The organism is Herminiimonas aquatilis (assembly GCF_042665175.1).
GTDB classification, from domain to species: Bacteria; Pseudomonadota; Gammaproteobacteria; order Burkholderiales; family Burkholderiaceae_D; genus Oxalicibacterium; species Oxalicibacterium aquatilis.
Map to the genome: position 1 here is coordinate 1,383,348 of NZ_JBHTCC010000001.1, position 57,671 is coordinate 1,441,018.

General features: G+C 49.4%; 48 protein-coding genes (2 of these 48 cut by a window edge). 21 read left to right on the plus strand and 27 right to left on the minus strand.

Annotation, left to right across the window (positions count from 1 at the left end):
- From ACFQO0_RS06385 to ACFQO0_RS06410, 6 genes are all read left to right on the plus strand, one after another.
- Positions 1-60, plus strand: the end of a protein-coding gene (locus ACFQO0_RS06385) for a Fic family protein (RefSeq protein WP_382233179.1). 1,011 nt of this gene lie to the left of the window's left edge; 60 of the gene's 1,071 nt are visible here — the last part of the coding sequence; the start codon falls outside the window, past its left edge; its stop codon occupies positions 58-60.
- A gap of 226 nt (positions 61-286) precedes the next feature.
- Positions 287-556, plus strand: a complete 270-nt coding sequence (locus ACFQO0_RS06390) for a hypothetical protein (RefSeq protein WP_382233180.1) — start codon at positions 287-289, stop codon at positions 554-556.
- A gap of 291 nt (positions 557-847) precedes the next feature.
- Entirely contained in the window at positions 848-1,957 is a 1,110-nt protein-coding gene (locus ACFQO0_RS06395; protein ID WP_382233181.1) for a diacylglycerol/lipid kinase family protein, read from the plus strand.
- Entirely contained in the window at positions 1,954-2,781 is an 828-nt protein-coding gene (locus tag ACFQO0_RS06400) for a metallophosphoesterase family protein (protein ID WP_382233182.1), read from the plus strand. Before ACFQO0_RS06395 ends, ACFQO0_RS06400 begins: the two co-directional genes overlap by 4 nt.
- 288 nt (positions 2,782-3,069) lie before the next feature.
- A complete protein-coding gene (locus ACFQO0_RS06405) occupies positions 3,070-4,350 on the plus strand; it encodes a DUF2254 domain-containing protein (RefSeq protein WP_382233183.1) in 1,281 nt (426 codons plus the stop codon).
- 218 nt (positions 4,351-4,568) lie between these two features.
- Entirely contained in the window at positions 4,569-4,751 is a 183-nt protein-coding gene (locus tag ACFQO0_RS06410; protein WP_382233184.1) for a hypothetical protein, read from the plus strand.
- A gap of 251 nt (positions 4,752-5,002) precedes the next feature.
- Here the strand turns inward: ACFQO0_RS06410 and ACFQO0_RS06415 are convergent, their stop codons facing one another.
- The 5 genes from ACFQO0_RS06415 to ACFQO0_RS06435 are packed head-to-tail and all read right to left on the minus strand — an operon-like array spanning position 5,003 to position 7,648.
- Complete coding sequence (locus tag ACFQO0_RS06415; protein WP_382233185.1) at positions 5,003-5,557, minus strand: flavodoxin family protein; 555 nt, start codon at positions 5,555-5,557, stop codon at positions 5,003-5,005.
- Positions 5,558-5,574: 17 nt separating this feature from the next.
- The gene (locus ACFQO0_RS06420; protein ID WP_382233186.1) at positions 5,575-6,222 is read right to left on the minus strand and encodes a DsbA family protein; all 648 of its coding nucleotides are present in this window, start codon (positions 6,220-6,222) and stop codon (positions 5,575-5,577) included.
- A 52-nt stretch (positions 6,223-6,274) separates the two neighbouring features.
- Positions 6,275-6,496 (minus strand): 2-hydroxymuconate tautomerase family protein, encoded by a 222-nt coding sequence (locus ACFQO0_RS06425; protein ID WP_382233187.1) that lies wholly within the window; start codon positions 6,494-6,496, stop codon positions 6,275-6,277.
- A 17-nt stretch (positions 6,497-6,513) separates the two neighbouring features.
- On the minus strand, positions 6,514-6,879 hold the full coding sequence (locus ACFQO0_RS06430; RefSeq protein ID WP_382233188.1) for a nuclear transport factor 2 family protein: 366 nt from the start codon (positions 6,877-6,879) through the stop codon (positions 6,514-6,516).
- 25 nt (positions 6,880-6,904) lie between these two features.
- Entirely contained in the window at positions 6,905-7,648 is a 744-nt protein-coding gene (locus ACFQO0_RS06435) for an SDR family NAD(P)-dependent oxidoreductase (protein ID WP_382233189.1), read from the minus strand.
- 733 nt (positions 7,649-8,381) lie between these two features.
- On the opposite strand from ACFQO0_RS06435, the gene ACFQO0_RS06440 reads away from it, so the two are divergent.
- Positions 8,382-8,552, plus strand: coding sequence for a hypothetical protein (locus tag ACFQO0_RS06440; RefSeq protein WP_382233190.1), 171 nt, complete (start codon positions 8,382-8,384; stop codon positions 8,550-8,552).
- A 54-nt stretch (positions 8,553-8,606) separates the two neighbouring features.
- Here the strand turns inward: ACFQO0_RS06440 and ACFQO0_RS06445 are convergent, their stop codons facing one another.
- The 6 genes from ACFQO0_RS06445 to ACFQO0_RS06470 form a co-directional block, all read right to left on the minus strand.
- A complete protein-coding gene (locus ACFQO0_RS06445) occupies positions 8,607-9,014 on the minus strand; it encodes a zinc-ribbon domain-containing protein (protein ID WP_382233191.1) in 408 nt (135 codons plus the stop codon).
- A 422-nt stretch (positions 9,015-9,436) separates the two neighbouring features.
- A complete protein-coding gene (locus ACFQO0_RS06450; protein ID WP_382233192.1) occupies positions 9,437-10,333 on the minus strand; it encodes a DUF5655 domain-containing protein in 897 nt (298 codons plus the stop codon).
- A 12-nt stretch (positions 10,334-10,345) separates the two neighbouring features.
- On the minus strand, positions 10,346-11,833 hold the full coding sequence (locus ACFQO0_RS06455; RefSeq protein ID WP_382233193.1) for a restriction endonuclease subunit S: 1,488 nt from the start codon (positions 11,831-11,833) through the stop codon (positions 10,346-10,348).
- Complete coding sequence (locus ACFQO0_RS06460) at positions 11,830-13,278, minus strand: class I SAM-dependent DNA methyltransferase (protein ID WP_382233194.1); 1,449 nt, start codon at positions 13,276-13,278, stop codon at positions 11,830-11,832. Before ACFQO0_RS06460 ends, ACFQO0_RS06455 begins: the two co-directional genes overlap by 4 nt.
- A 25-nt stretch (positions 13,279-13,303) precedes the next feature.
- The gene (hsdR, locus tag ACFQO0_RS06465; RefSeq protein WP_382233195.1) at positions 13,304-16,678 is read right to left on the minus strand and encodes a type I restriction-modification system endonuclease; all 3,375 of its coding nucleotides are present in this window, start codon (positions 16,676-16,678) and stop codon (positions 13,304-13,306) included.
- A 78-nt stretch (positions 16,679-16,756) separates the two neighbouring features.
- Positions 16,757-17,467, minus strand: a complete 711-nt coding sequence (locus ACFQO0_RS06470; protein ID WP_382233196.1) for a hypothetical protein — start codon at positions 17,465-17,467, stop codon at positions 16,757-16,759.
- Between the two features lie 843 nt (positions 17,468-18,310).
- Here ACFQO0_RS06470 and ACFQO0_RS06475 point away from each other — a divergent pair.
- Positions 18,311-18,823: an HAD domain-containing protein gene (locus ACFQO0_RS06475; RefSeq protein ID WP_382233197.1), complete on the plus strand. Its 513-nt coding sequence runs from the start codon at positions 18,311-18,313 to the stop codon at positions 18,821-18,823.
- A 146-nt stretch (positions 18,824-18,969) separates the two neighbouring features.
- Here ACFQO0_RS06475 and ACFQO0_RS06480 read toward each other — a convergent pair whose 3' ends face one another.
- A complete protein-coding gene (locus tag ACFQO0_RS06480) occupies positions 18,970-19,812 on the minus strand; it encodes a hypothetical protein (RefSeq protein ID WP_382233199.1) in 843 nt (280 codons plus the stop codon).
- 227 nt (positions 19,813-20,039) lie between these two features.
- Positions 20,040-20,492, minus strand: a complete 453-nt coding sequence (locus ACFQO0_RS06485) for a toll/interleukin-1 receptor domain-containing protein (protein WP_382233200.1) — start codon at positions 20,490-20,492, stop codon at positions 20,040-20,042.
- Between the two features lie 774 nt (positions 20,493-21,266).
- On the opposite strand from ACFQO0_RS06485, the gene ACFQO0_RS06490 reads away from it, so the two are divergent.
- The 5 genes from ACFQO0_RS06490 (at position 21,267) to ACFQO0_RS06510 (ending at position 28,986) form a co-directional block, all read left to right on the plus strand.
- Entirely contained in the window at positions 21,267-22,838 is a 1,572-nt protein-coding gene (locus ACFQO0_RS06490) for a hypothetical protein (protein WP_382233201.1), read from the plus strand.
- Positions 22,839-23,690: 852 nt separating this feature from the next.
- Positions 23,691-24,356, plus strand: coding sequence for a hypothetical protein (locus ACFQO0_RS06495; RefSeq protein ID WP_382233202.1), 666 nt, complete (start codon positions 23,691-23,693; stop codon positions 24,354-24,356).
- 364 nt (positions 24,357-24,720) lie between these two features.
- Positions 24,721-25,947: a hypothetical protein gene (locus ACFQO0_RS06500; RefSeq protein ID WP_382233203.1), complete on the plus strand. Its 1,227-nt coding sequence runs from the start codon at positions 24,721-24,723 to the stop codon at positions 25,945-25,947.
- Positions 25,948-26,033: 86 nt separating this feature from the next.
- Positions 26,034-28,184, plus strand: a complete 2,151-nt coding sequence (locus ACFQO0_RS06505) for a hypothetical protein (protein ID WP_382233204.1) — start codon at positions 26,034-26,036, stop codon at positions 28,182-28,184.
- A 37-nt stretch (positions 28,185-28,221) separates the two neighbouring features.
- Complete coding sequence (locus tag ACFQO0_RS06510) at positions 28,222-28,986, plus strand: hypothetical protein (RefSeq protein ID WP_382233205.1); 765 nt, start codon at positions 28,222-28,224, stop codon at positions 28,984-28,986.
- A 114-nt stretch (positions 28,987-29,100) separates the two neighbouring features.
- On the opposite strand, the gene ACFQO0_RS06515 is transcribed toward ACFQO0_RS06510, so the two are convergent.
- The 6 genes from ACFQO0_RS06515 to ACFQO0_RS06540 all read right to left on the minus strand — a co-directional run bounded on the left by ACFQO0_RS06515 (position 29,101) and on the right by ACFQO0_RS06540 (position 38,653).
- A complete protein-coding gene (locus tag ACFQO0_RS06515) occupies positions 29,101-31,350 on the minus strand; it encodes a hypothetical protein (protein WP_382233206.1) in 2,250 nt (749 codons plus the stop codon).
- Positions 31,347-32,870, minus strand: a complete 1,524-nt coding sequence (locus ACFQO0_RS06520; protein ID WP_382233207.1) for an SIR2 family protein — start codon at positions 32,868-32,870, stop codon at positions 31,347-31,349. The genes ACFQO0_RS06515 and ACFQO0_RS06520 overlap by 4 nt, the downstream gene beginning before the upstream one ends.
- Before the next feature lie 176 nt (positions 32,871-33,046).
- A complete protein-coding gene (locus ACFQO0_RS06525) occupies positions 33,047-34,882 on the minus strand; it encodes a TniQ family protein (RefSeq protein WP_382233208.1) in 1,836 nt (611 codons plus the stop codon).
- Positions 34,879-35,865 carry a TniB family NTP-binding protein gene (locus ACFQO0_RS06530; protein WP_382233209.1) on the minus strand — a complete coding sequence of 329 codons (987 nt, stop codon included), beginning with the start codon at positions 35,863-35,865 and terminating at the stop codon, positions 34,879-34,881. Before ACFQO0_RS06530 ends, ACFQO0_RS06525 begins: the two co-directional genes overlap by 4 nt.
- Positions 35,862-37,889 (minus strand): transposase, encoded by a 2,028-nt coding sequence (locus ACFQO0_RS06535; protein WP_382233210.1) that lies wholly within the window; start codon positions 37,887-37,889, stop codon positions 35,862-35,864. The genes ACFQO0_RS06530 and ACFQO0_RS06535 overlap by 4 nt, the downstream gene beginning before the upstream one ends.
- The gene (locus tag ACFQO0_RS06540; RefSeq protein ID WP_382233211.1) at positions 37,886-38,653 is read right to left on the minus strand and encodes a hypothetical protein; all 768 of its coding nucleotides are present in this window, start codon (positions 38,651-38,653) and stop codon (positions 37,886-37,888) included. The genes ACFQO0_RS06535 and ACFQO0_RS06540 overlap by 4 nt, the downstream gene beginning before the upstream one ends.
- 206 nt (positions 38,654-38,859) lie before the next feature.
- Here ACFQO0_RS06540 and ACFQO0_RS06545 point away from each other — a divergent pair, with 206 nt between their 5' ends.
- A complete protein-coding gene (locus ACFQO0_RS06545) occupies positions 38,860-39,117 on the plus strand; it encodes a DUF6471 domain-containing protein (RefSeq protein ID WP_382233212.1) in 258 nt (85 codons plus the stop codon).
- 387 nt (positions 39,118-39,504) lie between these two features.
- Here the strand turns inward: ACFQO0_RS06545 and gyrB are convergent, their stop codons facing one another.
- From gyrB to dnaA, 4 genes are all read right to left on the minus strand, one after another.
- Complete coding sequence (gene gyrB / locus ACFQO0_RS06550) at positions 39,505-42,012, minus strand: DNA topoisomerase (ATP-hydrolyzing) subunit B (RefSeq protein WP_382233213.1); 2,508 nt, start codon at positions 42,010-42,012, stop codon at positions 39,505-39,507.
- A gap of 472 nt (positions 42,013-42,484) precedes the next feature.
- Positions 42,485-43,591: a DNA polymerase III subunit beta gene (dnaN, locus tag ACFQO0_RS06555; protein ID WP_382233214.1), complete on the minus strand. Its 1,107-nt coding sequence runs from the start codon at positions 43,589-43,591 to the stop codon at positions 42,485-42,487.
- A gap of 128 nt (positions 43,592-43,719) precedes the next feature.
- Positions 43,720-43,944, minus strand: a complete 225-nt coding sequence (locus ACFQO0_RS06560; RefSeq protein ID WP_382233215.1) for a hypothetical protein — start codon at positions 43,942-43,944, stop codon at positions 43,720-43,722.
- Between the two features lie 90 nt (positions 43,945-44,034).
- Positions 44,035-45,417, minus strand: a complete 1,383-nt coding sequence (gene dnaA, locus ACFQO0_RS06565) for a chromosomal replication initiator protein DnaA (RefSeq protein WP_382233216.1) — start codon at positions 45,415-45,417, stop codon at positions 44,035-44,037.
- A 342-nt stretch (positions 45,418-45,759) separates the two neighbouring features.
- On the opposite strand from dnaA, the gene rpmH reads away from it, so the two are divergent.
- From rpmH to ACFQO0_RS06595, 6 genes are all read left to right on the plus strand, one after another.
- The gene (rpmH, locus tag ACFQO0_RS06570) at positions 45,760-45,894 is read left to right on the plus strand and encodes a 50S ribosomal protein L34 (RefSeq protein ID WP_011872825.1); all 135 of its coding nucleotides are present in this window, start codon (positions 45,760-45,762) and stop codon (positions 45,892-45,894) included.
- A 9-nt stretch (positions 45,895-45,903) separates the two neighbouring features.
- Complete coding sequence (gene rnpA / locus ACFQO0_RS06575; RefSeq protein WP_382233217.1) at positions 45,904-46,314, plus strand: ribonuclease P protein component; 411 nt, start codon at positions 45,904-45,906, stop codon at positions 46,312-46,314.
- Positions 46,311-46,577, plus strand: coding sequence for a membrane protein insertion efficiency factor YidD (gene yidD / locus ACFQO0_RS06580; RefSeq protein ID WP_382233218.1), 267 nt, complete (start codon positions 46,311-46,313; stop codon positions 46,575-46,577). Before rnpA ends, yidD begins: the two co-directional genes overlap by 4 nt.
- Before the next feature lie 18 nt (positions 46,578-46,595).
- Entirely contained in the window at positions 46,596-48,314 is a 1,719-nt protein-coding gene (gene yidC / locus ACFQO0_RS06585; RefSeq protein WP_382233219.1) for a membrane protein insertase YidC, read from the plus strand.
- A gap of 103 nt (positions 48,315-48,417) precedes the next feature.
- Positions 48,418-49,818, plus strand: coding sequence for a tRNA uridine-5-carboxymethylaminomethyl(34) synthesis GTPase MnmE (gene mnmE / locus ACFQO0_RS06590; protein ID WP_382233220.1), 1,401 nt, complete (start codon positions 48,418-48,420; stop codon positions 49,816-49,818).
- A gap of 136 nt (positions 49,819-49,954) precedes the next feature.
- Complete coding sequence (locus ACFQO0_RS06595) at positions 49,955-52,183, plus strand: NADP-dependent isocitrate dehydrogenase (protein WP_382233221.1); 2,229 nt, start codon at positions 49,955-49,957, stop codon at positions 52,181-52,183.
- Positions 52,184-52,430: 247 nt separating this feature from the next.
- Here the strand turns inward: ACFQO0_RS06595 and ACFQO0_RS06600 are convergent, their stop codons facing one another.
- From ACFQO0_RS06600 to ACFQO0_RS06615, 4 genes are all read right to left on the minus strand, one after another.
- A complete protein-coding gene (locus tag ACFQO0_RS06600) occupies positions 52,431-52,565 on the minus strand; it encodes a hypothetical protein (protein WP_382233222.1) in 135 nt (44 codons plus the stop codon).
- Positions 52,566-52,797: 232 nt separating this feature from the next.
- Entirely contained in the window at positions 52,798-53,025 is a 228-nt protein-coding gene (locus tag ACFQO0_RS06605; protein WP_382233223.1) for a Lar family restriction alleviation protein, read from the minus strand.
- A gap of 439 nt (positions 53,026-53,464) precedes the next feature.
- Positions 53,465-53,950, minus strand: a complete 486-nt coding sequence (locus ACFQO0_RS06610; RefSeq protein WP_382233224.1) for an asparaginase domain-containing protein — start codon at positions 53,948-53,950, stop codon at positions 53,465-53,467.
- A gap of 162 nt (positions 53,951-54,112) precedes the next feature.
- Entirely contained in the window at positions 54,113-56,671 is a 2,559-nt protein-coding gene (locus tag ACFQO0_RS06615; RefSeq protein WP_382233225.1) for a chemotaxis protein CheW, read from the minus strand.
- 418 nt (positions 56,672-57,089) lie between these two features.
- Here ACFQO0_RS06615 and ACFQO0_RS06620 point away from each other — a divergent pair, with 418 nt between their 5' ends.
- Positions 57,090-57,671 carry the 5' portion of an L-asparaginase gene (locus tag ACFQO0_RS06620; RefSeq protein WP_382233226.1) on the plus strand. 192 nt of this gene lie beyond the right edge of the window, so the window shows 582 of its 774 coding nt (coding positions 1-582); the start codon lies at positions 57,090-57,092; its stop codon lies off the right edge, out of view.

Below are 57,671 nucleotides of genomic sequence, written 5' to 3' on the forward strand. Positions count from 1 at the left end.
GGCCGTGGTAATTATTATGCCAATGTCGCGTTGAACGCGATCCTGATAGGCAAAGCATGAAAGCGATACTTCCCACCTTTACCTAAGTTCGCCAGCGCACAGTGCTGCGTTGCCAGACAAGTTAGACTCGCGTCACGGGAAATCCCTTGTCTCATCACTTCATCGTATTGATACAAGCGCATCCCGTCGGACTGAAGGCAATACACATAAGCGCCGCTTATCTGGATTACATACGGCCGGTGTCACAACACCGGTTTGCCCGATCAGTCACCTAGAGGGAAGAATAATGAAAACAACTAAAATCATCAGCGGCCTGCTGGCAGGACTCGCATTGATGGCAGCCGCCTCCAGCATGGCTGCAAGCGTTGACGTCAACATCGGCCTCCCAGGCTATGTTGAGCCGCGTCCCGTATATGTGCAGCCTCAATATGAAAACGACTGGCGCGAACGTCGCGTACGCGCAAGCCAATGGCGCGCAGAAGATCATCACGATCATGGCAACAACAAGCCACACAAAAAGCACAAGAAACCAAAGCATCACCACAAGCACCACTAATCTGCCGCAGGCTTAATGCCTGAGCAAAAAGGGCCATACTGCTTGATCATGATCAAACAGTACGGCCCTTTTGACGTATGCAACGCTATGATTGTCGTCAGTCTTGAGGCCAGGAGCGCGACCTGTTGAATGAATTTTCCATGTACGCAAGCGAACATTCCACAATGACGCAAAATGGTATGTTCGTCTTTCAACGTTCAGGCAAACGTGACGCACGGACCTGAACAATGTCGTAGCCTGCATGTCAAATGTCCGGCATCAACCGAGATTACTTTCTATTTTCGAGGCTACTTGAATCCCCATACGCCACAATCGCACAATTCCGAACCACCGTTATTTTTTGTAATGAACGGCGGTTCGGGCCGCCATGACGCCGACGACACACGCGACACGATAGCCGCGGCCATGCAAGCGGCCGGGCGCGCGCATCGCATATTCGTGATTGAAGACGTGAACCAGATCCAGGCAACCGTGCAACAAGCGGTTGATGCCGCAAAGGAGCAGGGCGCGGTGGTTGTCGCAGTCGGCGGCGACGGCACAATCAATGCAGTGGCCAATACCGTGCTGGGTAGCGGCTGCCTGTTCGGTGCGATCCCGCAAGGCACCTTCAATTATTTTGGCCGCACGCACGGTATCCCTGAAGAAATCAGCGAGTCGCTGCAAGATTTGTTGCACGGCGAAGCCGTACCCGTCCAGGTCGGACAAGTGAACGGCCATATTTTTCTGGTCAATGCGAGTGTGGGTTTGTATCCCGAACTGCTGGAAGACAGAGAAGCCTTCAAACAAAAATATGGTCGCAGCCGACTGGTCGCGATCTGGTCAGCCATCGCCACCGTGTTTGGTCGTCACCGGCACTTGCACATCTCGCTGGAGCAAGATGGCAAAAGCGTCGTGATGCGCACCACTACACTATTCGTCGGCAATAATCGGCTGCAGCTCGAACAAGTCGGCATGCCGCAGGCAGATGCTGTTGTACAAGGACAGCTGGCCGCGATTGCCGTGCGCCCGGTCGGCAAGCTCGCGATGTTATGGCTGGGTGCGCGCGGCGCGCTGGGCAAGCTGGGCGATGCCGACAATGTCATCGGCTTCAGTTTTCGCGAGCTGACTATTGCCCCGCGCAGAAAACTGCGCGGGACAAAAGCCGCGAACGCGAACACCAGCACGCCTATCAATAGCAGCAAGAAATCGCATAAAAGCCAGATCAAGGTCGCCGCCGATGGCGAAATCATGTGGCTGCGCATGCCGCTGGAGTTTCGCGTGGCCGCCGAGCCGCTTATGCTGATCAAGCGCCGCCACACCTCCGAGGCAAACGGCGAACAGAGTGAAGTCGCAGCAGCGAGCAAGACCGTCGCCGACAACAACACGGAAGATAACCTTGCATCCGGAGGCAATGCCGCGTGAAGACGGTACTGCACATTTCCGATACCCATTTCGGCACCGAACGGCCGCACGTCGTCACCGCACTGGAGCGGCTGGCGCATGCGCAGACACCCGATCTGCTCATCCTGTCAGGCGACATCACGCAACGCGCACGCGCCGTCGAGTTCCAGGCGGCTCACGCTTTTGTCGAGCGTCTTGCGATTCCTGCCATAGTCGCCATCGCCGGCAACCACGACATTCCCCTGTTCGATGTGGCGACCCGCATCTTTCTGCCCTACTCACGTTACTGCCGCGCGTTTGGCTCCGAGCTGGAACCCATCCACGACTCGCCCGAACTGCTGGTGATCACCGTGCGCACCACGCGTCGCTACCGGCACATCGAAGGCGAAGTATCCAGCGCGCAGATCGCACGCGTTGCGCAACGACTAGAGCAAGCCGGTGACCAGCAGTTGCGCATCGTCGTCACACATCAGCCTGTGCACGTCACGCATGCCATCGATGAAGAACATCTGCTGCGCGGACATCAACATGCCATCAACCGATGGGCAGAAGCGGGCGTCGATCTGATACTCGGCGGCCATATTCATCGCCCCTTCATCGCTGCATTGCATGAGCATGCGGATCTGCCACGACGCGTGTGGGCAGTGCAGGCAGGAACGGCGGTATCGTCACGCATACGTCACGACTCCAACAACTCGATCAATCTGATTCGTTACGGTTTAGCGAATGCGCCGCTGCAGTGTGTCGTCGAGCGCTGGGATTACAACGAAGATGCGGATAATTTTTTACTTGCTAACAGCATAGAGATGCAACGCTCACCGCTTGGCGCATCATTACAAGAATAGCTATTGGAGGGGAAGCTATGTCGCCGATGCTACCTCCAACTTGCCGTCTTCTTGGTTCTGCGTGGATGCCGAAGCAGATGCGCTTGCCAACTTACAGTGCCCGGCATCACTACGAATAGATGCCAATCAGTTTTACCGAGCATGCAGAATTTAAAATTGCGATGCATTTTGCTGAATTCAAAACGGCATTGGCAAATTGCGATATTTGAGCCTCACTGCCAACCGATAAGACGAACAAGGTGCAAGCCACGAAACCCTGTACTAGCAGCCTCAAATTAAGGATTACACATGATCACCAAATGGCGCTGGATAGTGAGTCGCATAACAAAACGTCTCTGGTTCAGAGCGACGCTGTTTTCCCTACTCGGCGTGATTACCGCGTTACTTGCATTAGCGTTCAAGGATTACGTGCCCGACTCGCTCTCGGATTCCGTGGGTGCAGATGCGGTCGACAAAATTCTCGGCATCATTGCCACCAGCATGCTCACCGTCACCACTTTTTCGCTCAGCGTCATGGTGACCGCATACTCTGCGGCCAGCAATGGCGTCACCCCACGCGCAACAACTCTGGTGATGGAAGACGCCACTACCCAGAATGCATTGGCGACCTTCATTGGTTCTTTCCTGTTCAGCCTGGTGGGAATCATTGCGCTTAGTACCGGGCTTTACGGCAAGCAAGGCAGAGTACTGATGTTCGCGATGACCATCCTGGTCATTGTTTTGATCATCTACACATTGCTGCGCTGGATAGATCACCTGTCCAAACTGGGACGCGTCGGGGAAACAATAGACAGGGTGGAAAACGCAACCACATCCGCCATCAAGGCAAGAATCGATTGGCCTCATTTTGGCGCATCGGCTTACCCACCTCACGTCCCGCAGAACATGAGCAAGGTAGTCGCAAAAGAAGTCGGCTATATTCAGTACATTGATGTTCAATCACTGGGCGAGATCGCCAATCAATTTGATTTTGATCTCTATCTTCAAGTCGTACCGGGAAGCTTTATTTCGCTTGGTGAAGACATCGCACTCATGCACATGAGCACGCCATCGGACGCGCTGGAAGAAATACAGCGACGCATACTCTCGGCAATCACGATCGGCATAAGCCGCACCTTTGAACATGATCCTCGATTCGGCTTGTCAGTACTTTCTGAAATTGCATCACGTGCACTTTCTCCTGCTGTGAATGATCCGGGCACGGCGATAGACGTCATTAGTCGGGGCGTCAGGATATTTTCGCGACTGGGAGCGCAAGCGCCCGAGCCGCAGGCACCCGACAGCATGTGTCAAAGAGTTTTTCTGCCTGCACTCGATCTGGAAGACATGTTTGAAGATTTATTCTCGCCTATCGCGCGTGATGGTGCCGGGCTGGTGGAAGTAGGCATACGACTGTTGAAAGCGCTGGGAAGCCTGGCTCGCCATGACCCGCAATATTTCTCGCAAGTGACAGGCAAACATGCGCAGCTAATGCTTGATCGTGCGGAACACGCAAACATGTTCGGCGCCGATTTGATGCAGTTGCGAAAAGTTGCGCGTAAGCAGGGATTCGATTTAAAGCCGAGTTAAGCAGTTCAGGATGAGCGTGTCACGTTGAAAATATTGCGCGCAACTCATTGAACACTGCTTGTCCTACGCTTAAATGAGAGCTCCACTGGTGCAGGCAACGCACTGCCAGGTGTTACGGTTATCCCCTCGCTGTTTATCCGCTACAGATCGTCAATCGCAATTGCAGATAACGATAGTGAACCGGTTTATTTGACAGCAAACACTTAAGAGGAAAAACCATGACAGACCCACGCAACGTCGCCCACGACAAAAAAGTCCTGCAAGAAAAAAAGCATAATGGAGAAGAAGCTTTTCCCGGCGCTGAACACGCACCGCAACCAGGCAAGAAGCCGCATATAGTCGACACGCCTGAAGTCGAAGATGAGAAAGCGCAAGAGAAAGAAAACGACGATAAGTCATAAGCAGCACGATCAACTCATGACAAAGAAAAGGCCGGCAATGATGCCGGCCTTTTTTAATATGCAAAATTAAAGGGACACAAAATGGCATTGATCTACCTGTGCCACAAACGCCCACGGCTACAAGGTAATAGCGCATTACTAAAAAAAAAGAAATGCCCAATACAAAAAAATGTGCCTTGATGACGAAGGCTCTCAAGGTCCATGCAACGAACATTGCATACAACCCGTTAGCCATTTCTAGAGCAAACTAATCAAGCGATCCGATTAGTCATATCCGCAAGTCTCTTACCGAATAATCTTGCAGTTATTAGATCACCTGATGGAATTTCATCCGGAGAAGCGTCGGAGGGGGACGCGGTAGCAAGGCCAGCGAATGAAGAAAGATAGTTCACATCATCGCGGTGCGCACTTTTTGCATTGCTTGGCATCATGCCAGTTCCGACCCAGACCATGCCGTGTTGTTGGGCCAACGTGAACAACGTATAGAGCGTTGTTTGCTTATCTCCAGCAACAGAAGCGGAATTGGTAAATGCTGCACCAATTTTGTCTTTCCAACCTTGTTCGAACCATACTTTTGAAGATGCGTCGGCAAATTTTTTAAACTGCCAACTTACATTTCCCATGTAGGTAGGGCTGCCAAAGACAATTGTTTTTGCCTTCTGTAACAGATTCCATGCTTCGTCTGTTATGTTCCCTTCCGCATCAATGGCGATGAGTTGACCGGTACTACCCTCAGCGACGGCTTCAGCAATCTTTGCGGTATGACCATATCCGCTGTGATACACAATAACGATATTTTCGTTCATCACAAATCCTTAAAATATTATGAAAGATGAAGTGGTTGCAGAGCCGACTGCAAATGCTGTTCTAGTTCTTCAACATGCGCATAACCCGGACTGATCGTTTGTATCTGTCCGTTGTTTTCCAATAAAAGTGCCGGGAAGCTTCGTACGCCTAACGAACGCGCCCGTGCGAAATCTTTTTTTGCCAGGGCAATCGTGCTATCCGCTTCCCACACCTTGTAGAACGCACTAATGTCGACGGAGTGACCTTCCTTACGCAGCGCATCGCTCGCCAGACGCGCAAGAACACGTCCATCTGTCGTATCAACTGCATCAACATAAAAGCCATTTTGCAACGCTCTAAATACGGCGAGTAAATCGGCATCAGGTGCAATGATCCGGGCCGCCACCACGGCACGACAAATGGGTTCGGTGTCATACACAAAGTTCTTGCGAGCCATCAAGCCCTCACGATTGAATGGCAAGCCACTGGCTTCTTCCACGCGCGCCCAATGAGTAAGACGGAAGCTCTTGCCCGCGTCATCGAGAACATCCGTAGCGCCTGCGCGTAAACCACCGACAACAATCTCAAGTGGCAATTCAGGATGCAATTTTGCAAGTGCAGTCATTTCCTTACCGAAGCCGTAACACCATGAACACATGGGATCACCTACGAATATAAGTTTCATACTTTCTTTCCTGAGGCAGACTTCCTTATCTATAGGAGTCCGCAAAATATAATTAACGAATCGCTTTCTGTTCCGCTTCACGTTGACGCATAGTTGTCACGTTCTCGCGTGCTACGCCCCAGTTGTCGGTCTCAACTTCATCAATGCTGACGAAGGTGGTGGCTGGATCTTTATTGAGGACACGGGTCATCAAATCAGTGGCACCTTCGATCAATTGAAGTTTCTGTTCTGGGGTCACGCCTTCACGGGTGACACGGATATTGATATAAGGCATAGCAAGAACTCCTTGAGTTAAACAGCCAGATTAGTAAAAGTTTTATTCACGATCTTCCACTGTTCCTTGTTGCGAACGAGCGAAAGGTACAAGTGATAATTAAATCCAAGCATAGGCGAATGGAGTTTGACGTTCGCAATACATCCGCAGATATCAATGCTCACAAGTTTCATCAGGTAGGGATCGCCGCTGTCCTTCGGGCTGGTGCGATGCGCAACTCCGTCCAGATAGGCTGCGATCGTTTTGTGATACGGCTGTCCATCTACCTCACCATAAACCTGAGCGCCTTCATCAAAAATCGCAGCAAGCGCCGTCACGTTTCCGGTATAGACGCCATCAAAATAAGACTGCACCACGGTACGAACTTGTTGATCGGCATTCATGCTTGCTCCTTGATCAAAGTCGCAGTTACCAAACGCCTGCGGTTGCACCGCCATCCACAGTCAATATCGTGCCGGTGGTGAATTGCGAGTCCGTGATGTACAGCACGGCGTCTACGATGTCATCGGTAAAACCGGTCTGACCCATAGGTGCCAACGCTTTGCGGAAGTTAGTCGTAGCATCGTCGCTGCTATGGAGTGGCGTATCGATGCTGCCAGGTGCCACAGCATTTACTTTGACATTCGACGCTGCCAACTCCAACGCGAGACCGCGTGTCGCATGGTTCAGACCACCCTTGATAAGAATCGGCAGTAGCGCTGGCAGTTTCACATTTGGTGCCATCGCAATACTCGCGGTGATGGTTACGATATGGCCTTGCTTGTTCCCTGCCATATGTTCGGCCGCTTCTTGTGATGGATAAAAGAAGCCCTTCAGGTTCGTGTTGACGAGCGAATCGAGATCATTTTCTGTGTACTGACCGATTGGTTTGGCGATGAAAATACCCGCGTTGTTGATCAAGATATCAACTTGTCCGAAGGTAGCAATTGCCTTGCTAAACAGATTTTTAGCAGTCTCTGGCTTTGCGATATCACCAGCAACTTGCAGGAAATTTTTCGGGTTCCCCAACTTGGCAGCAGCTGCCTGTAGACGTTCTGCAGTACGCGCATTACCTACGACGTTATAGCCGCGCTTCAAATATGCTTCGACCAAAGCATAGCCGATGCCGCTTGATGCACCCGTAACAATGACGGTTTTATTAGTTGTGCTCATTTGAAAGCCTTTTATTTAGTGATCAGTTGAATTGCAGGCATTTGGAATGAGGCCTGCTTCGACGGTACTGAGTTGTTGTGTGCAGTCCCGATGTGATGAACTATACTTATGCACAAAACGCAGATAAATAGCGCTATAAGCAATTTAACTGTTACGCCATGTAACTAATGTGGCCGCCAATGAAGCGCAATTTCGATAACGTTTTACTTGGAAGTATTGAATCGCGCTGGCTTTACTAGACACTGAGATTTGCTAGCAGAATTGACCCTCTCCAACTGAGCCACGTCCCGTCTATGCCCAACCTCAATACGAAAACGATTGGCGCGAACGTCGCGTACATCCAGAAGAATGGCGCGCAGAAGATCATCACGATCATCGCAACAACAAGCCACAAAAAACACGAGAAGCCAAAGCATAACCACAAGCACCACTAATCTGGCGCAGGCTTAAATGCCTGAACGAAAAGGGCCGTATTACTAAATTAGATTAAGTAGTACGGCCCTTTTTTCGTGCGAAGCATACCTCGCTGCCAACCCTCGAACTCGGCAATGATTTGAACGCAGCTTATTCTACGATCAATTGAAAAATCCACTTAGCAGGCAATGCACTGTTGCACTACGTGAGGTGCTACGGTTATCTCCTCGCTGTATATCCGGTAAAGATCGTCAATCGCAATTGCTGATAACGATCGAGAACCAGTTTATTCGACAGCAAACACTTAAGAGGAAAAACCATGACAGACCCACGCAACGTCGCCCACGACAAAAAAGTTCTGCAAGAAAAAAAGCATAATGGAGAAGAAGCCTTTCCCGGCGCAGAACACGCACCGCAACCAGGCAAGAAGCCGCATATAGTCGACACGCCTGAAGTCGAAGAAGAGAAAGAAAACGACGATAAATCATAAGCAGCACGATCAGCTCATGACAAAGAAAAGGTCCGCATATACGGACCTTTCTTTTTATGGGAATGCAAAGGCGCAGGATCCGGTCGGCTGCAAGTGCAAATCCCAAAGCGTATAAAGCAATCGCCGCTTGGCCGTTTCCAGCCGATTCCAAAACAGGCGGTTTTTGCCATACGACAGCGCGGGGATAATTCTGGTCAATTGGCAGGACGCACAGAGAGACGACTTCGAATCCGCAGGCAGCATCCAGTTACAGACATGCTCCCTGGAATAGTTAGCGCACTGCTTGTAATGCATCCCCGCATTCACAGGGTTGAGGCTGGCCCAACGATCCGGCCCGGCAGGCTCAAAGGCACTCACGGTCTGGTGCTCGGGCTGATAGCCGAGCATGCTGCCGCACTTCTCACAATGGACGTTCTCAAAAAATATCTGCTGGTAGCACTTGTTGCAGTGGAACGTTTTCATACTTGGCTTCCAAACTTCTATTGAATTGCGAACGGCAAACTACACACTTGTAGAGGCGGTTTGCGCAGAAAAGTTGCAGCCACTAAAAGTGGCTGCAACTTAAGATTTCATTGATCATGCGTAAGATTTAAGACAATAGCCCTGCAGTTAATCATCCTCTTGAAACTCATCTAATTTTAATATCGAGCTATGGCCAGAAAAAGTAAACAAAGCGGTATTGACCTGCTTTTACGTTCACCTTGGTGATTAGCACAACCTTTAGCGTTTACGTGATGGATCGCTAGAGAAGATCGAGCTCTGTTCGCCCGGCAATAAGTGGCTACGTACCGAAAGAGGCGTTGAAGACGTGAAGTATCGATCGCAACTTGTAATGTTAGCTTTACTTCTGTTTTTATCTATTTTTAGTACAGCCGATGCAGCGTCTAAAGTACGTTTTTATACGACTGCTCAATCAAGCCAAATACATATTCCAACTCTTCCTTCGATTTCAGATAAACGCGGCGATCCATGGTCCAGTTATAACCGTCTGGAATTTTTTCGACCCGATTTTGCGGATCGACATAATCGATTGGTCGCAATTGAATCTTGATTTGATTTTTGCCTATATGAAGGTCGGCAAAGTTCTTTGATACGCGATAGGCGACGTAGAGCGTGTTTGGTTTTTCATTGACCGATTCATCGAGCGCCATTATGCGTTCCCGTAAATCATCGAACAGGTCACGAATCGCGTCCGTCGCTTTGCTGCGAAGCTCGACTACTGATGGCGTATCTTTTTCCAGGGGCTGCAAGCTGGAAGCTGGAATCGCCTGCGGCAGCGGCGGCTCTGACAGCGTCACCGGTTCCAGCGTGAAGATGTCGCCTTCATAATAGCGGTAGCGCATCAGCTCAATCCGCAGCGGCACGACTTCCACCGTGTCGATATCGAACTTGCTGAAGGATTCCGCAATGCAGATCACCCACGGGTTATGCCAATCAAGCTTGATCTTGTCCGCTACCGCGTTACCAAGCTTGTCCATCATCAGCTTTTCAAAAAATCCTGGTTTTTGCGTCTTTAGCCACTTCAGGTAGGACAGCGCTTGATTGATCACGTTGTCGTTCTTGTTGCGCTTGTATTCGATGATGACAGGCGCGCCATTAGTATCGACTGCCAAAGTATCGATCCTACCGCCCAACGTGGTGACGTATTCGCTAGCGAGAAAGTGCAGTTCAAGCACCTCCATCAAGTTAGTTTCCACCAACTGTTGGAGGTTCTTTTCTTTATCGAGTGGCAGCGCGCTGAGATTTTTCAGCTTACCGGCATTGACTTTGAAGATAGGCATGGCTTCCCTCCCTTAGGCGGCTTTTCTAATTGTTCTTTTTGGTTTGGGTACAGTAGCGTCGGTAATTCGCGCCAGCAAAGCACTTGCAGGCTCATCGCTTGGATCTTGCGCTACCAATTCACCACGGAAGGCTTGCGCGAGGATCGCAGGGGTGAGTTGCTCGACACGTTTGCGGGCGGTAGCGAGACTGGCTTCGAGCTTATCGGCGATGGCGAACAGGGCGTCAACGCGGCGGACGATTTCGAGTTGTTCTGCAGTAGGGGGGATTCCAATTATGATTTTGTTCATTCTTGTTAGGCCCAAATCTTGATTCCCTACTCCACGCGTGTATAGCTGAGATTGTGAATAGCCAGATGGCGAATTGAGTGCGTGCTGTATAAAAAAAGGGATTATTTTTTCAACAGATACTAGCCGCAAGATCGCGACATGCACCCATACATTAAATTCTCGTTGTTCTGTATTTACTCGTGCGATCCCAGTAGTTCCACCTTTTGTGTAAAGGATATCGTTTAACTCTGGTTTGCATCGTTTAGAAAGCTCAAAATGAAGTTCCGGTGATATAAATTTTGTATTTGAAAAATCAATTCCCTCTGGACGGATGTTCCCGCCGCTTATAAAAGGAATGCCATCCGTCACATAAGCAGGGCTAAAGTGAGGGCCGTCTTTAATACTGGATGTAATTTGATCTATCGTTGCTCTTCGCCATGAGGTAGGCAATGACAAAAAATGATCAGACTCAACTTCTTGTGGAGTGATGGCAGCTTTTACATTTTTTTTGTTTTTTCCATCGGTGCATTTTTTTTCAGATCGAATCCGAGCAATATCTTCAAAATCAATTGGAGCGGCCAGTTGATTTTCTTGACGCCAATCCTCCGTCAAAGCTCCCGATGTAGCCGCAGCAAGAACAGACTGCCGAAAACGATTGATGAGCGACGGCACTTTGTCGAGACGTGCGCGGCAGGAATCTACCGCCGCCTGCAGGGTGTCGATTTTGTCGGCGATGCGTTTTTGTTCGGCGAGTGGTGGGAGATGAATCTCTATTTCAGAGAGAGTTTTAGCTGATATGTTTGCAATATTTACTGTTTGGCTTGATCCGACTCGCAGTAATTCTTGGACACGATTTGTCCTTAACAGATGAAATAAAAATTTCCCATAAATACGTGGAGTAGGTCTAATAGCTGCTAAGAATGCGCCAAAAGCCGTTGGAAACGGCACTTGTCGAGCAATCGCTACTTTCCCGACCAATTCATAACTGTTTGCCATGGACATCAAGATATCGCCAATTTGAACAAATTGTTCCTGGCGTTTCACATACTCTCGTGAAATAAAATATATGTTGTCCCAACCAATTTCACGTTGGATATTCGTTGTTCTAAGACAGCAAACATTTGAGTCTAATAATTTGTCTTCTTTCGCTGAAGCAGGAAAAGTAATGCCGCGAATTACATTGCAAACTTCCTTCAAACAAGTATTTTCCCATCCCGTCGGTAACTCACTCATGCTTCAATCTCCGTGCCCAGAGCTTCGACGAGGCCCTGCAACTCTGCTAACGCTGCTTCCAGTTCACCCTTCGCTTCCTGAGCCAGCACACCCGGCGCAGGTAAGTCTGCAACATCTTCGACTGAATCATCCTTCAACCAGCTGATATCGAGACTGTCATTTCGTTCAGAGATCTGAGTGCGGGTGAAACGTCGGAAGCGGCCCTGATCGCCGGCATCTATCCGTTTGGAGAGACTGGTGGGGGCGCCTCGCGGGTCAATTCCATAGGCAATTTCAAAGTCTGTAAAGTGATTTCGCTTGAGCTCAGTGCGTTTGCCGAACTGTGGCATGTTGGCGCGCATATCGTAGAACCAGACTTCCTTGGTATTACCTTTGTCGGTTTTGCCACGGGTGAAGAACAGCACATTAGTCTTGACGCCTTGTGCATAGAAGATGCCAGTGGGCAGCCTTAAGATGGTGTGCAGATTGCATTTGTCCATCAGGTCGGCGCGAATACTTTTGCCGATATTGCCTTCAAACAGCACGTTATCCGGCAGCACAACAGCGGCACGACCGCCTTCACGCAGGCCGCGATAGATATGCTGCAAGAAGGCAAATTGCTTGTTGCTGGTGGGGTAAGTGAAGTCGTCCCTATCCGGCAAGCCGCCGCCTTTCTTGGTGCCGAATGGTGGGTTGGTCAGCATCAGCGTAGCTTTCTTTAATGCTGCGCCTTGTGGCGACAGCGTGTCGCCATAGTTGATGCCAGCTTCGCCTTCATTGTCTATGCCGTGCAGCATAAGGTTCATCAGGGCGAGGCGGTGCGTGTCTTGCACATGCTCCATGCCGTAGAAAGTGGATTGCGCGTATTTTTTTTGTTGTGCTTCAGTCCAAACGGTTTTGTCGTGATGTGTATCGATGTAATGATGTGCGGCGATCAGGAAGCCACCCGTTCCTGCGGCAGGATCTTGAATGATGTCGTCAGGCGAGGGCTGCATCACCGCGACCATGCTGTCGATCAGCACTCGTGGCGTGAAGTACTGGCCGGCTCCGGATTTCTTCTCATTGGCATTTTTTTGCAGCAAACCCTCGTACAGGTCGCCAAGTCCCTCAGCCTTGGCGCTGTACCAATCTATCTTGGCGATCTCTGTTACCAGCATGCTAAGGGTGGCTGGTTTTTTAATGAAGGTGCTTGAATTTGCATAGATCTCTTGGACTATGCCTTTGCCTTCGCGACCGAAGTCACGTAGCAGGTCTTCATAGAAACGCAACCGATCGGGGGCTGATTGGGCGACCAAATCCTTCCAGCGACGGCTTTCAGGTAGTTTGTCTTCTTGCCCTGTTTCTTCCGCCATTTTGAGGAAGAGAAGGTAAGTCAATTCGGTGACGTACTGTTGATAGGTTACGCCGTCGTCCTTCAAGACATTACAGAGATTCCACAGTTTGCCTACGATGTCTTGGGTGCTCATTGTTTTGTTTCGCTTCTATATCTGTTTATGCAGTTTTGGGAAGCTGTTTTTCCCAAATGGCGTTATTGAATTCATCAAGAATGGTTTGCAGTTTTCCGTCAAACTGCTTATCGAGGCGCTCAAAGCCACCCGCTTGTTGTTTGAATAGCTGATTCGGATCGTCGATGGCTGATCTATCGACCACTACATTGACTTTGGTTTGGCTGGCAATGGTTTGCAGCCATTTGCGCTGGGGCGTGGTCCAATCTGTGCGACTGCCGAGTATTTTTTGTAGCGCTTTGTCGACCCGCTCATTATATGGCATCAATGCGTCGCCTAGCGCTGCGCGACGGATGTGACCGATGATACTTGCTGCATATCCTTGGTTAGTGGTTTCACGCCACGCTGTTTCTAAATTGATCTCTGAATAACCTGCCTGGTCTAGTGTGAAAGCCAGCTCCTTTAACTGCTTGCGGGTGAGTTCACGTGGCCGGGTTAATACGGTAACTAGTGCGGGGATTTGATTACCGCTGTTGCGAATGTATTCCTCAAACTCTTTTAAGTAGTCGGCTGGCTTTAGACCTTTGCCATAACCACTGGTAGCGGAGACGAATGCATCTGGATGGTCGGAAATGTAGGTAACCGGTGATGGACCACTATATTTTGTGTCTAGCAGTTCAGCGAGGCGTGCGCCATCTATAAACCAATCGCTTATTTGATCCACTGATAATGCTTTGAGCTCCTTGATGAAGGACTCTGGCGGCTGACCGGCAATCGCTTCAAATACTTCTCGCTGCGCATCATTCAGAGAGCGTTTTTTGCGCTGCAGTTTCGCGATAAATTGTTCACGCGAAAGTTCGGCTAGCTCAGGTTGGCCTTTTATTTGTAATTCTTGAATCAACTGGGAAAAGCTGATTTTTGGATCGACGACAACCGGCTGCATGGTGGTCATGCTTTGCAGGGCGTCATAGAGGCCTACCGCGTCAAAGATGCGGAAGGTTTCTTTGCCAATTTCGTCGCACAGCCGGGTCGCACGGCCTAACATCTGTTCATACAGAATACGGCTGCTGACGCGACGCAAAAATACTAGATTGGCGATCTCTGGCACGTCAATCCCGGTAGTGAGTAGGTCAACTGTGACGGCGATATTGGGAATCGATTCATTCTTGTAACGGCGTATCAGTTCGAGTGGCTTGTGAGCCGCGCCGGTAATCTTAATAACGGCATCATCATCGATACTGCCGTAAGTGTTTGCCAGTGCTATTTTGAGTAGCTTAACGACGAGGTCGGCATGGGCGTCGGTAGCGCAAAAAATAAGGGTTTTCGCTTTGAGATGCGGGTCAATCTCTTTGGCGAGGTAATCGCAGATAACGCGATTGAAATCTTCGGTGATGACTTTCTTGTTGAAGTCTACGACATCGAGCTTGATCTCATCAGGCGTGGTGAAGAGTTCTACCTGATTGCGACGCACATCGTAGACCGACAGGGATTGTCCGGCTTGCCATTGAATTCCATCGGTGGACAGCTGGGTCTTGATATTAATTGGCGGCTCATGGTCGATTAGGTAACCGTCAATTACGGCTTCGCGATAGGTGTATTGATAGACCGGTGCGCCAAAAATTTCCGTGGTGTGCAGCGCAGGTGTGGCGGTAAGACCAATTTTGACAGCGTCGAAGTATTCCAACACGCGGCGGTACTTGGACACATAATCATCCTGGCTGCGAAATGCCATTTCAGTGTCTGACAGCTCCCGATCAAGCAGGTAGCCGCGATGGCATTCATCAATGACGATGCAGTCGTACTGATCGACAGTTGGCATGGCTGCGTCGTCAGGCGTAAACAATACCCGATGGACCATGCCTTGTATGGTGGCGATTTGTACTGCAGTGGCGCTATCTGGGGTTTTATCTTCCAGCTCTTTCAGACCAAAAATATCTGCGAAGGTTTGCAGATTTTCCATCCGCGTATCTTTGAAGGCATTGGCGGCTTGTTCGCCTAATGCTGAACGATCAACTAAAAACAAGATCCGGCGAAAGCGCTGCGCTTTGAGCAAGCGGTAGATAAGCGCGATGCAGGTTTTTGTTTTGCCGGTACCGGTGGCCATGGCAACCAGACAAGCACGCTGTCCTTCGGTGACGGCGGCTTCTACTTTTTGAATCGCAGTGGTTTGGTATTCGCGTAATTTGAAATCGTATTCGAACGGCTCTGCTGCGAGTTTCTGTGCTGCCGCAGCGTGATCTTGTTTGAGCAGTTCCGATAGGCCTTCTGGCGAATACCATCCATCTAGCGCGCGCGATAAATTTTCAGCTTTGCGCACATCACAAAACCAAACGCCGCTTTTTGTTTCGACTTGCTTAAGGTAGGGGCGACCATTACTGGAAAACACAAACGGCAGCTGGAATTCCAACCATGGGGCGTGGTCGGCTTGCGTCATTCCGTCAGCGATTTGAAATTCGCGGCTGTATCGTTTGGACTGCTGCAGGTTGCCGGAGACATCGATATTTTTTTTCTTTGCTTCGATCGCTGCAACGGGAGTGAGTCCAATAAACAGTACGTAGTCAGCGCGACCAGTTTTTGTTGGCCACTCTGCAATGGCCTTGTTCTTCCCTTTTTCTGGACGAGCGCCTTTGCCATAGGCGAGGTTGACAGTATCTACGTCCCAACCTGCATCGCGTAATTGTTGGTCAATCAAGACGCGCGTTGCAGCTTCATCAAGCTGAATATGTTCGGCGGCTTTGTTAGAGGCTTTGACAATCTGCGCTAGCTCTGTTGCAGGTTTGCTGGATGTCTGCGTTTGGAGCTCTATTAATCGCGCATGTGTGGTGGCTTTCTCCTGCTCTGCCAAGGAAACCAGTTCCTGCCAAATCTGGTTCTCTTCGCTACTTTTAGCGAGTGTCTCTTTGGCTTCGGTCAGTTGTATTTGCGTGGCTTCATGCGTGGTTTGATATGCGGTAAGTTCTGCTTGCAGTCGTGCCAGCTCCTGGCGCATTTCAACCGATTCGTCCTTTGGGGCTTGCGGAGGAGTAAAGGGGCCTGACTTGAAGTCGGCATCTTTGTAAGTGCGGTGAAACCAGATTCCTAATTGCCATGACATTTTGAGCGCAGAAAGCGCAGCTGCATGGTCACCACTGATCGCATGATTTGCTTGGTTGCCAATTTTACGAATTTCGTGAAAGAGTTGATCTACTTGTTTAGGCAGCAGGCCTTCATCACGAAGACGATAAAGCAGGTCAAACTGACTTTCTTCAGGGGCGTCAAACTTGCCTGAATAGGCTGCAACCGCTTGCGCAAGCAATTCACCGAACTGTCGCACCTTTAATAGGGCGGTATTAGGATCATCCGGAAAGTATTTTTCCGCCAAAGTACCTAGGCGCGTTAATTGCGGTTCGTAGCTTTGAAGTTGCTTAAAATTAGTTGTCATGAGTGACTTATGATTTTTTATTAGTTCACTATAAGCGATATTTTTGCGATCAAAATGACTTGTTTAATGCTTAAACAACTACACGCACTTCACATGTTGGATATCAGTTGAATCAAGTAATTTATTTTTCTCACCATCGATACTGATTACATAAATCGTTGTTCTATTCAGAAAGACCATTGCACTTTCTGATCTATCTAAAACTTTCCCGTCAATTGTAGTTCCATCACCTAGTGATACGGTGCTCGGCAATGTCTTTGCTGCTCTAATCGAACATGCTTGTCTTTGAAATGCCTCTTTGCCTTCCCCTATTGCTTTTACAACCCATACTGTAAGTGGCGCCAATATTAAAATAAAAAATAAAATTGCTGCGATTAATAGCGAGCTTACTAATTTTCCTAATTTCTTATCAATTTCAATGTTTTCGCTCCACCAATTTTTTAATTTAATTAGCCATTGAATCTTTAAAGTACTCTTAGATTTGAAATTGACAGCGAGAATCGCCAAATATAAAGCGCATAGTCCAATTACTAAAGGCAACCACGCCCAGTTGTAATATGCAGCAGCAAATCCGGCGAATGCTGTTTGCTGCAACGACATTGACGTGATCGCCGGTATACCTGCCGCGCTCCAATAGCCCATATAAAAAGCTTCGCCGGCAATCCAAGCGCCTACACCAAGCACTGTGATGATTGTTGGGAGAAAACTACCCCAATGGATTTTGGAAACTTTGATAGATGAAGCGGCAAGGCGCTTAACCCGAAAATCTTGCATGGAGTGATTTGGCATTTCAATCCTTAATTTTATTAGCGACTTTGAATCTACATACAAAAATAATATTCGAGATACCCAATAAAAAAGGCTCTTTTTCAAGAGCCTTTTTAAAACATTATTAATACCGCTATTTGTATGTAGCAAGACCCATATGCTGAGATTTATCGCTACGTCCACTAAGGCTTTTCGGGCAGTGGGAAACATCGGATGAGATAGCGCGAAACATAAAATGAGATTTGCATTCCCAAGTACCAGCACTACTGATTGTTGAAGCCTCACTAGCTCTGAACTCCCCCATCAACGACCTCCCGTCACGCACCATCTACTCCCAGAATATCAAAAACCTTGCCGCGTGCGTATTGCGAGTTTCACGCTATAACACTCTCAATTTTCCCGAGTTCATTGCAACTACCAATTAGTCTTCTTTCATATTGTCTCATAACCTCTACGAGAAGCAATTTTGACATTGTTGATTAAGACGTTAGATTTGGAGAAGCCGATGCCGACATGGTCAACTCGTCCCGTAACCCAACAAGGGGCACTCACTCTCTCCGAATGGCGCGTAATGGAGTTGCCTGATGGTGAACGACACCTCGTCGGTTATTGCCTAGAAAATAAAGAGGGCAGAGTAAGCTCACCTGTAGTCGATTTAAAGCAAAGAACCCTACAAGTAACGACAAGTACCGGCCGTCTTTATCTACTTAGTGGAGTACCCGGACATAATTCAGACTCGATGTATGTGTGGGACCAATGGATAAAAGTGTATTTCATTGAATCTTGGAGCGACGTCACTGATTCTGTCTGGAATGAACATCTTCGTCTACGGCCCAACGCATTGCCCTAATTGCGCTCGAGCTGATGAATACCCATCCATACTTTCGTCGCTTCATCTATCTGGATTTCGATTCTGTGCTTCATCATGACTCTGTTTATATCCACCCTACAAAAGGTATTTACATGCGTGAGCCAGGATTCACGTTATTTGAGTGGATGCCATTCCTAGAGCAGTTACTGGAAGCTCATCCGGATGTAGGAATTATTTTGTCAACATCGTGGGTGCGGGTGAAAAGCTTCAGCTATGCGAAAAGCAAGCTTAGTTCAGAACTACAGAAGCGCGTGATAGGTGCAACTTTCCACAAAGGTCATATGAATAAGGAGCTATTCGCTCAGCTCTCGCGAGCAAGCCAAATTCTTGGTGATGTTTCTCGTCGTGGCTTTGGAGATGAGGACTGGATAGCCATTGATGACGAAGCAGAAGGATGGCCACTCATGTATGCCAAGAATCTAATTCGCACCGAATGGGCAGGTATTAGTGACCCTGAGGTCCAGGCCGAGTTAAACATTTGGCTGAACAAAGTGACCAAAGCATAGTTGGATAGGAAAAGTATAACTGTTAGACAAGCCTCACTTTTCAAGCAACATAATCTCGGAAGAATATTTTTTTATTATTCGTATTTGCTTTAAATCTTTCAATATATTCAAACAATGCTATTCACAAAGGGCAAGCCGAATTGCTATTACTCGTCGTTCCAAGTCATTTCTGTATTCGAAGCTATATTAATTTGCAGCGGATTTTCTTCGTTTAATCTTTCTAATAACTCAATGATTTTAAAAGCGGGCACACCAAAAATTGTATTGTCTTTTCTGTACTTCAAACCTATGCCTGCAAATCTAAAGCTATCTTCCAGATTCGGTTTCAAATTCTGTTTTTTTGAGAAATAATACAGCGCTCCGCCACTCATTCCTTGAGGATGTGGGCCTGTGCTTACGAGACCTTTGTATTTTAAACTTGTGTTGTTCCTGTTGTAACTACCAGTTATTTCAATATTGTTATTTGTATTAATTTTGGAAATTATAGTGAAGTACCGAGCATTTTTAAAAAAGGTCCCGCCTACATCAGAATGTATGTATTTATCTCGTAGCGTATCCGAGCTGATACTGTTGTGAACTACCTTAGATATACACTGACTTACCGGAAACCCTGTCCATGCAAAATGTTTTTTCTCAAAGCCAATTAGGCTTTTTTCTTCCAAATCAAAATAGTTTTTATTTTCTAAGCGCTGATTAAAGCAATCCACGACCCCGATATCTTGTTCTTTAAATATTTGATAGCCAATTGCAATTCGAGCCAATGGAAGAAAATTCCCATCGGTGCCGAAAGTATTCAGCTTTTCAAATTCTATATCATCTTCTAACGCATGGGCCGCGAACAATATGTAGTGGTGCCCCTTATATGTCACTAGCGAACCCGTAGATGAAAATACATAGGTGTTTAATTCATCTTTGACATACAACGGAATCACAAACCTTTGGGTTTGCTTGTCATAGTCGTCAGATTTATAGCTGAAATCAGCACTCATTTTTTCTCTGTATTGATTGAAGTGAAGGAAAGAAATCGCATGCCTCTAAATATCTATTTCTAGAGCAGAAACTACCTACGCGAGACTATAAGCATCGTTACTTAACCCAGAATTTCTGAAACTCTGCGGACAGCCAACCAATTTAAATTTTCTTTGTCTATTAATCCACAAACATTAGGGCTGCCGAAGCAGCCCTAAAGAATGCCAAGCGTGTGCGGTTAATAAATCTAGATGGCAATCAGCTCGGCGATTTTTTCCGCGACTACCGCCATTGAATCTTCCGAGGTGTCCAGACCTGTTCGAGAAGCTAACAAGGGGCTGACATTGCGGAGTGCTACATACGTAGTATTGTGCACGATTGGAACTAGCTGGTTACCCGCCAGGAGTGCCGAAAGCTCTTTGTCGGCGATGCCCTCTTTTGGGAGGCGTAACAGCAGTGCAGGCGTCACCAGCACAAGCCCGATTCGCGAATTCGCCAAGCCTTTGTCAATGGCGCGCATCATAGGCACGCCAAGACCAAGGTCCTTCTCGCTGAACCACACTTTGACACCAGCGGCTTCGAGCAAATCATGCAGCTCTTTGGCTGGCCCCTGCCGGTCGTCCCACGCGTGGCATAAAAAGACGTCACGAAGGTCAGGTTGCGCCGCTGCTCGTGCCTCGATAGTTTCTCGGATTGGCATGAGTGACTGCACTTGGGCATACGTATACGACACGGACGAACCCGCTTTCGACCAACGCGGGCGTGAACTACTGGTGGACCCACCGCCGCTGTTGCTGCTCGACGAGGAGTAGGACGGGGAAGAATATGACCCGTAGCCGCCGTATGACCTTGAGCGGCCACCGCATGCAGGGCAGTCGGCTCTAGCGCTCGCAGTGCGATGGCCACGCGATGGTGCAGTACATCTGGACATGAGGTAGCCTTTAATTTTTGTAATAATAAGAGTTAATGAAATGCTAGGCTCAATTCCACTCAATTTGTTCAATTCGCCTTCTACTAGGTTAATGTAGATTGCTTCACAGCACATACCATATTCATGGCTTTAGAATATCCGCATCGACCCAAGGCGGGACATTCAGTTGGCGTGTTTTGGTCTGCCCTATACCTGGCATCAACACTATTGCGAAATCAAAACCAATACTTCCTGCCAATTTCCAGTTAGTCCTGTAGTCAGGTACTTCGTCGCAAAAATCCGTCGCCATTTTTCCCCTTCCTCTATAAATGGGAGATGAATAAAATCAACTCTCCATTAACCCTTTGAGGAATTATCATGACTAAGCCGCAAAAATCTCCGAACGAACAGCGCTCCGACGCAAAAAATACCAACCCTGGTACCACTGGTACCAACCCAATTAATGCCAAAGTGCACGGGCTTCGGGGAAAGCAACTTAACCCAAACCAAAAATAACCAACTGTGGGTATGTTTGTGAGGGAAACCGAATTTTTGGATTTGAGTATGAATGAAACAATCGGATTTCCGACGCTTGGAGAGCTGGTCCAGTTCTCATACGATGCCTTTGGTGTTCTCCCTCGCAAACGTAGTTTGGACAACGAAATTAACGAGTCGAATAAGAAGTCCATTCAAAAGGCATTAATTCGGCTTAAGAATGAAGAAGGCGACATCAATGAAAACATGGGCTCACTCATAAAAGACCTCAGTTTTCTTATCGCGGGCCATATACCGAACCCACGCGTGTCGCTAGCTATTGGCGAAATTCTTGCCGATATCGAGGAGCTTTATCTTTCGGTGCTCCAAAGCGAAGGCACGTATTGGGATAAGAAGAAAACTATTCAGTGGGTTATTTCTGACCACCTAATTTCAAGATTTGCCTTTTCTCTCCACCGCAATATGTTGTCTTTTAACGTGGCTGCAGGTGGACTCAAGATGCCTGACGGTTACTGGTTCTTACCCATATTTTCGGATAAGAAAATCACCATGCCGCTAGAGACTGTTATGCGATGGATATATGGACAATGCGAGTGCACTCAAGCGAGCTTTCATTGCCCACAGGGTGCTTTGTCACAAGAGAATTTCGAACAAAGCAGACGATTGGACAATGCGAAAAACTGGATTAAAAGTAGGAAGCCGCCATCGCTTTCAGGATTAATGTGGAACTTCAATGAAGGATTCAAAGCACTCTCTGGCAGCAAAGGCGAAATGCCGACAATTACGATTACTCCTCAGATGAGGGAGAGTTTTAGCATTGCTTTAGTTTTAGGAAGAGCGAGCTCGTACGTTTTTAATGCGATTCTGGAGAATTTCGGCCGTGCTTATGCTGAGGAAATATGTTCTCAGTTTCGCGAACAATATGCTCATGCGGAAGAGGAGTTTCACGACTTTAAAGTCGGCAATGAGCAATACGTTGCAGACGAAAAGTTTTCGCTAATAGAGGCTGATAGATTTTGGGCCGAGGAGACTGAATTGTTTTGCAAAGGTTATAGAGACAACATGGCCGAATACAATGCTTTTTTCAGAAGTATCCCGTTCGAGATGCATGGCGAATGGATTGCCAGTGAAGCAAAAAGGGACCAACTTATCCAGCAATTCGGGAAGTTAGTTGTCTCTGACTTGGTTGGGCAAAGACAGCGGTCCGCTAATCGTAATGAAGTGCCACAGGCATTCTGGATTTGTCTCGGAAAAGGCTTGGAATTGAAATCAAATCCTCTAGTGTCGGCTGAGGAAATAGAGTCCCTCGAGCAAGAGGCGAAGGCGGCTAGAGTAGACAAATTGCTAGGATGGCTAGTGCCATGGCTTCGGGCGAATCGGTATTATCGGCTAGGAGAGTCAGCGCTTGCCTTTCACGAGATTGAAGATGCTTTTTTCAAGGCGAAATACTGTGCTGGTGGAAACCAACGCACTGTGGTTAAGCTCTTCGTCAAGCTGGCTGCACGGAACAAGAAATGGTCCGCATTCAAACGCGGAGTTAGCTGGGCGGCTTTTATAAGACTAGATTTTCCGTGGCTACGTAATGGACTTCCTTCGGACGATAAGATGAAATATCTCTTCGAAGAAATGGGAGTTCAATAAACGTCTGCCAACATCTTTTATTTGGCTATAGCGACGTCCGCTTTCGACCCAAAGCAGACGTTAGAGAAATAGAAAAGTCGAGTATTTTAAGCGGACCATAAATCACAGGCGATAGGTCAACTTTTTCTCGGAGCTCACGGGCTTGTTATGCGGTATTCATATGAAAAGACAGGCGGACGTCTGCCGGTAGGACGTCCTTGTGGGATACCTTATTAGTCATTAAATACAACTGCACTAGTCTTTAAAGTATGAAGGGTCCGCTCGCTCGAACCAAGAGACAGCCTCCCCGGTGTTGCCTTGGTCTAGCGCAGCCATCACGTGCGCCAAGCCACCAATTGCGCTGTCGCGCGTGATTTCACCTTCTTTGTACCAGTCAAGGACCTTCCTCAAGAAAGAATCCATTGCTCTATGGTCTTTGTCACTCAGCCTGCTGTTATTTGCCATCTCAGCACTCCCATTCATCGCCGTTCAGCTTCGCGAGAGCGTCGTCGAGCGCCGCCTCTTCCGTAGCGAAAGCTGCACTCGCATTGCCCACCGGCCTTCCTGCATTATCAACTTGTCGCCAAAGCCAATTCGTCCCGGACATTGCCACATCGACGATGGCAAAGTACCGCGACATGAACCCAAGCTTCGTTGGGTGTGGTTCAGTAAGAACCATTGTGTGCCATGTCATAATTTCTCCCGATTGACCGTCTAAGGTTATATGGATTAAAAATTTACAAGCATAGGCACGAGATAGCGTCTTGTCTACATGATATTAAATGTCATGAGCGTCTTCATCAGATATCAACTGAGGGTCGCGGGAGTGCCGTAAGGGGTACTGCTAAAATCGGAAATTACACACAGGAGTTGATGATGAACAAGTTAGCTGAGCACGATAAAAGAGTCGTTTGGTGGGAGAAGAGTGTCGAGTACACATTCATTGCCGAGATGGTCAGCAAAGAAATGTTAATGTGGGTAATACCTCTCGCCGGGAATGCTGAGTCCGCGCTTTCAGATGCGGTATTAAGCTGGGACGATAAACTTTTTCTCATCGAGTTCAAGCGGGACGTCGAATCGTTGAAATCAGAGCGTAAAAAGTACACTGTTGCGACAAATGTAGAAGCGCAGAAGATTGCATACGAAAATGCTAAAACAACCTTGGCGCAATACAACGGTAAAAACGGGCACGGCTTAATCTTCGGGGAATTCGATGAAGAAAAGTTAAAGTTACTCGCAGTACCGTACTGGAATAATGAGAAGCCTCTCCAAGCAGATGAATGGATTAGCAATAACGGCGCCACCCCTAAAGATTTCGACAATTACATCAAGGAGCTGTGCATCTTGCGGTTCGCTATTTCGGGCGAGAATGGTGGGGCAACCGGCTCACGTTCTTTCGTTGTTGGTGTCGGCAAGAATGGCAAGAACTTCACACTAGAGCTAGATGAATACATCAATCTCCGACCAGCTTTGAGGAATGAATTGATAGAGGCTATTGAGATGAATTCGGAACCAGAAACGCCTAGGTTTAATTTCTGAATAACACAGTCCCTGTCTGTTGACGAGCTAGTTAGCTTCGGAGGTGCATCCTAAAATATTCAAAGCAAATTGAACTGCTAAAGCCAAACATATTAAGGCTTGGTGAACGTTTGCTTTTGGCCGATAGCGGGCGTCTGCTATCGACCCTAAGCAGTCCTTGATAATTCACACATCTGCCGCTCCATACTGCGACGTTCCATCCTTCCGTAAAAAATTCTGCTTTGCATCACAAATGTATCGCAAAGCACGGCGCTTTCTTTCTAGTCATATCCCATAAATATGGGACGCAAAATATATTGTCAATACGAAATAGAGCTTGGTTATTTCGTTTAAGATAAGGAGCACTTTCAACGGGAGGGAACTAGTGAAATCATTAATTCCGCCCATACCCTATCAAGTCATGATTTCCATCAAAAATTCAAGTTCGCTAGTCGATGTGGAGGATGAAAATCATTCACTTGATACAGAAAACGAAATTTCATTAAAACTTCCGACATCTCTTAAACATGGAGGTGGTTTCGGAATTACAGCGGCTCTAATTCAGCTAATAGCTAAATTCAGTCGGATGAACACAGACTCAAAGCTTAGTATGCATGCTGCATCAGCAAATGAGCAGGGGCTGCATACTCTCGCGCAGGAGCCTTATGGTATGACGGCACTGTATTTCATTCCTACTATTTCATTAGGACCAGACTCCAATCTTGCGAGCAGGTCGGCATTGGAACATGCAGTACCCCGAATACGTGCTATGCAGGAGGGTAATTTTCTAGACTCGATGCATGGCCGTGGCGCATTTTTGAGTTGTTTTGCTGGAGCAAAAAATGAATTTCTGTTGCCGTTTTATTCGCGTGGAACTCGGGATTCTTTAAGAGGGCGTGAAGAGTTCTCAAGGTTGACTGAACAGTTGATAGATGCATGTGCGCCCACAGCGCTTCGCCAGTTACCTTCGCGACACATTAAAGCGCTGTCCCTATTGGTATACGAGCTTTTTCGAAATACTGACGAGCATGCTCAAGACGATGTAAATGGAATTCCTTATCGAAGAAATGCTCGAGGCATCCTTGTAAAACACATTACTTATAGCGGGGAATCTTTATCAGCAAATGCTACGGGCCAGGACATTAATCAAAATATGTTCATGCTTCGAACACTGTCAAACCAAAAACGACACACAGACACAGATGGCAATGTACGCTCAGCATCGGACGTTACGTTGATTGAACTGACCGTATTTGATACGGGCCCTGGGCTAGCCAAGCGATGGTTAAGCAAAACTAAACCAGACCTCGAAATGAAGGATTTGTCTGTTGAAGAAGAGGTGGCATTAGTTAAGGCTTGCTTTACGCAACATGCGACCACTAAAGATAACTATGAAAGTGGGCACGGATTAGATTTAGTAGTCAATTGCCTGCACGAATTGAATGCTTTCTTAAGATTAAGGACTGGTCGAGTTTGCCTAGTTCAAGACTTTTCAGCCACATCTACATCAAATTTTTCCCCGCGTCATTGGCTTAAGGAAAGACCCCTGCTTTCGGCGGTTCCTGGCGCGGCATATTCGATTGTTATTCCGCTGTCGCGAGGGAAAAATTGAAAAATTTCTTCGCATACGAATGCAATATCGCTTCACTCGGAAGCCCCAAGAGAGATTTCTATTTCCTTTTCAAATCTCCAGGGACTATGAAAGACGGAAATCTCTCGGACGCAATTGAGGCATGTGCCGGAGCAGTATTAGCACCAGATGGCATTGCTATAGTTTGTGTCGAAAACGAAGTCCAACTGTTGGCCAACGCTCTTAATAATGAACCGGGTCTTATCCAAGCTGCTAACAGACTGAAAAAACGCATAGCGTTATATATCTGTTCTGTAGATGCCGCGGGAGAACTTCGTATTAAGGCGAGCATTCGCAATTCTGAGAAAACAGACAAATCCCTATTGCATAGCGCCACTAATCGAATTTTCGACGCCGGCTTGTCAAAACTCTTTAGTGCTCACCATGTACTCGTAACGGCTCCGTCGGGATTTGCATTCGTTAAGCCATCCGGTGAGCGTTCAACCAGATTTTTACGTGCAGAAGATGCGTTGACGGAAATAGAAAACGTTCATTTTCTTAGTTTCGCTTTACTTCGAAAATTAAAGAAAAGAGATGATGCATTAAAAAATCCCATTGATGTAATTTGCATCGATACGATGGCTATTGCGGCAGTTGCTTATGCACTAAGTGACCTTTACTGCACGTTACTTAATAAACCGCGCCCAAGAGTGGTTAGTTTCCACTCTCACGAAGGGCTAAAGGATTTTGACTTTCCTTTGTATGGAACGTCACTTTGTATTATTTCGGCGTCTTCTTCCTTGAGGCTTGAAAGGCTGTGGAAAGAAAGGAGCTATTGCCATCAAACGGAAACACTTACTCTACTAACATTTGATTCAGCGACGGATTCTAAGGGGGCGTTATTTTCCTTAAAAGATGACAGGTCTTCAACTAGAGTAAATGAGGGATTACGAGATATAAGAATCGCTGGTGAGCGATTTGCACCTGAAGACCTTAAGCCAAAAAAAATTCTGCTAAAAAAAATTGCTCATGCTTCTAAGAATGCATCCTTACTCGCAAACCATTGTGCAGACCGTAGATTCCTTGCTATGCAAGGTAAGAATGCTGGTTCTCATTCCAAAGTACGTCCGTTATTTATTTACGGGGATGGTTTGGTAAATCTTCCAGCTTTTAGTAATTATCTAAGAAGAATCATCTGTCAAAAGGTCCCTGCATCAGTTGGCGCGATTGTGCATCAGGACGATACATTTTCAGCCGTTGTGGCAAACAAATGTGCGGAGATACTGGGCCCATTTCTTCAATCTGGAAATCCTCTAAGGGTCATTAACCACTCTCAACTAGATAGTTTGAGCGAACCGCTTGATAAAGATAATGCATTACTTGTTGTTGCAGCAGTTGTGGGAAGAGGTAGCAAGCTTCTTTCAATTAGCAGAGATTTACGAACTTTACATACCGGTGCGAAAACCTACCTCATAGGTGCTCAGATTGCAGAATCTGACCAGCAAATTACATCGCTGAAATCAAATTTAGGTTATTCCGCTGAGGGGTCGGTAATCAATGTAGAGACGTTTGCTAGCGTTGCTATTGGAGAATCGCTATCGATGTCCTACAAACGTGAACATGAGGCACTTTCACAGCTTCCGCTTGCAGAAATCCAAAATGAGCTCGCTATCCGTGTTGAGCACTTATTAGGTACGACAACAGGCATTCAAAATAACGCACTACTTCCAACAGGCGCTTCTCTTGTAGACGAGCTCTTTTTGCGACCAGATTTTGCATATTGGGATTCTGGATATGAAGCGGGCGTACATTGCACTCCATCAGTTTTAATGACAGTAGCGGCAATCCTTCAGCAAGCGCGAGAATCTAAATTATTAGGTCACGAAAATCGATTAGGGACCGACGCTTTTCAGCAAGTTGTGTTGGACCCTGAAAATTTTGCTCGATATAACGATGGCGTGATTCAAGGCGCGTTATTACGTGCTGCACTGCCTGGCGAACTGGATTACTCATCCGAACGCGAAGCTAGTCGATATATGGCTGATTTTATGAGCAAAGTGTTTATCCAACACGAACAACCTCAAGGTGAGGCAGCTCTAGAGTTTGCTCTTGCTTGGTACACCGGAGTCCTAAAATTAGCCAAAGAACATGCTGATGAGATGGTTGCAAATGTTAGTCAGTCGCTCATAGGAGAGTCCGCTATAAAGAGCTTACTTAGAATACTCTTGCGAATTGACATGCCTCCGCAATCAAGTTCGGCCTTACCTGCCGGATTTTAAAGAGCTTTGTAAAGAACGCGTAAAAACATAAAAACTGATGCATCAAAAATCATTTTTAAACGATAAGAGAATGCATGACTTTATGATGAACGAGTCACAATTTCAATCTATCGCAAATCGGCTTATGACAGAGGATGGTTTGGTACCATTTAAGCATTTACACGTGAGCATTGAAGCTGGTAGGTACCACCTTTCCTTCGCAGAAAATTCAGACATCAATGTTTTCCCACTTCCAGAATCAACCTTCATAACAAACTGCTTGGTAGAAATGCCACATCTATGGTCGCTAGCTCAAATCCGTGTAGGCCATCATCCACGGATTTTTGGGTCAGCTCCTTCCTTCGGACCGTCCTTTAAACAGGCATTAGAAATTACCAAAAAAGGCGGCCACACTAAGTTACAACATGTTCTTCCAGAGACCTATCATGAGGGGAGATGTGACTCATTATTAGTGCATTTATGTAAGGTCGACGACATACGCGGAGAGTTGTTGCAATTGGAGGCGTGGCAACATAAACCAGGCGACGTTCATGCTTGCTATTTGCACGCACTATCTCCGGACTTCGAAGCACATGTAGTCCATTTCGATGGTGCTAGGATTATTTATAATGACGCAGACTTGAACACCCTTTTGAACGGAAAGAAAACAAAAGGTCATCAGTACACTAAATTTTTTCGCTTTGATGGTGAAATCAGTATCGAAGATATGCATATTTTAGCTAAAGCTTTTCTTCCCGGCACTCAGCTTTATAGCGAGGCATTGCAAATCAATGTGGTGCCAGATGATATTGGACTGGATTGATTTGTTCAGCTTCCACAACCAGATAATTCTCCGTAGTAGCGGCCTGAAATTTGCATTTTCTTTACTGACAATTGCCACTTTTTGACCGATTGTGGACGCTTCAAAGTCATCGGCTCAAATATTCTGTTTCCGTCTTTCTCTGATTGCCTGATAAGTATCTTTAAGTAAATGTGGAGCCCCACGGTTAGCATACTCATTACAAATTGACTCTGCTTCATCAAAAAGTCCAGCCTCAGCAACAGATTCAACCAAGTCGATTAAATCTTTATGGTCGAAATCGGGCACAAATTTTTCCAAAGCCTTTAGTAATACATGAGTGACTTCTTTTGGATATTGTTTTGAAAGCCGTGATAGTTCCTCAAGTAAAAGATTACCTTGGTAGCCTACTTGAGCATGGCGTGCCGCTTCTGTCCAATTCGCCTCAATTTCCGGAGTAATTTTAGTAATATAAACCGCAAGTCGGTTTAGCGATGATTGAAGCGCCTCGCGCTCAGAAACACCATTTCGGATGGTTTTCGCTATCTCTGACCAAAAATGAAGAATCTTATGACCAGCGCCATTTGCAATTCGCTCCTTATTGCGCATCGTCCAAAAAAACCAACAGAGCTTTTTCAATGGCTTTTCGTTCAATCCATATACAAGTTCGCCAAGGATAGAATTAATAGTCAGCTCTTCTTTTCCTTCGAGATACGCCAAACCTAGGAACTGGACCGCTTTTTCTGTAACTCCACTAGGTAAATTCTCAAGAAGAATCATTTTTCTTAAATGCCCACGTTCTTTCAAGGAATTGTAAAGCCAATCATATACATAATTTTGATATGAAAACCCGTGCGCGGCTGCACGCCAAGCGGTCTGACTTGAAATTGAAAAAATCTTATCAAAATTTAATTCAATCCAACTTGGATGTAGGTAATGAATGTTGGCGCAATACATACCCGCCAGAGCTGCAAACTCATTATTGAGTCCAGCATCACAGGTTTCAATCTCATGATTAAGTATTGGCGACAATAGTTCTTGAATCATTAATTTTCGCGATTCATCTTCATGATTGCGACGACGCAATTCCAATGCCAATTTAAATGTTGATTCGATTAATTTTCCTCTGGGCGAATTTATCGCACTTGAAACAGCATCGTTCTTATCTCCCAAGACTTCGGGGTCAAGTAAAAATAAGAGCGTTTTGAATAGACTAATAAAATCGATTATTAAATTGTCTTCAACTTCACGAGAGGAATCAGAAATCGATGCTTGTGCCAAATCGGAGATATCAGAAATAACCCAATTTATATTTGGGTCATGATTCCCATTGTCGACGGTTCGAATATCGCGCGCGAATGCTGGGTCCTTCACTAACGTCGAAATGAATAAAATGGTTTCGTGCCACGGGATAGAACGCTTGTCATCAATCCAGCGCTCCTTGAGCCCCTGTAATAATCCATGTAAATATGCTCGATGGACATCATTAAAAATAGGGAAATATTCTTGGAAAGCTGAATCACTAGAGCGGACCGCTGCAGTTAGATTAGACGCCAAACCACGATAAGAAGGTGCATCCCCCCACCCATTTGATACCGGTACAAAGCTAATCAAAAATTCATGTAACTCTTCTGGCGTTTTGGCAATTATGTCGTCACTTGTAATTGGACTGCGGTCTTGAATCCAAGTTGCTCCCGATGAGTACAAATGAAAATCAGGATGTTCTCTAACATTACCAAGTTTTGAAACAAGTTCTTTGTACTTGTAATCAACCAATTTATCTCCCTGACCAACAGCTGGGTGCAAAAGGTCGCGACGATGAAGTTCTTCATACTCTTTGTGGTCTCTTAATCCACTCTCTTTTACTGAATAGTTATCGACAATATCGATAAATAATAATTTTTCATGAGCTGTGAAGCGTTTAAAACACTTATTTACAAACCAGTATATTTCATGCCAATACTGGATTTCATCGAACCAAACTGGCTTGTGCATCTTCCAAAATAGTTCTCCAAAAAGTCCGTAGTGTTCGCCACAGATATAAATTCCTATCCTGACAAGTGAAGGGAATTCGGAAGCAAGTAAATTTGCTATTAATTCTTGTGCTTGTTCCGGACTAGCCCGTACAGCACCCATAGCGCTATCTCGAACACCACTGATGATTAAGTGGCGGTAATCGGAATCAAAGCTATCTTGTTCGTGCTCTTCTATTGCCTTTCGCCAAATGTAAGTAGTTCTATCGGAATGAGAATCTTCCAAGCATTCCTGATATCTCTTGCAAAGCATTTTTACAATCTTTGGGCCGCATTTTTCACCTAACTTTTCAGCATTGCTCAGAGTAGCTTTAAGGTAGTGGTCGTTGATAACTCCTACATTTTCGAATCTCATTCTTCGTCCTTCTTTGAATGAAGAGCTGTGAGTACAGTTGTTAATGCAAAAGCTTTGTCCCAGTCATCAATTGATGAACTTTCAAGTAAGCGTGGCAATAACTTCTCTCCAACTTCATGTCCCACCATGTTCGACTGAAAGCGTGTATCTAACCAAACTTCTATCAATTGAATGTCGTCTAGTCTAATTGCCTGCAAAGGAAGATTAGAAACGACAGTTGCAAGAGACCAAAAAGTCCTCCAGTTATCAATTTTTCTCGCCACTGAATCTTGCGTAATGTTACGAACAATTTCAATAATGCGTTCTGCGTGCACAAGACTTGCATGCCCCGATATGAGTTCCAAATATCTCAATGCCGGCCAACCTTCAGCCTGATAATTAGTTTCACCATCCTTCTCAATTACTGTAACCCCTGGGTTATTGCTAATATTAAAATAATCGTCCTTATCTAAATCCTCGAACCAAACGATGTCTTTCAGCGAGTTTAAAAAGTAAGGAATTAACTCAGGTCTTTTCCGTATGAATTTAAGCGCAGCTTCTCTTTGAATGAATGCATCACCAACTGAAACGTATCGGTCTATTTGAGTTAATAAATCAATTTGGTTTGGTTCACGCACATCTAGTAGCGGAGCCCAAGACCTAAACACCTCGATTAGCTCTCCGTAGCCACGCTCATCAATACAATATGGAATGACACCAACGCCACATTGATTTTGAAAAAACTGTGATAAAAACTTTGTTTGTTCTTTCTCACTGGACCTATGCGCGTAGAGCATAAAATGTCTGGGCTGGTCCTTGTTTCCACTCTCATTCAATCGAATGATATGGTCGAGTATTTCAAGTTCCGCGAGTCCGTAACCAACGAAGAGAACTGTGTAGTTACGGAACATTTCCGTCAGCAACGTCGTAATTCTGGCATCCGCATAATGTTTGATGTAGTCGCGTAGCGAAACAATCATCGTTTCAGGTTCGCTATATGAACCATGAAGGTGTAAAACTGCTCCCCGTTCCTTGAGCTTTTCCGAAGTAATTTGCTCCGGACCGAAATAACTTTTTCTTATTGTCGGCTTACTTATCGCGACCTTCGAGTAATCATTTCCAATTTCAGTTGAAGAGACTTTTACATCATCAAAATCAAGCCACTTATCATAATTAGTCGTCACAAAAACAGGTCTGAGCTCAGCGAGTAATTTATATAAATCTAGGCCCGGTTGTTTAACTTCTTCGGGATGAAAGATTTCGTCGTAATTAATCGTAATATTCGCTTCGCGAGCTATGTCGATTGCAATAGACAATGTTCTCCTTGAGTCGCCAATTGACCGTAGTTGCTCTGCCTCCAGAAAATTAAGTTTTCCAGCGGCTTCAATTTTATTTACAACTAAGTTAGCGAAACTACGCCAATCAGGACTACCGCAAAGCATCGATGCGCCCGCACCTACAAATACAACTAATTCACCGTGTAGTGCCGCGTCTTTGATAATTTGGTTTGGAATGTATGAGTCTAGCGATATGCCATTCATTACTGAACTTTCAAAGATACAAAAATTTGCGAATGGCATACTCGCAAAGGCAGAGTAAAACCACAGTTCAGGTTAGCGATGAATACATGCATCGCATTCATTGTCAGCCGTTCGCAGTGGAGCAGAAATGAGATACTTCGATTGATACAACTTTAGCTAACATTCCAGAATGTTCCTTAAGCCGGTACGAACAGGTCTTCACCGGCCCGTGCCCCTAGCAACGCCAGTCGACCAAGGTCAGAAATTTGAATCAGTCCACCTCGCACAGAACCATTGTGCAATTGTTTCGCGCCAACTAGTTTAACGCCGTGGAGCAAGCGAGACAACGCTGATGCTTTCGTGTCCATGGCGCGCGCAAGGTCCGCCAATCGGATGTAGCTTTGGCGGAACGCTAGTAACTGATGCGGCAACACCACGCGACAAGTCTGACCGCGAAGTTGAATTGATTCATATGCCAACATCCCTTCCTCCATCCAGTGAGAGATAGACTCCCACTTCCAGCCAGTGGCTTTAGCCAGTTGCTGAATCGACATACCTGCCTCAAGTAGCGGTGTGCCGAAATATTGCGACACATCGGCCCTCCGGAATGAAAATTCGCCCAACGTTCGAGCACATGCGATGGCTTTCACCTCTCCATTCGCTACAGCCTTCATCAAAGACTCAATGGCATGCTTGTCGCCCATGCGACGGCTGGTAAACTTAGCCCAAGTAGTTGAAGCATCATCAGTTACTGCAGCAGGCACGACCTGTCGTTCTACATATTCATACAACTCCGAAATCGAGAGGAGCTCTACCGGGCCACCTTTCATGATGTCTTCACGCCAGCGAATATCTGACCGGATTACACCTGCAGCTTTCATGCGTTCAAGTACGACAGCTGTGACATTAGCTATCTCACAAGCCATGGTGTCAGATATCCAGCCAGCACGTTTCTGTTGAATGCGCTCAATCTCTACACACGGGATTTCGTAAACTTGGCCACGCGTACCTGTGCGTTGCTTGCGGTTCTCGCATTCACCTGTCTGAAGCGATTGATGCAAACGTGAAACGCTAATGCCAATCGCTTTGGCAGCGTCGGGGGCACGCATGTATCCGGTCGAATCCTCGGCCATAGTTTTGGAGGAATCTAGGCCAAGTACACAATCGGATTTCTCTGCCGCTACGTCGATGATGATTTGTAGAAGCGGCTCCATTGTCGTGTCCTGGCAGAGCTTACGCAGACTGATATACCAATCACCCAGCAGGGTATTTAACGTGCGGGCATCTTTGCGGCCAGATGCAATACGTTCTTCAACATGATTACGAAAGCCAGTTGGCCAATCAGCCAGCAAAGCTTCGAGTGGTGCTAGAAATTTGACTGACTCAGCAACTGATTTTGGTAATGCTGTGTTGCGTGGTAATCCGGATAGTTTCGGGTCTGGGTGCAGGCATAGTGTCCGGATGATTTTCACCAACACATCGATAGTCACGCCATGAATAATCGGCTTCACGTTGCATAGTTGTCGGTCATTGCTCGCAATGTGCGCCGATAGCCACTGCTGTGAAAGATTCGCCTGTACGCGCGGTAGGTCGCCTAGGTCATGCCCACAGGAGCACAAGCCTATGTAGAGCCGCTCTGGGGACAAATGTTGCCCGCATGCGTTGCATTGGTCGACCAATCGCAGTCTGTGCTGCGGACAGGCTGTGACATAGTCGTGCTCCCAATGCTGACGTATGTAAGGGAATTCAGCTATGCACGCCGGACATACTGCATCAACTTTGGCGCGATGAAGGCGCCCCCATTTGCGACTGAGTTCTTCTTTCTGTCCAACGGATTCGGTCCACTCTGGCCTCAAACCCAGATTACGTGCGACGTCCTCGGTGCGCATGAGCAATGCACGGCGACTACGTTCAACACCGGCTGTGTCCGTCAAGTTACGCCAACAAAAAAGTGCATTGTCAGCAGAGAGCCGACGGTAGTACCCCATTCCGGATTCGTCCTCGTGGGGTGCATAGGTAATGAGAAGGCTCATCGTTTTTCTCCTAATTTTTTACGAACTGGTATGGACGCTGCATTGCTGGTCAGAACATGCACATACGCTTGCTTAAGAGCTGCCGGTGCCACATCAATGTCTTCGTTAGCTGCATCCTGGAAGGCAAGTAAATGCGGCGACCCTGCATGGCTAACATCATCCAGCGCTCTTTGACAGTCTTCGTATGTAATGGCGCGCGGCGCTTCGTTTGTCATTGAACTTGCGAGCTCGCGCATGAAGTCAGCAAGCACGCCGATTAGGCCGCCCGTGAGCAGATAACTTTGTTGAGTCAGTACGCGAGTGCTGACGCCAATGGGATAACCGGCAGCATTAAAAAGACGAGCATAGTTAGCGACACACGAAATGTATGCCTTCATTTCCTGCAAATCGCTCGCGTCATAAGGTAAAAAAATACGTGCAGGACAGGCTCGGCGACGCAATTGTTCATTCGCTTTAAAAAGTAGTTCGAGTTTTGGAATACCAAAAAGAATCAGCGTCAACTTTAGTGTGTCGGACAAAGTCTTAAGCCAATCACTTGCCGCACGAGGAGGTACTCGAGAACCTTCATCAACAAGATGTGATATCTCGTCAAAAATTACTACACGTGTATTCGCTATTCGAAGTTGCATGACCATCAAATCGAACATTGCTCCTGCCGTCATACTGCTACGAACTTCAAGGCCTAATGCTCGCAATACACTTTTCGGAAGCAGTTTGGCTGTAGCGGATTGCGGTACTTCGACGACCAAAACTGGAATGCTACGGCGCCCATCAGTAAGCTTATGAGGATAGTCGCGCGAAAGAGTCGCGATGAGTGAAGACTTACCAACGCCACTTGGGCCTGGCACGCGAGTGATTTTAGGCGCGAAGCCATCGAGAGCATCATTGATGCGCTGTTTAAGCGCAGTGAGATGCGCCACGAACATCGGATGTGGAAGTTCGCAGGTCTCGATATCGCGCCGAAGTTGTTGAGCGGGTGTCACAGCAATTTGTCTCCAGTTGTTCTATTTACTATAGTCATCAGCGGCGCATCTTCGTAAGTAATCGCGGTTGCCCCAGAGTCTTCAGTGAGCAATGCAGGATTGTTCGAAAGTGGAGCACCGAATGGCCCTTCCGACGAAATTGGTCGGTTAATGCTCCGTTGGGTAGCCGAGTGGTTTTTCGTCAAACGAACGGTTTCCTGATTTTCTTCGCGTTTGCTTGGACGTTTGGTTTTCATTCCTTTTTTACCGGTAACCTCTTTATCAAGGTCATTCTGGAATTGGACCTTTGCGTCTGGCATTTTCCAGTCAAGCAAGCCATTTTTGAATTTGTCTTTTGCTTCCGCAAAAGTCCAGGCAGGCGTATCAGGCAGGACATGTTCGTTCGTTAGTGCAACAAGAGGAAGGTCATCGCTCTCGTGCACATATACCTGGCGGAAGTCATCGGGGTTGTAGATGACATGGAGTTGTCTATGGTCGCCGTACTTGGCAAGCAGATACGAAATGACTTCGCCCTTATAACGAAGACCGTTCACCGTAATACCTGACTTAGCACTTAAAGCACAATGGTCGTGTTCATAGAGTGCGGCCATCCATTCTTGGCGTGAAGGTGGCATCGTGACTGGATATCCCATCTCTTCAGTCAAGTGCTTCAAGCGTTCTAACGGCGTCTTACCTTTGATTGATTCGACCAGAAGTTCATCCCAACGGTGACGGTCAAGAGGAGTATTGGCCCAGCTCTCGTAAAGCCACCTTACAACCCACTTTTCAAGTGCATCGACGGTAATTAGCTCGTCGCCCAGAGCCTCCGGGTCACGCTTACCATCCACTCCCTCGAAGCGGGTACATCCATCAAGACGCTGCAATGCCTCTTTCAGTGACTTGTTCAGGCGTTCAATGAAGGGCTTACCTTGTGCTTCCCTCGCTTTACAGTGCTTTACATCCACTTCAAGCCTATCAAGGCGTTCGATACGTCCTCCTTTTGTCTCCGGTCCATTATCAAAAATGACCTGAGAAGGGGTTCCATAAATGTTTTGCGCGTCCATTACGCCCAGTTCCTTAAAGCGAGCCTCCTTCGCTGGCGTCAGATACATCTCGAGGCAACGCAGCGAATCCTTTTCGCTCGGTGAGCCGATAACGAGATGCCATCCAACTGGATATCCAGTGCATACATCAATCGCTAGCACTAGATAAACGGTTCGGGCAATACCATGGGGTGTCAAAACAACGAACGGGAGATGCACCGCATCCTGCTCGATACGTGCGAACAAAAAACCTGCCCTGATACGTCGCGTAGCTGTTGATTTTCCCGCCACCCTATTGAGGGGATTCATCCTGTCATAATCGGCGTCGACGGTGAGCCCGCGAATTATCGAAACTACGAATTTGCGACTAATGGAATGCTTGGAAGCATGGAGGCAACGCCTGCGTGCCTCAAGATTGACATACTTAGTCAAATCTAAAACTGTCCATTTAGATTCGGTAACCAAAAACTGTTCTTTGACAAGCTCTTCAACAAACTCTACGAGTTCCTTGGAATATCTAGCATTCGCATTTCCTTTGTTCCTATCGCCTTTGAGTACTGCCAGTCCAAGCTGCTGTTTTTTGTGAGCTCGGAATAGGGTTGCTCGAGAGGGGAACGACTTGGCTACCAGTTGTTCTTCGCTTTCCTCTATATAGGTCTCACGTGCGAATGGAATTGCTGCGTCGAAGGACACTCCAAGCTTCTTTTGGAAGCCATCTATGCTCCTTAGTATGCGGTGCAGAAAACGAACTTTGGCTTGCAACTCTTCGTTATCGTATTGGGTAGCTATACCGACGCGCGCCATCCCTTGTCGATGCAATATCAAACGGCCGGATGAAATACCTGCCCGGATTTCAGCTTCATCGACATAGCTCGCCTCGCGTTTCTCTACATCAAAAATTTCGATAGCACCCGCATGGATTCGGCCATCCAATACTTCGAAGTAGCTATCCTGCTTATTGGAAAGCATCAATCGGTCGCCGGGACGGAGGTCGGAAATCACGACTGAAGCTCCTCAATTAAAAATAGATGGCTTAGGTCGCCGTATGCAGCGGACAGTTCTAATGATGCTCCTATGCGGCAATGAGCAATGTCTGCCTGCAACGCCCCCGTAGCGAGTAGGGGTGGAATCAAATTATTGGGAATCTTGAGGTCTTCGCTCAATGCACGGAGTAAGACCGGGCCTGATTCGCAGTAGCTCTCCACACGCGCGATAACGTCCGGCTTAAGAGATGTACGCACACGGGATATAACTTGCTTCAGCAATTGAGCATTGATGACTAACGGGTGCCGTTCGTCCGCCGGCACAATCACCGTGGATAGTGGAAAGCAGTACGCGTCCATGATTTTCTTCGCGCGCTCAATTTTTGCCCAGTATTTGTCATCCCCTTCGTATCCCTGAAGTTTTACTTCGTACACCCTTTGAAGACCATCAATCTGTACGGTAGAAAAATCCGGTGTGTATTCACATTCTCCATTGCGACCGCCGCGCGTCTTGCGCGCCTCCGAAACTTCTTCATGAGTAAACAGAAGTCGTTCGCCGACCAAGTCGACTGTGAATGGTTGTGGCTTGAAGGACCTCACTCTCGGGTCAACACACAGGATGTGTGCGACTAACCGCTCGGCTTCGGATTCAACAGTAATGTGTCCTCCGGCTTTTTCTACGTACGTACCAATGCGCGCTTTACCGTATGTTCGCGCCGTGAAACGAACTGCAGCATTAGTGGGTCGGCGGCTACGGACACCATAGGTGGGTGAAGTCTTCATTTGGCACCTGCGCTAAATGTCGAAAGAGGGTGTTTCCTCAATGGGACGGCGGATAATGTTTTGTTCAGCAATTCGTTCTCGCAAAAAATGATTAGCTGGAACGTATATGGGTAACTTGTTGGCATCCGTCGTATAAGACGGATAATGGGGATGAGGGAACGTCTGGCAGCAAGAAATAAAGGTCGCTTAAGGAAGATGGAGGTGCAATGAACAAACTGGTAAAGGAGCATGTTGAACAGGCTCAACCGTATGAGGCCTGGGAAGACACTGCGAAAGAGTTGATTGAACTTGAGATGAGGCGGCGTGGAATTGGATACAAGCAGCTTTCCCGTCAACTCGAGGAGCTGGGCATCCATGAATCGCCCGACCAGATAAATCGAAAAGTTATTAGAAAACGTTTCAGCGCCGCTTTTTTGGTCGCGTGTTTGCGCGCCATGGGTGTTGAAAACATTTCTCTTATATAAAAGACGGGAAGTGCAGTCCGGGAAGTAAGCTGCCCGTTCCGTTCGATTCGTCCTGCGCCAGACCTTTTTCATCGTTAGCTCCGCGTCCGTACCCTCTCATAAATAGGCGGTGCTACCGAACGTGCGGTCTTTGATACTAAATAAGGTCGTAGTAGAACTATGCGCCAGCGTTGCACCGACACGGTCTTACACCCTAGTCAATGGCGACAGGAATTTCAAGTTGTATGGTCAAACCAAATGCAAAAAGGCCACCTAATGAGGTGGCCTTTTTCACTTCTTACGTGATATTAAGAACAGTATTGCGTAGCTATCAACATGCATCTGTCGATAAATATCTCAACAGATGCGTCTCAAAATCTCAGCTTATGGCTCCTGCTACATTGTAAATCAAATATCAATATTCCCAGCAGATAGCGCATTCAACTCAATAAACGCACGACGTGGTTCAACGTCATCACCCATCAAAGTCGTGAAGATCTGATCAGCGGCAATCGCGTCTTCGATCTGCACTTTTAACAAGCGGCGCACGGTTGGGTCCATGGTTGTTTCCCACAGTTGCGATGGGTTCATCTCGCCCAGACCTTTGTAGCGTTGCTTGCCGACGTTGCGTTCTGCTTCGCTGCGCAACCAGTTCATCGCTTGATGGAAGTCGTTGATGCCGATGGTTTTGGCTTTTTCGCCGGCACCGCGCTGAACCATTGCGCCTGTACCGATCAAACCCTTGAAGGTTGCGGCGGCAGCGGCGAGTACGGTGTAGTCGGGGCCGGTGACGAAGTCAGCGTCGATGGCGCTGACTTTGACGTTGCCGTGGTACATGCGGTTGATGCGCAGTGCGTACTTGTCTGCCAGTTCGTCGTACTTGGTGTGCACGGTGACCGATGGCTCGTTGATGCCATCTTGCAGGCGCTTGGCCGATGCTTCTGCCGCGGCGCTGTCGCTGAGGTCGAGCGTGACGCCGGTCATGATGGCGGTGAGTGCTGCGCCATCGACTGCGCGTGTGAGGCGGTTGATGATGGCGTTGGCGGTGTTGTATTGACGGACCAGCTCGGACAAGGCGTCGCCGCTGATCGGTGCTGCGCCTTCTGATGGAATCAGTACCGCGTCGTTCAGTGCGATCTGCATCATGTAGATGGCTTCTTCTGCGTCATCTTTCAGATAGCGTTCGTCCTTGCCGTGCTTGACCTTGTACAGCGGCGGTTGCGCGATGTAGACGTGGCCGCGCTCGACCAGTTGCGGCATCTGGCGATACAGCAGCGTGAGCAGCAGGGTGCGGATGTGGGCGCCGTCGACGTCAGCATCGGTCATGATGATGATGCGGTGATAACGCAGCTTCTCGATATTGAATTCGTCCGCGCCGATGCTGGTGCCTAGCGTGGCGATCAGGGTAGTGATCTGTTCGCTGGCGAGCATTTTTTCAAAGCGGGCTTTTTCTACGTTCAAGACTTTGCCGCGCAGTGGCAGGATCGCCTGAAACTTGCGGTCGCGACCTTGCTTGGCGGAGCCGCCCGCGGAGTCACCTTCGACTACATACAGTTCGCACAGGGCTGGATCTTTTTCCTGGCAATCGGCCAGCTTGGCGGACAAGCCGAGGCCGTCCATGATGCCTTTGCGGCGGGTCAGGTCGCGCGCCTTGCGTGCTGCTTCGCGCGCACGTGCGGCTTCGACGATCTTGCCGCAGATGATCTTGGCGTCGTTTGGTTTTTCTTGCAGGTAGTCGCTCAATGTTTTGGCAACGATCTCTTCAACCGGGCCGCGCACTTCGGACGATACCAGTTTGTCTTTGGTCTGCGAGCTGAACTTCGGTTCAGGTACTTTGACGGACAGGACGCAGGTCAGGCCTTCGCGCATGTCGTCGCCGGTGACTTCGACTTTGGCTTTCTTGGCGAACTCGTGCTCTTCTATGTACTTGTTGATGACGCGCGTCATCGCGGCGCGCAGGCCGGTCAGATGGGTGCCGCCATCGCGTTGCGGAATATTATTGGTGAAGCAGAGCACTTGTTCGTTGTAGGCGTCGTTCCATTGCATGGAGACGTCAACGCTGATGTTGGTGTTCTGGTCCGACATACGTTCGCCGGTTGCCTGGAAAATGGTTGGGTGCAATACGCTCTTGGCTTTGTTGATGTACTCAACGAAGCCACGGGTGCCGCCTTCAAACGCAAACACTTCTTCCTTGCCGGTACGCTGGTCGGTCAGCTTGATGTTGACGCCGTTGTTGAGGAAGGACAGTTCGCGGATGCGCTTGGCCAGAATGTCGTAGTGGAACTCGACATTGTTGAAGATTTCTTCATCGGCCCAGAAGTGGACTTCGGTGCCGCGCTTGTCGGTTTCGCCGACGACCTTGATCGGCGAGACGATCATGCCGTCTATGGTTTCGACTTCGCGATTTTGCGGTACGCCACGGACGAATTCCATCTCGTGCTTTTTGCCATCGCGACGGATGGTCAGCTTCAACAGTTTGGATAAACCATTAACGCAGGACACGCCGACGCCGTGCAAACCGCCAGAGACTTTGTATGAGTTTTGATCGAACTTACCGCCTGCGTGCAATTCGGTCATGACGATTTCTGCAGCGCTGCGTTTAGGCTCGTGCTTGTCGTCCCATTTGATGCCGGTCGGAATGCCGCGACCGTTATCGGTAACGGAAATCGAATTGTCGGAGTGGATGGTGACGTGAATCTCGGTGCAATGACCGGCCAGCGATTCATCGATGGAGTTGTCCAGCACTTCAAACACGCAGTGATGCAAACCGGTGCCGTCCGACGTGTCGCCGATATACATGCCCGGGCGCTTGCGCACCGCTTCCAGGCCTTCGAGGATCTGGATGGATGATGCGCCGTATGACGCGGAAAGCGCGGCTGGCGATTGCGGGGTGTTGTCGTTAGGGATCGCGGACATGGCTACCTTTAAAAAACGGTTACTTGGTTATTGCGCAAAACGAGGGGAGTGGGACGTTGCTGTTCCGGCTTGTGGCGGCGGAGAACAAACTGGCTTGCGCGGAACACTGCGCTGGCTTGGCCTCTTACTCATGTTGCGACATAACTGCTACTTAATTCACGATGAGGGCGTCACTCGGAAAGCGCCGCCATGACCGCGAATACTTGAAACGATTGAGTGAACTGCCGACAAACCGGCAATTCACTGGCTACTTGCCTGCCCGCAGCGCAGAGGGTGTTGCCAACTGCGCTGCAGGCTTGCTTACTACTTTAAACCAGATGGGGGCAAACTGCTGTTTTTAAAGCGTTTTTCCCCATTTTTGCATCTCATTCTGCGGCTGTTTTGGCTAGACTTTTTGGCTGGCTTCACAACTAGTTTTTCAACTAGTCCTGAAGCTGCCGGCTCAGTTACAGTTTGAGTTGCTTTTGTAGAATCAAATGCGCATCGGCATGACGACGTATTTGAAGTCTGGGTTGTCCGGCACGGTGATCAATGCGGATGAATTGGCGTCGCCCAGAGCGATGTTGATGCTGTCGCCCTTGAGGTTGTTCAATACATCGAGCAGGTAGGTCACGTTAAAGCCGATATCGACGCTATCGCCGCCGTAATCGATTTCGATTTCTTCGACTGCTTCTTCCTGGTCGGCATTGGTCGAGCTGATCTTCATGCTGCCCGGGCTCATGATGCAACGCACACCCTTGAACTTGTCGGACGTCATGATCGCAGCGCGTTGCAGCGAACGCAGCAAGGCATCGCGGCCTATCGTGAAGTTGTTCTTGTAACCCTTAGGCACGACGCGGGTGTAATCCGGGAACTTGCCTTCGACCAGTTTGGAGATCAGTTCGATATCGCCGAAGGTCAGCTTGACCTGGTTGTTGGCGATCTCGAGATCGACAGGCTGATCGGTATCTTCCAGCAGGCGCTGCAATTCGATAATGGTTTTGCGCGGGATGATGACTTCTTGACGCGCGAACTCTTGCTCGGTAGCGACTTGGCAGAATGCAAGACGGTGACCATCGGTAGCGACGGCGATGACGTTCTTGCCATCAACCACGAGCAACAAACCGTTCAGGTAATAACGAATGTCTTGCTGCGCCATCGAGAAGTGCACCATGTTGAAAAGGTGCTTCAAGGTTTTTTGCGGCAGCGTGACTTTGGCGTTGTATTGCTCGGCTTGTGCAACGGTAGGGAATTCTTCCGCAGCCAGTGTTTGCAAAGCGAAACGCGACTTGCCCGATTGCACGGTCATGCGCTTGTTGGCGAGTGTCAATGAGACGTCGCCGGAATCCGGCAGTGCGCGCAAAATGTCGAGCAACTTGCGTGCGGCGACAGTCGTGGATGCGATGTCGTTGCCGCTGCCGACTTGTGCGTGCGTGGTGATCTGCACTTCGATATCAGTCGACAGGAATGAAACACGCTCGCCATCCTTGCGTATGAGGATATTGGCCAGAATCGGCAATGTGTGCCGACGCTCGACAATACCACTCACAATCTGCAGCGGACGTAGCAGCGCGTCACGTTGGGTTTTGACCAATTGCATAGTTAGATCCTTATCGATGGTTAAACGGTGCGGTACTCATTCTTACAAAGCGCTTGCCTACGCTTGTCCTACGCGAAGCAGGCTTGCTGCAACTTGCTTGTTATTACGTGCGCAGTATTTATAAGCTTTTATATATAAGCGTTCATATACAAAATTTCATAACCACGCGCTGGTTTTATCAACGGGTGAGCAGCTTTCTTTTTGCGACGTTTTCTTCGATGCTTCACCCGTAATGGGCAGTGTGAAAATGAGGCTCTTTTTACTGATGCGGCGCTGATAAATAACAAACCGTATTTTGACAGAAACACCCGCTTAAAGGCCGCTTCAGCGCTATTTTGTGCGGCTTCTTTCACTCTTCTTACTTATTCACCTGCTATTCACAACTTATACCGAGGATATCCACAAAGTTATCCACAGGCTGATAGGCAGCAAGTTTTGCGCCATCAACCCTTCAAGGTTTGTTCCAGTACATGCAATTCGTGATTGCATTCCGGGCTCTTGCCGCGGTCGGCGGCGATCTTGCGGACCGCGTGCAAGACGGTCGTGTGGTCACGCCCGCCGAACAGTTCGCCGATTTCCGGCAAGCTCTTTTGCGTTAATTCTTTGGCAAGGTACATCGCAATCTGGCGTGGCCGCGCAATGTTGGCCGGGCGCTTCTTGGAGTACATATCGGCGACCTTGATATTGAAAAAGTCAGCCACCGTCTTTTGAATATTCTCGACCGAGATCTGGCGATTTTGTACTGACAGCAGATCTTTCAGTGCGTCTTTGACAACCTCAATCGTGATGTCTTTGCCATGAAAACGCGAGTAAGCGAGGATTTTGCGCAAGGCACCTTCCAGCTCACGAACGTTGGAACGTAAATGTTTGGCAACAAAAAACGCCACGTCATCGGAGAAGGTCACGCCTTCCTGCACGGCTTTTTTGAGCAAAATGGCAACGCGCATTTCCAGCTCCGGCGGCTCGACGGCGACCGTCAAACCCGAGTCGAAACGTGAAATCAGGCGGTCATCCATGCCCGAAATCTCTTTCGGATAGGTGTCGCTGGTGATGATGATTTGTTTCTTGGCTGCAATCAACGCCTCAAACGCATAGAAGAATTCTTCCTGCGTGCGGCTCTTGCCGCCAAAGAACTGGATGTCGTCAATCAGCAACAGATCGAGTGAATGATAGTAGCGCTTGAAGTCGTCAAAACCCTTGCGCTGGTAAGCAGTCACTACGTCTCTAACGTACTGTTCTGCGTGGATGTAGCGTATTTTGGTATCCGGGTTCTCGGCCAGGATCTGGTTGCCGATGGCGTGGATCAAATGGGTTTTACCGAGGCCGACGCCGCCATATAAGAACAGCGGGTTGTATGAACTGCCGGGATTATTGGCGACCTGGATCGCAGCGGCGCGCGCCAGCTGGTTGGCTTTACCGGTGACGAAACTGTCAAATGTCAGCGCTGTATTAATACGGCTTTGATCGCGCCGCGGCGTGTGATCGGTGGCATTGGACGGGATCGGTTCCAGCACATTGGAGGGCACGTTGTCGGATTGACTTGGCGCAACACTGGCTTGTGCGCCCGGCTTCCTGGTCCCATTCAAACGCGGATCAAGGACGAACTGGACGTCGATCGGCTCTTCCCAAAACTGCGCAGCGAGGGTGGTGATGCGGCTAGCGAACTGGGTTTTTACCCAATCCAGCTTGAAACGATTCGGTGCGGCAATCCGCAACCTGCCATCCTCGAAATCGAGGGGGGCGAGCGGTTTGATCCACGCACTATATTGTTGAGGCGTCAACTCCTGCTCCAACTGGGCGGAGCAGGTCTGCCAGAAATTTTCCATGAATCGTCTACTTGAATTGATACGGGGATACTGCTTTACTGCCCTTGGGTGGCCTGTTTGTATGCCTGTTGGCATGCCACGCGTTGGCCTATTCTAACCCGAGCGGCCAGAGTTATCCACAGGCTGGGTGCTTATTTCATCAAGTAACAATCCGGCAACTAGACGGCGCAATGACGCTAAGTGATTGACAGGGAAGCGGAAAATGCTGTCTAATTCAGGGTTCACTACCCAGGGTGTTGGTATTTGTGTTGTCGCCGTACGGCTCAGCATGCACCAGCTGCCAGAGACTTGGCGATGGGCGCGTGACTTCCGATTTATTATTTGCCGATTAGCGAGACCACAATGAAACGTACTTACCAACCTTCCGTCGTACGCCGCAAGCGCACTCATGGCTTTCGTGTCCGTATGGCAACCCGCGGTGGCCGCGCTGTGCTTAATGCACGTCGCGCCAAAGGCCGCAAACGCCTCGCTGCTTAAGCGAATGGCGTGACCGGCGATCGCTCGCTCGACTTTGCACGCGATCGGCGGATCGTTAAAACGGATGAATTTTCATCCGTTTTTCGTTTGCGACCCGTGTATCGTACCGCGCATTTTGTCCTTTACACCCGTGCAACCGATCTGCCACATGCCCGCCTGGGTGTGGTCGCCGCGAAACGCCTCGCGCCCCGCGCCGTGACGCGCAATACGATCAAACGCGTGACGCGTGAACTGTTCCGACAAACGGCCTTGCCGTCCATCGATTGCATCGTTCGCCTGTCGCAGCCTGTCAATACGAAAAAAGGACCTGCCACCACGGCTGGCCTCAAAGTCGCATTGCGGGAAGAATTGACACGACTGTTTGCTTCACAAAACCGGCCTCAGAATGTGACGCCGACTTTGCCGGAAGGGCAAAAATGAAGACAATCCTCTTGTTACTGGTGCGTGCTTACCAGTTGGGCATCAGCCCCTTCCTCGGGCAGAATTGCCGCTTTTACCCTAGCTGCTCCGCTTATGCCTTTGAAGCAATCGGCGAGCATGGCGCATTGAAGGGTAGTTTTCTGGCGACAAAACGTCTGTGCAAATGCCATCCGTGGCATCCCGGCGGTGTTGATCCGGTACCCAAAAAATCGTCATCCGAAAAAACTTCTTCTACAACCGCTTGCGGTTGCGGCCATTCCTGATTACTGATTAAGACACTTATGGATATCAAACGTACCGTCCTGTGGGTTATTTTCTCGTTTTCGTTGTTGATGCTGTGGGATAACTACAATCGTTATACCGGCAAGCCATCGATCTTCTTCGACAACACCACGACCACCCAACCAGCAGCGGCACCTGCAGCTAGCGGCGACAATAAAGCCAAGACTGCCGATGTTCCTACTGCGGCGGCGACTCCAGTAGCGAACGGCGCAAACAGCAGCGGCGTGCCAAGCGGTGGCGCTGCGCCATCCAAGAGCGAAGTGATCACGATCACGACCGATCTGATGAAGGTTGATATCGATACCGCCGGCGGCGAAGTCCGTCGCCTGGAATTGCTGAAGCATCACGAAAGCAGTGACGCAAGCAAGAACGTGGTGCTGTTTGATGTCAATGGTCAACACACTTATCTCGGCCAAACCGGCTTGATCGGCGGCGCATATCCAAATCACAAATCGACCTTTACTGCTGTGCCAGGCGCGCGCACGCTGGACAACGCCGACCAAGTGCAACTGGTGCTGCAATCCGAGCAACAAGGCGTCAAACTGATCAAGACCTACACCTTCAAACGTGGCGAATACAAAGTCGATATCAAGCATGATGTCGTCAACAATACCGGCGCACCGATCAACCCATCGCTGTACATGCAACTGGTACACGACGGCACCGCAGTCGGTGGCGGCTCGATGTTCATGGCGGCGACCTTCACTGGCCCGGCGATCTACACCGATACCGAAAAATTCCAGAAAGTGACGTTCGAGTCGATCGAAAAAGGCAAGGACGAACACGCATTGAAGGGCGACAGCGGCTGGATCGCGCTGGTACAGCATTACTTTGTTTCGGCCTTCGTGCCGGCCGACAAAACACCGCGTGAATACTTCACCAAGAAGCTTGCTACCAATCTGTATGCAGTCGGCACCATCATGCCTATTGGCACGGTCGCACCTGGCGCAACGGCGTCGATAGACGCTACGCTGTATTCCGGACCGCAAGAATCCAAACGTCTGGAAGCTGTTGCTCCCGGCTTTGAACTGGTCAAGGACTATGGCTGGTTGACGATTATCGCCAAACCGATTTTTTGGTTGATGATTCAGATTCACCAAATCCTCGGCAACTGGGGCTGGACCATTATCGTTCTGACGATCGTGATCAAGCTCGCGTTCTTCCCATTGTCGGCAGCCGGCTATCGCAGCATGGCGAAGATGAAACTGGTCACACCGAAGATGACCGACATCCGTACCCGCTTCAAAGGCGAACCGCAAAAAATGAATGCGGCGATGATGGAGCTGTACAAGAAGGAGAAGATCAATCCTATCGGCGGCTGCTTCCCGATGATCGTGCAAATCCCGGTCTTCATTTCGCTGTACTGGGTATTGCTGGCCAGCGTAGAAATCCGCAATGCGTCATGGTTGTGGGTACACGATCTGGCATCGCCGGATATCCTGCTCGGCGCGTACAACATCTTCGGTTTCCACCTGACGGTCGGTATTCTGCCTATCCTGATGGCGGTATCGATGTTCATTCAAACCAAACTGAATCCGACGCCTCCTGATCCGATTCAAGCTAAGGTCATGATGTGGATGCCGATCGTGTTCTCGATCATGTTCTTCTTCTTCCCGGCCGGTCTGGTGCTGTACTGGGTAGTCAACAACATCCTGTCGATCGCTCAGCAATGGTTCATCAACGAGAAGCTGATGGGCGGTAGCAAAGCGGCGAGCTAAGTTCTTTGCCTAGGTAACGAAGTGTTGTTACCTCCCAAAAAAGCCCGTGCAATTCCACGGGCTTTTTGTTGCGCTCACCATTTAAACCGTTTATAAATTACACATGACATTTGACTCTTCCCCTATCGCAGCCATCGCCACCGCTCCCGGTCGCGGCGGCATCGGCGTCGTACGCGTCTCCGGCAAAAATCTTTCCAGTGTGATGAGCGCGGTGTGCGGCGCCGACAAGGGCTCGGCCCTGCAGGCGCGCCATGCCACGTATCTGGACTTTCTCAACAGCGATGGCAGCGTCATTGATCAGGGCCTGGCGATTTACTTCAAGGCACCGCATTCCTATACCGGTGAAGACGTGCTGGAGCTGCAAGGTCACGGCGGCCCGGTCGTATTGCAAATGCTGCTGACGCGCTGCCTGGAAGCGGGTGCCGACATCGGCTTGCGCATGGCAGGGCCGGGGGAATTTACGCATCGCGCATTCCTGAACGACAAACTGGATCTGGCCCAGGCCGAAGGTGTAATTGACCTGATCGAAGCGTCCACCGAAGCGGCCGCCAAATCGGCCTCGCAATCGCTGTCAGGCGCATTCTCCAAAACAATTCAGCAACTGGTCGACAAGACCATCAACCTGCGCATGCTGGTCGAGGCGACGCTGGATTTCCCGGAAGAAGAAATCGACTTCCTGGAAAAATCCGATGCACGCGGCCAGCTCGACGGTATACGCGCTGCCTTGCAACAAGTCTTCAATCAGGCATCGCAAGGTGCCTTGTTGCGCGACGGCTTGAATATCGTGTTGGCGGGCCAGCCCAACGTCGGCAAATCGTCGTTGCTGAATGCTTTGGCCGGCAGCGACATCGCGATCGTGACGCCGATCGCCGGCACCACGCGCGACAAGGTGACCGAGACAATACAGATTGAAGGCATACCGGTGAACGTCATCGATACGGCCGGCATACGCGACGCAGCCGACGCCGGTGATGAGGTGGAGCGCATCGGCATAGAACGCACCTGGGCGGCGGTACAGACGGCCGATGTGATCGTGCACATGCTGGATGCCAATCGTGGTCCGACGCGCAGCGATGAAGAAATCACCGAGCGCTTCCCGCCCAACATTCCTGTCGTACGCGTATGGAACAAGATCGATCTGTCCGGCCACCGTCCAGCGATTGATCGGATGCCGGATGCTACGCATATCTATCTGTCGGCAACCGACATGCTGGGTATGGATTTGTTACGCAGCGAATTGTTGCGCATGGTCGGCTGGCAGCAAACCGGCGAATCCCTGTATATGGCACGCGAACGCCATCTGATCGCACTGAAGTCGGCACAGGATCATCTGGAAATGGCCGCGCAACATGCTGCACACGAAAGCGACGCAACCGATCCCGCACTCGATTTATTCGCCGAAGAATTGCGACTGGCGCAAGATCGTTTGAGCAGCATCACCGGCGAATTTACTTCGGATGATTTGCTCGGCGTGATCTTCAGCCGCTTTTGCATTGGCAAATAAATTCGCGATTACAGTGACCGACAACGGCAGTCGAATCGCCTGCCTTTCCCGCAGTAAAAGCTCAATGTGGCGATCGATAGTAAACTTGTCGGTCGCCGCATTGAATTTCCCTCACACCGCCACGTAACTCTAGACCATGTCCAAAAACTCGAAAATCATCTACACCCTCACTGACGAAGCACCTGCGCTGGCGACCTACTCGCTGCTGCCTATCGTAGAAGCGTTCACTCGCTCATCCGGTATTGCTGTAGAAACCCGCGACATTTCGCTGGCGGGCCGCATTCTTGCGGCCTTCCCTGATTTTCTGGACGAGAAACAAAAAATTGCGCCGGCCCTGGCTGAACTCGGCGAACTCGCCACCACGCCGGAAGCCAACATCATCAAGCTGCCGAACATCAGCGCGTCGATTCCGCAATTGAAGGCCGCCATCAAGGAATTGCAGGAGCAAGGCTACAAGGTGCCTGACTATCCGGATGATGCAAAAACCGATGCCGAGCGCGATGCCCGCGCCCGCTACGACAAGATCAAGGGCAGTGCCGTCAATCCGGTTCTGCGTGAAGGTAACTCCGATCGCCGCGCACCGCTGTCGGTCAAAAATTATGCCCGCAAGCATCCGCACAAAATGGGCGCCTGGTCTGCCGATTCCAAATCGCATGTCGCGCACATGGATAGCGGTGATTTTTACGGCAGCGAGAAATCGGTGTTGATAACGGCAGCCGGCGCAGTGAAGATAGAACTGACGGCGACCGATGGCAGCAAGACCGTGTTGAAGGAAAAGACGGCGGTACAAGTCGGCGAGATTCTCGATGCATCGGTACTGAGCCGCAATGCATTGCGCACCTTCCTTGCAGCGCAAATCGCCGATGCGAAGGCAAACAATGTATTGTTCTCGGTCCACCTGAAAGCCACGATGATGAAGGTGTCCGACCCCATCATCTTCGGCCAGGTTGTCGCGGTGTATTACGAAGAGGTATTGAGCAAATATGCCGATGCATTGAAAGAGGTCGGCTTCGACCCGAACAACGGCATCGGTGATTTATATGCACGCATCAAGACCTTGCCTGCCGATACGCAAGCCGCGATAGAAACAGATATCCAGGCCTTGTATGCACGCAGCGCGCCGCTCGCGATGGTGAACTCTGACAAGGGCATCACCAATCTGCACGTGCCTAGCGATGTGATCGTGGATGCGTCCATGCCGGCGATGATTCGCGACTCCGGCAAGATGTGGAATGCCGCCGGCGAATTGCAAGATACGAAAGCCGTGATCCCGGATCGCTGCTACGCGGATATTTATCAAGTCGTGATCGACGATTGCAAACAGCACGGCCCGTTCGATCCGGTCACGATGGGCAGCGTGCCTAATGTCGGTCTGATGGCACAAGCGGCCGAAGAATACGGTTCGCATGACAAGACTTTCCAGATCGCCGCCGACGGCGTGGTGCACGTCACCGATACCAGCGGCAAGGTCCTGATCGAACAGCAAGTCGAAGCCGGCGATCTGTTCCGCATGTGCCAAACCAAGGATGCGCCGGTGCAGGATTGGGTCAAACTCGCCGTCAATCGCGCCCGCGCAAGCGGCACACCGGCCGTGTTCTGGCTGGACGCGCAACGCGCGCACGATGCGCAAATCATTGCCAAGGTAAATGTTTATCTGGAAGACCACGACACTGCCGGACTCGATCTGCGCATCCTGTCGCCGGTCGATGCGACACGCTTTACGCTGAAACGCATACGCGCCGGCAAGGATACGATTTCGGTATCCGGCAATGTGTTGCGCGACTATCTGACGGATCTGTTCCCGATTCTGGAACTGGGTACCAGCGCCAAGATGCTTTCCATCGTGCCCTTGATGGCAGGTGGCGGTTTGTTTGAAACGGGTGCCGGCGGTTCTGCCCCTAAACACGTGCAGCAGTTTGTCGAAGAAGATTTCCTGCGCTGGGATTCGCTCGGTGAATTCATGGCACTGGCCGCATCGCTGGAACATCTGGGCCAGATTAACCGCAATGCCAAGGCATTGGTACTGGCCAAGGCGCTGGATCAGGCAACCGGCAAATTCCTCGACAACGACAAGTCGCCTGCACGCAAAGTCGGCGGCCTGGATAATCGCGGCAGCCACTACTACCTCGCACTCTACTGGGCGCAAGCGCTGGCGGAACAAAGTGAAGACGCGACACTGCAGGCACACTTCGCCGCGCCGGCCAAAGCATTAAGCGCCAATGAAGCGGCTATCGTGGCTGAATTGAAAGCGGCGCAAGGCAAGCCGGTCGATATCGGCGGCTACTACCATCCCGATGCGACCAAGACCAGCCAGGCCATGCGTCCCAGCAAGACGCTGAATCAGGTACTGGATACCATCGCCTGAGTCCAGCGTCGCAAACCCGGGCTTCTGCCTAGGGTTTGCACCATGCAGAGCTGAATAAAAAAAGCCCCGTCGCACGTGACCGTGTAGCGGGGCTTTTTCATTACTTCTGGTTACTTCTTGTTATGTAGCGCGATCCGGGGCGCAAAGATTTACGCAATATTGCTCTCACACCAGATTGCAACACACTCATCTTTTCCTACAGCAAGATGAGGAGGGCGCTGATAGAAGTCTCGCGCCGCTTTGCCTATTATCCTTGTACGGCCACGCGTCGCCCATAACGAATAAAAGCAATATTGGAAGAGTTGAATATGCGTAAATTACCTACCCTTGGTTTGATCTCCGCCGCAGCAGCGCTGAGTTTTTTCTGCGCCAGCATGGTCATGGCGGAAAGCCCGTCGAGTGAGTCGCCGGTGATAGTTGCAACTTCGCGATAAGCAAACTAAAACCTGTGAAGCACGCTGGTGCGATCCCACTGGTGTAACTGGTGTAGATACTGATTAAGCTTCACCGCTCATTTAGATAAGACTCAGCACCCAAGTCTGAGATTGGTTTCCTCAAAACTTAAACAGCCCGAATATTTCGGGCTGTTTTTCTATCTGCAAGTCAAATGTTCGTTAGTGATGAGCGGGAATTTGCTGCCGTTTGTTCCAGGCTGCAATCGCATCCTCGTCATTTTTGGCTTCGGATTTGCTGGAGCTGAAATGTGCCGCGTTGTGATTCAGGGTGCATGCCTCGTTCGTACAGTGCACGTAGCTGTAAGGCAATTCGGATTCAAGGTAATGGGCTTCTTTCAACTCAGCTTTGCTATTGCAAATTGGGCAAGGTTTTAATTCTGCATCCATTTTTTCCTCCTAAGTGATTGCGATATGTCTCTCTATTCGATCTCGTTTGATGCTCTGGATACTTAAGAGTTCAGCTGAATCCTCCTGATTGATATTGGCTATTATTCCTGACAAGTAGCTTACATCTGCTGGCCACCTGTTTTAAATTCTAGTACAAAATTCGATGCAAGGTTTTTTACCCTTACAAATTTTCTGTATTTGAAATGATCTATCGCATCGGCAAGAGAATCATGGTTGACGATTTTGTGGACGCCCGCGCTGTCACCACGCGGTAACAATCACTTGTTACGATGGGTTTGTCCTTCTCCATGTATTGGATTTTTTGCCCGCTTGCCGCAAGGTTGCGGGCATTTTTTTGTGCGGGCGTAAAGAGCGCACTGACAGTATGCGCTGTGTGAATCAGTATTTGATTCAACGTGTTTGCATCCAGATGTTGTGCTCAGCGCGTCTGGAACACGCCTGCGAGACGGTTCTTCTTGACGTTATTCCACGTGAAGATTTGTGCGTTCATGGCGATATAGACGCCGTGTGGCAGTGTCTGTGCAATGCCGCATGCAAAGCCGAAGTTGAACAACGCATCCGAATTTTCTATTTCATAAGGGATCATCGCGCCGGTCAGGACGATGGTCTTCGGCAATTGCGCGGCACCCAGTACCTCGGCTGTTTCACGCATCGTATCAGTGCCATGTACAACCACGATGCTGGCTTCGTCCGCGCGCAGGCAGGACGCCGCGATGCGCTGCCTATCGGCATCGTGCATGTCTAGCGAATCGAGAAAGGGTAATTGTTCGAGCTGAATCGGCACCGTGATACGTGCCCGCTTGATCACCTGCGGCAGGTGGCCTGGGCCGAAACCGAGCCGACCTTCGATTTCGTCGTAATGTTTATCGAAGGTGCCGCCGGTAGCAATAATGCGCAATGTCATTTTGGATCACAAGGAAACGAAGGATGGTCCACAGTTGGATAGCGCATCATAACGCGAGCAAGGTCGCAATGAAAAGCGGCGCGTACTTATCAAGTGATAAGTACGCGCAGACTTGTAGGGAAGCGGTTGACTGCCGCCTGTACCGCTCAATCGGATTTGCTATCAGGCGGCGATCTTCATCTCTGGATCGATCGGAATTTCCTCGTTATTGAGCACGGCGAACAAGTGGTCGACATTGATCGACTGAATCAATAGATTGCCGCGATTGGCCTTGATGACTTCCGTCACCAGCATGCCGGTACTCGGCGCTGCCAGCGGCGTCGGTGTGATTTGCGATGGCTGGAATTCAGGCACGCCATGCAACTCGCTGACCAGCAAACCTATGCTTTGGTTGCCGCGCTTGACGATGATGACTTGGCTGCTGCTGTCTATCTCCGACTTGATGCCGCGCATCAGATGGCCAAGATCGAAGACCCAGACAAAATGCTTGGCTTCGTTATCCTGCCGCAAGGCGAGGATACCGACCCGCTCTGCGCGATTGCCCATGGACATCGGCGAGATCGCCGAAGCCGGCAAGGCTTCCTGCGCATACTCAGCCGCCAGAGCGAACAGCGAGCCGTCGATGAAGAAGGTGGCAAATTCTCGACCGGCCGGTGCGGTTGGATCGATCTCCAGTGCGGTCGCAGCGCTATTGCCGGTATTGACCTGTTGCCGCTCTTCGCCAAAACTGTTGTAGACCACGGCCAGCACATCTTCGCGATAGCCGTCGGAAGTCTTGAACTCGCGATAGCCGTGCGACATCGTGCAACCGAGAATTGCATAGTGTCCGTCATGGATCACGATGCGCGAGGCACTGCCGCCGTTTTCCATCTTCAGCAATTCTGGATCGATGTCGAGCAGGCTGCCGACAGGGCGCGTCTCGTCGGTGCTGGAAATGATGCGACCGCTGCGATCGACGAAGAGGGCGCTGACGTCTTCCTTTTCACCCAATGCACCTTGCAGCATGGCAGAGAACTCCGGCTCCGAATCGAACACGATGCCGATGCCGCCGACCACTTGTGATGGATGTTCAGGGTGACGTATCGCCGCGTGATACACATAGGTTGGGCGGTCGCCATAGAGCGCAGAATTTTCAAACGGCGTGACGTAATAGTGCTGATCGCTGGACAAGCTGCACACACGTTCGAAGGTGGCGTCATCGATCAGGGTACCGATCACAGTCAACCCGTCTTGCTTGAAGTCGCTGCTGGAGATGATGGTGCCGCTCGCGTCGTAGACGAAGATGCGCGTGTACACCGTGTACAGCGAATTGATGTAGTCGAGAATTTCGGTCAGGCGCGCAACAGTTTCTGCTGATTTGACCGGTGCCGCCAGCGCTACTTGCAGCTCCGGTGTCAGGGCCCACCAGCGACAATCGTCGGAACGCTCGTACAGATTGCGATCCAGCAGATCGACCATCAGATGCGAGACGAATTCTGAATCGCGCAGGCTGGACGACAATACCGTTTCATACAAATCGCGGATCGATTGCGAAAACAGTTCATTGCTGCGCGCGCCGGTTTCGCTGATTTGCTCGAGTATGGTTTTGAGTTTCAGCAGTTCGCCGTTTTGTCCGGCAGTCATGACCTGGCCATTCCAGACCACGCGACGTATGGTTTCTGCAGCGCTCATGATTTCAAACAACGGCGGACAAAACGATTCGGCGTGCGAAAGCAAACCATCGGCGACATTTTTATCCAGCGACGTCAAGGCATTGGTCGCCATGCCGGTAAAGCCCAGCTCGACCGGAATCATCACTTGTCCTTGCCAGCCCGGCGGCCCCATATAACCTTGATAGCCATCGGCTGGAAAAGTGCGCGCCAGATATTCGCGGCCGCCATAGACCACCAGACGCGGGTCGGCATCGCAATTGACCGGCACGATCGCGCCGACCGGAATCCAGCGCGGATCAGCGCTGGCAATCACACGATTGCCGCCATCAAGCAGCAGCATGTTGGACCGTTCGGCAGGATCGCGGTGCGAGCGGAAGATGCTCGCCATTTCTTCTTCAAAATGAAAGCACAGGCACAGCACGCCAACCACGGCACCGGTTTCCGGATGATGCATGCGGCGCGAATAAATCAGCGCCTCGTCCTTTCCGGGACGCAGATCGGTTTTACGGAAGGTTTCCACATAAGTTTCAGAAGCGAGGGTTTGCCTGAGCAGCGGATCCGCACTGCCTTCCAGCGGCGTGGCTTCATCGATCTGTACCAGCACATTGCCGGCATCATCCAGCAAAATGATTTCGTCATAGACGGTGTACTTGTTGCGATAGGCGCGCAGGCGCGCACGGATCATGTCCCGATCGTCGTGCAAACCCGCGACAAAGGTGCAAAGCTCGCGATCGGTGGCAAGGAAGCCGACATCGGCGGTACGTTCGTACAGATTGCGCACCACGATATCGATCACATACTGCGCCTTGGTCCCTATCTCTTCCAGCACATTGGAGACTTTTTCACGTACCAGGCTGCTCACGAGTTCCTGCTCCAGGCGATTGAAACCGGCGCGCGTCGCGGCCATGGTCGGCAAGATCGCCTTGGCTTCCAGCGGGCAGTTCATCTTGGCGGAGGCTTCGATCATGCGCCACATCAGGTTCAACTCGCGCAACGACTCTTCGCAGCGGCTGACATCGCGCATATAGGGTAAAAAGGTATCGATTTGCAGTGCAGAATGATGGTCCATGTGAAGCTCCCTGGTCTGTGATTTTTTCGGTGCCACTCCACAGCGACACACTGGCGCCACTTGCTCACAAAAGTAATGCGCATGGGAAATAAGCAAATTACAGACCAGCGGAACTTCTCTTGTGCTTTTATAACCGTCATTGCAGCGGTGGCACGATGCGACTGCCTGCTTGCACGCGGTATACTCAGGCGCGCTGTCGGCACATTGAACATTTGGGTTCGCCCCGGCGGCAGCTGAAATAGCGCATGCAGGCAAGGAGGGGCCGGCTAGCGACATGGCAACGGCAATTGTTACTTTTCTATGTAACATTTCTGCGTCATTTCGTGGCGTGTCAGAAAAAACCGCCCGCTGACTGTGCAGCACAAATGCCGTTACACTATCGCCGGCTCGCAACCTTTATAAACGTATTGTTTTCGCTATGAAACCTATCGCTCCGGGAACCGTGATTTTTCATCGCCATCGTGGTTATGGCGTGATCACGGCCGTCAATTTGATGACGGGCTGGATCTCTGCGCGTTTCGGCAACGAGATGCGCACGCTCGATTTGAATTTATCCACCGACGAAGTGCAGCACGCCGACGGCGAAGCCATCCTGTTCCGCCGCACGCCACCCGATCCCATGCCGCATGCGCGGCTGATGGCAATGGTGCGCAAGCTGCATCAAGCCGGTTATCAACGTTTGTACTTCTACAGCTGGCCCAAACCATCCGGCCTGCACTGGCGCTGGCACTTGTTCACCGGCCCGCGCAACTGGATGGAACGACCGTGGCGCGAAGGCTGGTACGGCTCAGGTGCCGAGTACAACTGCAATCCTGTGATGGGCTGGGGTGATACTCCGGGAGAAACGGCTGAGGAATTAGCCAGCACGCTGGCGCAGTTCGACCCGACCGGCATGGCGCAAGCACTGGGACGCGATGAAGATCACGCGGCGTGGTTCGATCTGGTGTGTGAAGCCTTGCTGCCGGATTACACCTTTTCGCTGGGCTGGGATAAACAGGAT

Bases quoted from the DNA above. Each gene is read 5' to 3' on its own strand.
- ACFQO0_RS06390 (WP_382233180.1), top strand. From the start codon at position 287: ATGAAAACAACTAAAATCATCAGCGGCCTGCTGGCAGGACTCGCATTG.
- ACFQO0_RS06405 (WP_382233183.1), top strand. From the start codon at position 3,070: ATGATCACCAAATGGCGCTGGATAGTGAGTCGCATAACAAAACGTCTC.
- ACFQO0_RS06410 (WP_382233184.1), top strand. From the start codon at position 4,569: ATGACAGACCCACGCAACGTCGCCCACGACAAAAAAGTCCTGCAAGAA.
- ACFQO0_RS06415 (WP_382233185.1), bottom strand. From the start codon at position 5,557: ATGAACGAAAATATCGTTATTGTGTATCACAGCGGATATGGTCATACC.
- ACFQO0_RS06420 (WP_382233186.1), bottom strand. From the start codon at position 6,222: ATGAAACTTATATTCGTAGGTGATCCCATGTGTTCATGGTGTTACGGC.
- ACFQO0_RS06425 (WP_382233187.1), bottom strand. From the start codon at position 6,496: ATGCCTTATATCAATATCCGTGTCACCCGTGAAGGCGTGACCCCAGAA.
- ACFQO0_RS06430 (WP_382233188.1), bottom strand. From the start codon at position 6,879: ATGAATGCCGATCAACAAGTTCGTACCGTGGTGCAGTCTTATTTTGAT.
- ACFQO0_RS06435 (WP_382233189.1), bottom strand. From the start codon at position 7,648: ATGAGCACAACTAATAAAACCGTCATTGTTACGGGTGCATCAAGCGGC.
- ACFQO0_RS06440 (WP_382233190.1), top strand. From the start codon at position 8,382: ATGACAGACCCACGCAACGTCGCCCACGACAAAAAAGTTCTGCAAGAA.
- ACFQO0_RS06445 (WP_382233191.1), bottom strand. From the start codon at position 9,014: ATGAAAACGTTCCACTGCAACAAGTGCTACCAGCAGATATTTTTTGAG.
- ACFQO0_RS06450 (WP_382233192.1), bottom strand. From the start codon at position 10,333: ATGCCTATCTTCAAAGTCAATGCCGGTAAGCTGAAAAATCTCAGCGCG.
- ACFQO0_RS06455 (WP_382233193.1), bottom strand. From the start codon at position 11,833: ATGAGTGAGTTACCGACGGGATGGGAAAATACTTGTTTGAAGGAAGTT.
- ACFQO0_RS06460 (WP_382233194.1), bottom strand. From the start codon at position 13,278: ATGAGCACCCAAGACATCGTAGGCAAACTGTGGAATCTCTGTAATGTC.
- hsdR (WP_382233195.1), bottom strand. From the start codon at position 16,678: ATGACAACTAATTTTAAGCAACTTCAAAGCTACGAACCGCAATTAACG.
- ACFQO0_RS06470 (WP_382233196.1), bottom strand. From the start codon at position 17,467: ATGCCAAATCACTCCATGCAAGATTTTCGGGTTAAGCGCCTTGCCGCT.
- ACFQO0_RS06475 (WP_382233197.1), top strand. From the start codon at position 18,311: ATGAATACCCATCCATACTTTCGTCGCTTCATCTATCTGGATTTCGAT.
- ACFQO0_RS06480 (WP_382233199.1), bottom strand. From the start codon at position 19,812: ATGAGTGCTGATTTCAGCTATAAATCTGACGACTATGACAAGCAAACC.
- ACFQO0_RS06485 (WP_382233200.1), bottom strand. From the start codon at position 20,492: ATGCCAATCCGAGAAACTATCGAGGCACGAGCAGCGGCGCAACCTGAC.
- ACFQO0_RS06490 (WP_382233201.1), top strand. From the start codon at position 21,267: ATGAATGAAACAATCGGATTTCCGACGCTTGGAGAGCTGGTCCAGTTC.
- ACFQO0_RS06495 (WP_382233202.1), top strand. From the start codon at position 23,691: ATGATGAACAAGTTAGCTGAGCACGATAAAAGAGTCGTTTGGTGGGAG.
- ACFQO0_RS06505 (WP_382233204.1), top strand. From the start codon at position 26,034: ATGAAAGACGGAAATCTCTCGGACGCAATTGAGGCATGTGCCGGAGCA.
- ACFQO0_RS06510 (WP_382233205.1), top strand. From the start codon at position 28,222: ATGCATCAAAAATCATTTTTAAACGATAAGAGAATGCATGACTTTATG.
- ACFQO0_RS06515 (WP_382233206.1), bottom strand. From the start codon at position 31,350: ATGAGATTCGAAAATGTAGGAGTTATCAACGACCACTACCTTAAAGCT.
- ACFQO0_RS06520 (WP_382233207.1), bottom strand. From the start codon at position 32,870: ATGAATGGCATATCGCTAGACTCATACATTCCAAACCAAATTATCAAA.
- ACFQO0_RS06525 (WP_382233208.1), bottom strand. From the start codon at position 34,882: ATGAGCCTTCTCATTACCTATGCACCCCACGAGGACGAATCCGGAATG.
- ACFQO0_RS06540 (WP_382233211.1), bottom strand. From the start codon at position 38,653: ATGAAGACTTCACCCACCTATGGTGTCCGTAGCCGCCGACCCACTAAT.
- ACFQO0_RS06545 (WP_382233212.1), top strand. From the start codon at position 38,860: ATGAACAAACTGGTAAAGGAGCATGTTGAACAGGCTCAACCGTATGAG.
- gyrB (WP_382233213.1), bottom strand. From the start codon at position 42,012: ATGTCCGCGATCCCTAACGACAACACCCCGCAATCGCCAGCCGCGCTT.
- dnaN (WP_382233214.1), bottom strand. From the start codon at position 43,591: ATGCAATTGGTCAAAACCCAACGTGACGCGCTGCTACGTCCGCTGCAG.
- dnaA (WP_382233216.1), bottom strand. From the start codon at position 45,417: ATGGAAAATTTCTGGCAGACCTGCTCCGCCCAGTTGGAGCAGGAGTTG.
- rpmH (WP_011872825.1), top strand. From the start codon at position 45,760: ATGAAACGTACTTACCAACCTTCCGTCGTACGCCGCAAGCGCACTCAT.
- yidD (WP_382233218.1), top strand. From the start codon at position 46,311: ATGAAGACAATCCTCTTGTTACTGGTGCGTGCTTACCAGTTGGGCATC.
- yidC (WP_382233219.1), top strand. From the start codon at position 46,596: ATGGATATCAAACGTACCGTCCTGTGGGTTATTTTCTCGTTTTCGTTG.
- mnmE (WP_382233220.1), top strand. From the start codon at position 48,418: ATGACATTTGACTCTTCCCCTATCGCAGCCATCGCCACCGCTCCCGGT.
- ACFQO0_RS06595 (WP_382233221.1), top strand. From the start codon at position 49,955: ATGTCCAAAAACTCGAAAATCATCTACACCCTCACTGACGAAGCACCT.
- ACFQO0_RS06600 (WP_382233222.1), bottom strand. From the start codon at position 52,565: ATGACCATGCTGGCGCAGAAAAAACTCAGCGCTGCTGCGGCGGAGATC.
- ACFQO0_RS06605 (WP_382233223.1), bottom strand. From the start codon at position 53,025: ATGGATGCAGAATTAAAACCTTGCCCAATTTGCAATAGCAAAGCTGAG.
- ACFQO0_RS06610 (WP_382233224.1), bottom strand. From the start codon at position 53,950: ATGACATTGCGCATTATTGCTACCGGCGGCACCTTCGATAAACATTAC.
- ACFQO0_RS06615 (WP_382233225.1), bottom strand. From the start codon at position 56,671: ATGGACCATCATTCTGCACTGCAAATCGATACCTTTTTACCCTATATG.